Origin of the sequence: Pseudarthrobacter sp. NPDC092419, from assembly GCF_044755045.1 — a bacterium.
In the GTDB taxonomy this organism is placed as follows: domain Bacteria; phylum Actinomycetota; class Actinomycetes; order Actinomycetales; family Micrococcaceae; genus Arthrobacter.
Window position 1 is genome coordinate 169,781 of sequence record NZ_JBIVQF010000006.1, and the last position, 49,781, is coordinate 219,561.

Annotated in this window: 51 protein-coding genes (1 of these 51 cut by a window edge); 29 read left to right on the forward strand and 22 right to left on the reverse strand. The window is 67.2% G+C overall.

The features are described from left to right. The 3 genes from ACIQC0_RS11530 to rraA form a co-directional block, all read right to left on the reverse strand. A protein-coding gene (locus ACIQC0_RS11530; RefSeq protein ID WP_400535030.1) for a sugar porter family MFS transporter crosses the window boundary here: on the reverse strand, positions 1-1,263 show its 5' portion. 177 nt of this gene lie to the left of the window's left edge; the window shows 1,263 of its 1,440 coding nt (coding positions 1-1,263); the start codon lies at positions 1,261-1,263; the stop codon falls past the left edge of the window. Positions 1,264-1,497: 234 nt separating this feature from the next. After that, positions 1,498-3,162 carry an MDR family MFS transporter gene (locus tag ACIQC0_RS11535; RefSeq protein WP_400535032.1) on the reverse strand — a complete coding sequence of 555 codons (1,665 nt, stop codon included), beginning with the start codon at positions 3,160-3,162 and terminating at the stop codon, positions 1,498-1,500. Positions 3,163-3,266: 104 nt separating this feature from the next. Continuing rightward, positions 3,267-3,740 (reverse strand): ribonuclease E activity regulator RraA, encoded by a 474-nt coding sequence (rraA, locus tag ACIQC0_RS11540; RefSeq protein ID WP_400535034.1) that lies wholly within the window; start codon positions 3,738-3,740, stop codon positions 3,267-3,269. A 128-nt stretch (positions 3,741-3,868) separates the two neighbouring features. Between rraA and ACIQC0_RS11545 the strand changes: the two genes are divergently transcribed. From ACIQC0_RS11545 to ACIQC0_RS11570, 6 genes are all read left to right on the forward strand, one after another. After that, a complete protein-coding gene (locus ACIQC0_RS11545) occupies positions 3,869-5,137 on the forward strand; it encodes an MFS transporter (RefSeq protein WP_400535036.1) in 1,269 nt (422 codons plus the stop codon). A gap of 159 nt (positions 5,138-5,296) precedes the next feature. Further along, complete coding sequence (locus ACIQC0_RS11550) at positions 5,297-5,905, forward strand: TetR/AcrR family transcriptional regulator (protein WP_400535038.1); 609 nt, start codon at positions 5,297-5,299, stop codon at positions 5,903-5,905. A 293-nt stretch (positions 5,906-6,198) separates the two neighbouring features. Continuing rightward, positions 6,199-7,395: an NADP-dependent malic enzyme gene (locus ACIQC0_RS11555; RefSeq protein WP_400535040.1), complete on the forward strand. Its 1,197-nt coding sequence runs from the start codon at positions 6,199-6,201 to the stop codon at positions 7,393-7,395. 246 nt (positions 7,396-7,641) lie between these two features. Beyond that, positions 7,642-8,094, forward strand: coding sequence for a hypothetical protein (locus tag ACIQC0_RS11560; RefSeq protein ID WP_400535042.1), 453 nt, complete (start codon positions 7,642-7,644; stop codon positions 8,092-8,094). Between the two features lie 57 nt (positions 8,095-8,151). Beyond that, positions 8,152-8,655: a DUF456 domain-containing protein gene (locus tag ACIQC0_RS11565; protein ID WP_400535044.1), complete on the forward strand. Its 504-nt coding sequence runs from the start codon at positions 8,152-8,154 to the stop codon at positions 8,653-8,655. A gap of 51 nt (positions 8,656-8,706) precedes the next feature. Further along, a complete protein-coding gene (locus tag ACIQC0_RS11570) occupies positions 8,707-9,684 on the forward strand; it encodes a hypothetical protein (protein WP_377216235.1) in 978 nt (325 codons plus the stop codon). Here the strand turns inward: ACIQC0_RS11570 and ACIQC0_RS11575 are convergent. After that, positions 9,681-10,334 carry a LysE family translocator gene (locus ACIQC0_RS11575; protein ID WP_400535046.1) on the reverse strand — a complete coding sequence of 218 codons (654 nt, stop codon included), beginning with the start codon at positions 10,332-10,334 and terminating at the stop codon, positions 9,681-9,683. The two genes, ACIQC0_RS11570 and ACIQC0_RS11575, sit on opposite strands and share 4 nt — an antisense overlap. A 107-nt stretch (positions 10,335-10,441) precedes the next feature. On the opposite strand from ACIQC0_RS11575, the gene ACIQC0_RS11580 reads away from it, so the two are divergent. Next, positions 10,442-10,897: an Lrp/AsnC family transcriptional regulator gene (locus tag ACIQC0_RS11580; protein ID WP_377216233.1), complete on the forward strand. Its 456-nt coding sequence runs from the start codon at positions 10,442-10,444 to the stop codon at positions 10,895-10,897. Positions 10,898-10,922: 25 nt separating this feature from the next. Here ACIQC0_RS11580 and ACIQC0_RS11585 read toward each other — a convergent pair whose 3' ends face one another. Further along, the gene (locus ACIQC0_RS11585; protein WP_400535048.1) at positions 10,923-11,381 is read right to left on the reverse strand and encodes an Lrp/AsnC family transcriptional regulator; all 459 of its coding nucleotides are present in this window, start codon (positions 11,379-11,381) and stop codon (positions 10,923-10,925) included. Positions 11,382-11,707: 326 nt separating this feature from the next. On the opposite strand from ACIQC0_RS11585, the gene gluQRS reads away from it, so the two are divergent. Both gluQRS and ACIQC0_RS11595 read left to right on the forward strand, forming a co-directional pair. Then, entirely contained in the window at positions 11,708-12,589 is an 882-nt protein-coding gene (gene gluQRS / locus ACIQC0_RS11590; RefSeq protein ID WP_400535050.1) for a tRNA glutamyl-Q(34) synthetase GluQRS, read from the forward strand. Between the two features lie 28 nt (positions 12,590-12,617). Continuing rightward, positions 12,618-13,169 carry an HD domain-containing protein gene (locus ACIQC0_RS11595; protein WP_400535052.1) on the forward strand — a complete coding sequence of 184 codons (552 nt, stop codon included), beginning with the start codon at positions 12,618-12,620 and terminating at the stop codon, positions 13,167-13,169. Here ACIQC0_RS11595 and ACIQC0_RS11600 read toward each other — a convergent pair. The 5 genes from ACIQC0_RS11600 to ACIQC0_RS11620 form a co-directional block, all read right to left on the reverse strand. Beyond that, positions 13,166-14,482 (reverse strand): ATP-binding protein, encoded by a 1,317-nt coding sequence (locus tag ACIQC0_RS11600; protein WP_377216229.1) that lies wholly within the window; start codon positions 14,480-14,482, stop codon positions 13,166-13,168. The genes ACIQC0_RS11595 and ACIQC0_RS11600 overlap by 4 nt on opposite strands. A 150-nt stretch (positions 14,483-14,632) precedes the next feature. Continuing rightward, entirely contained in the window at positions 14,633-15,580 is a 948-nt protein-coding gene (locus ACIQC0_RS11605; protein ID WP_400535055.1) for an L-lactate dehydrogenase, read from the reverse strand. An 87-nt stretch (positions 15,581-15,667) separates the two neighbouring features. Then, a complete protein-coding gene (locus ACIQC0_RS11610) occupies positions 15,668-17,083 on the reverse strand; it encodes an aspartate ammonia-lyase (protein WP_377216227.1) in 1,416 nt (471 codons plus the stop codon). Between the two features lie 29 nt (positions 17,084-17,112). Continuing rightward, a complete protein-coding gene (locus ACIQC0_RS11615; RefSeq protein ID WP_400535057.1) occupies positions 17,113-18,132 on the reverse strand; it encodes an asparaginase in 1,020 nt (339 codons plus the stop codon). A gap of 17 nt (positions 18,133-18,149) precedes the next feature. Continuing rightward, positions 18,150-18,857 (reverse strand): FadR/GntR family transcriptional regulator, encoded by a 708-nt coding sequence (locus ACIQC0_RS11620; RefSeq protein WP_400535059.1) that lies wholly within the window; start codon positions 18,855-18,857, stop codon positions 18,150-18,152. Between the two features lie 125 nt (positions 18,858-18,982). Here ACIQC0_RS11620 and ACIQC0_RS11625 point away from each other — a divergent pair, with 125 nt between their 5' ends. From ACIQC0_RS11625 to ACIQC0_RS11635, 3 genes are all read left to right on the forward strand, one after another. Next, positions 18,983-20,329: a DUF4241 domain-containing protein gene (locus ACIQC0_RS11625; protein ID WP_400535061.1), complete on the forward strand. Its 1,347-nt coding sequence runs from the start codon at positions 18,983-18,985 to the stop codon at positions 20,327-20,329. A 198-nt stretch (positions 20,330-20,527) separates the two neighbouring features. Then, positions 20,528-20,791 carry a helix-turn-helix transcriptional regulator gene (locus ACIQC0_RS11630; RefSeq protein WP_400535063.1) on the forward strand — a complete coding sequence of 88 codons (264 nt, stop codon included), beginning with the start codon at positions 20,528-20,530 and terminating at the stop codon, positions 20,789-20,791. After that, on the forward strand, positions 20,788-22,041 hold the full coding sequence (locus ACIQC0_RS11635; protein WP_400535065.1) for a type II toxin-antitoxin system HipA family toxin: 1,254 nt from the start codon (positions 20,788-20,790) through the stop codon (positions 22,039-22,041). Before ACIQC0_RS11630 ends, ACIQC0_RS11635 begins: the two co-directional genes overlap by 4 nt. A 17-nt stretch (positions 22,042-22,058) precedes the next feature. Here the strand turns inward: ACIQC0_RS11635 and ACIQC0_RS11640 are convergent, their stop codons facing one another. From ACIQC0_RS11640 to ACIQC0_RS11670, 7 genes are all read right to left on the reverse strand, one after another. Then, positions 22,059-22,676: a uracil-DNA glycosylase gene (locus tag ACIQC0_RS11640; protein ID WP_377216221.1), complete on the reverse strand. Its 618-nt coding sequence runs from the start codon at positions 22,674-22,676 to the stop codon at positions 22,059-22,061. Between the two features lie 123 nt (positions 22,677-22,799). Then, positions 22,800-24,137 (reverse strand): HNH endonuclease, encoded by a 1,338-nt coding sequence (locus tag ACIQC0_RS11645; protein WP_400535067.1) that lies wholly within the window; start codon positions 24,135-24,137, stop codon positions 22,800-22,802. 130 nt (positions 24,138-24,267) lie between these two features. After that, positions 24,268-25,749 (reverse strand): amidohydrolase family protein, encoded by a 1,482-nt coding sequence (locus ACIQC0_RS11650; RefSeq protein WP_400535069.1) that lies wholly within the window; start codon positions 25,747-25,749, stop codon positions 24,268-24,270. Further along, positions 25,746-26,129: an RNA-binding S4 domain-containing protein gene (locus ACIQC0_RS11655; RefSeq protein ID WP_377216219.1), complete on the reverse strand. Its 384-nt coding sequence runs from the start codon at positions 26,127-26,129 to the stop codon at positions 25,746-25,748. The genes ACIQC0_RS11650 and ACIQC0_RS11655 overlap by 4 nt, the downstream gene beginning before the upstream one ends. Positions 26,130-26,165: 36 nt before the next feature. Then, positions 26,166-27,251: a sulfite oxidase gene (locus ACIQC0_RS11660; protein WP_400535071.1), complete on the reverse strand. Its 1,086-nt coding sequence runs from the start codon at positions 27,249-27,251 to the stop codon at positions 26,166-26,168. 128 nt (positions 27,252-27,379) lie between these two features. Continuing rightward, on the reverse strand, positions 27,380-28,384 hold the full coding sequence (locus ACIQC0_RS11665; RefSeq protein ID WP_400535073.1) for an aldo/keto reductase family protein: 1,005 nt from the start codon (positions 28,382-28,384) through the stop codon (positions 27,380-27,382). A 27-nt stretch (positions 28,385-28,411) separates the two neighbouring features. Next, complete coding sequence (locus ACIQC0_RS11670; RefSeq protein ID WP_400535075.1) at positions 28,412-29,164, reverse strand: hypothetical protein; 753 nt, start codon at positions 29,162-29,164, stop codon at positions 28,412-28,414. Between the two features lie 164 nt (positions 29,165-29,328). Here ACIQC0_RS11670 and ACIQC0_RS11675 point away from each other — a divergent pair, with 164 nt between their 5' ends. Beyond that, the gene (locus ACIQC0_RS11675; protein WP_377216215.1) at positions 29,329-29,727 is read left to right on the forward strand and encodes a YchJ family protein; all 399 of its coding nucleotides are present in this window, start codon (positions 29,329-29,331) and stop codon (positions 29,725-29,727) included. Positions 29,728-29,759: 32 nt separating this feature from the next. Here ACIQC0_RS11675 and ACIQC0_RS11680 read toward each other — a convergent pair whose 3' ends face one another. From ACIQC0_RS11680 to ACIQC0_RS11690, 3 genes are all read right to left on the reverse strand, one after another. Beyond that, positions 29,760-30,557: a hypothetical protein gene (locus tag ACIQC0_RS11680; RefSeq protein ID WP_400535077.1), complete on the reverse strand. Its 798-nt coding sequence runs from the start codon at positions 30,555-30,557 to the stop codon at positions 29,760-29,762. 64 nt (positions 30,558-30,621) lie between these two features. Further along, a complete protein-coding gene (locus ACIQC0_RS11685; RefSeq protein WP_400535079.1) occupies positions 30,622-32,622 on the reverse strand; it encodes an acyl-CoA dehydrogenase family protein in 2,001 nt (666 codons plus the stop codon). Positions 32,623-32,695: 73 nt separating this feature from the next. Beyond that, positions 32,696-32,998, reverse strand: coding sequence for a hypothetical protein (locus ACIQC0_RS11690; protein ID WP_400535081.1), 303 nt, complete (start codon positions 32,996-32,998; stop codon positions 32,696-32,698). Positions 32,999-33,254: 256 nt separating this feature from the next. Here ACIQC0_RS11690 and ACIQC0_RS11695 point away from each other — a divergent pair, with 256 nt between their 5' ends. The 8 genes from ACIQC0_RS11695 (at position 33,255) to ACIQC0_RS11730 (ending at position 44,283) form a co-directional block, all read left to right on the forward strand. Continuing rightward, positions 33,255-34,712, forward strand: coding sequence for a DUF3375 family protein (locus ACIQC0_RS11695; RefSeq protein ID WP_400535083.1), 1,458 nt, complete (start codon positions 33,255-33,257; stop codon positions 34,710-34,712). After that, positions 34,705-35,451 (forward strand): DUF4194 domain-containing protein, encoded by a 747-nt coding sequence (locus ACIQC0_RS11700; RefSeq protein WP_400535085.1) that lies wholly within the window; start codon positions 34,705-34,707, stop codon positions 35,449-35,451. Before ACIQC0_RS11695 ends, ACIQC0_RS11700 begins: the two co-directional genes overlap by 8 nt. Beyond that, positions 35,448-38,882 (forward strand): ATP-binding protein, encoded by a 3,435-nt coding sequence (locus ACIQC0_RS11705; RefSeq protein WP_400535087.1) that lies wholly within the window; start codon positions 35,448-35,450, stop codon positions 38,880-38,882. Before ACIQC0_RS11700 ends, ACIQC0_RS11705 begins: the two co-directional genes overlap by 4 nt. Before the next feature lie 205 nt (positions 38,883-39,087). Further along, positions 39,088-40,170 (forward strand): iron-siderophore ABC transporter substrate-binding protein, encoded by a 1,083-nt coding sequence (locus ACIQC0_RS11710; RefSeq protein WP_400535089.1) that lies wholly within the window; start codon positions 39,088-39,090, stop codon positions 40,168-40,170. 7 nt (positions 40,171-40,177) lie between these two features. After that, positions 40,178-41,284 (forward strand): FecCD family ABC transporter permease, encoded by a 1,107-nt coding sequence (locus tag ACIQC0_RS11715; RefSeq protein WP_400535091.1) that lies wholly within the window; start codon positions 40,178-40,180, stop codon positions 41,282-41,284. A gap of 83 nt (positions 41,285-41,367) precedes the next feature. Next, on the forward strand, positions 41,368-42,414 hold the full coding sequence (locus tag ACIQC0_RS11720) for a FecCD family ABC transporter permease (RefSeq protein ID WP_400535093.1): 1,047 nt from the start codon (positions 41,368-41,370) through the stop codon (positions 42,412-42,414). Position 42,415: 1 nt separating this feature from the next. Beyond that, positions 42,416-43,231 (forward strand): ABC transporter ATP-binding protein, encoded by an 816-nt coding sequence (locus tag ACIQC0_RS11725; protein WP_400535095.1) that lies wholly within the window; start codon positions 42,416-42,418, stop codon positions 43,229-43,231. After that, entirely contained in the window at positions 43,228-44,283 is a 1,056-nt protein-coding gene (locus ACIQC0_RS11730) for a siderophore-interacting protein (protein WP_400535097.1), read from the forward strand. Before ACIQC0_RS11725 ends, ACIQC0_RS11730 begins: the two co-directional genes overlap by 4 nt. A 45-nt stretch (positions 44,284-44,328) precedes the next feature. Here the strand turns inward: ACIQC0_RS11730 and ACIQC0_RS11735 are convergent, their stop codons facing one another. Further along, a complete protein-coding gene (locus ACIQC0_RS11735; protein ID WP_400535099.1) occupies positions 44,329-44,868 on the reverse strand; it encodes a TetR/AcrR family transcriptional regulator in 540 nt (179 codons plus the stop codon). A 138-nt stretch (positions 44,869-45,006) separates the two neighbouring features. Between ACIQC0_RS11735 and ACIQC0_RS11740 the strand changes: the two genes are divergently transcribed. The 3 genes from ACIQC0_RS11740 to ACIQC0_RS11750 all read left to right on the forward strand — a co-directional run bounded on the left by ACIQC0_RS11740 (position 45,007) and on the right by ACIQC0_RS11750 (position 46,634). Beyond that, positions 45,007-45,213, forward strand: coding sequence for a hypothetical protein (locus ACIQC0_RS11740; protein ID WP_400535101.1), 207 nt, complete (start codon positions 45,007-45,009; stop codon positions 45,211-45,213). Next, positions 45,204-45,695: a DUF2269 domain-containing protein gene (locus tag ACIQC0_RS11745; protein ID WP_400535103.1), complete on the forward strand. Its 492-nt coding sequence runs from the start codon at positions 45,204-45,206 to the stop codon at positions 45,693-45,695. The genes ACIQC0_RS11740 and ACIQC0_RS11745 overlap by 10 nt, the downstream gene beginning before the upstream one ends. A gap of 90 nt (positions 45,696-45,785) precedes the next feature. Next, entirely contained in the window at positions 45,786-46,634 is an 849-nt protein-coding gene (locus ACIQC0_RS11750) for an SGNH/GDSL hydrolase family protein (protein WP_400535105.1), read from the forward strand. Here ACIQC0_RS11750 and ACIQC0_RS11755 read toward each other — a convergent pair. Beyond that, positions 46,631-46,918 (reverse strand): YciI family protein, encoded by a 288-nt coding sequence (locus tag ACIQC0_RS11755; RefSeq protein WP_400535107.1) that lies wholly within the window; start codon positions 46,916-46,918, stop codon positions 46,631-46,633. The two genes, ACIQC0_RS11750 and ACIQC0_RS11755, sit on opposite strands and share 4 nt — an antisense overlap. 57 nt (positions 46,919-46,975) lie before the next feature. Between ACIQC0_RS11755 and ACIQC0_RS11760 the strand changes: the two genes are divergently transcribed. From ACIQC0_RS11760 to rpsN, 5 genes are all read left to right on the forward strand, one after another. Beyond that, the gene (locus ACIQC0_RS11760) at positions 46,976-47,455 is read left to right on the forward strand and encodes a MarR family winged helix-turn-helix transcriptional regulator (protein WP_377216198.1); all 480 of its coding nucleotides are present in this window, start codon (positions 46,976-46,978) and stop codon (positions 47,453-47,455) included. Between the two features lie 51 nt (positions 47,456-47,506). Further along, a complete protein-coding gene (locus ACIQC0_RS11765; protein WP_400535109.1) occupies positions 47,507-48,268 on the forward strand; it encodes an SGNH/GDSL hydrolase family protein in 762 nt (253 codons plus the stop codon). Between the two features lie 275 nt (positions 48,269-48,543). Next, positions 48,544-48,780: a 50S ribosomal protein L28 gene (gene rpmB, locus ACIQC0_RS11770; RefSeq protein WP_015938871.1), complete on the forward strand. Its 237-nt coding sequence runs from the start codon at positions 48,544-48,546 to the stop codon at positions 48,778-48,780. Further along, the gene (rpmG, locus tag ACIQC0_RS11775) at positions 48,780-48,947 is read left to right on the forward strand and encodes a 50S ribosomal protein L33 (RefSeq protein ID WP_013602737.1); all 168 of its coding nucleotides are present in this window, start codon (positions 48,780-48,782) and stop codon (positions 48,945-48,947) included. The genes rpmB and rpmG overlap by 1 nt, the downstream gene beginning before the upstream one ends. Positions 48,948-48,950: 3 nt before the next feature. After that, the gene (gene rpsN / locus ACIQC0_RS11780; RefSeq protein ID WP_009358853.1) at positions 48,951-49,256 is read left to right on the forward strand and encodes a 30S ribosomal protein S14; all 306 of its coding nucleotides are present in this window, start codon (positions 48,951-48,953) and stop codon (positions 49,254-49,256) included. Positions 49,257-49,781: the final 525 nt, after the last annotated feature.

The following is a 49,781-nucleotide window of genomic DNA, read 5'->3' on the forward strand; positions in this document are numbered from 1 at the left end:
GGCGAAGTTCGCCACCCACTGCGCCGCTGCGGCCAGGCCCAGGGCGCGGGCGCGGATCCGGGACGGGAAGATCTCGCCCAGCAGCACCCACACCAGCGGGCCCCACGAGGCGCCGAAGCTGACCACGAAGACGTTCGCCGCCACCAGCGCAACCGGACCCCACGCGCCCGGCAGCGAAATCTCGGACCCCGAGCCTGTGGCGGAGGAGAACGCCAGCGCCATGGCCCCAAGGGACACGGCCATGCCCACGGACCCGGCCAGCAGGATGGGTCGGCGGCCAATCCGGTCCACCAGTGCGATGGCCACGAGGGTCACCAGGATGTTTGTCACGGACGTTGCCACGGAGATGGCCAGCGAGTCCTTCTCCTGGAAGCCCACCGCCTTCCACAGCGTGGTGGAGTAGTAGAAGATCACGTTGATGCCCACGAACTGCTGGAGCACGGAAAGGATGATGCCCACCCACACCACGGCCTGCAGGCCAAACGTCTTACCGCGGAGCGAGCCCTTCTGTCCGGCAAGTTTGTCATCCTCGATGGCGTCCCGGACTTCGCGGATGTGCCGGTCCACGTCGCCGGCCGCCACGATTGAACTGAACACCTTCCGGGCCTGCTCTTCCTTGCCCTGGAACACCAGGAACCGCGGGGATTCCGGCAGCGTATAGGCAACCCGGCCGTACACGACGGCTGGAAGCGCGGCGGCAAGGAACATCCAGCGCCACGCCTCGAGGCCCAGCCAGAGCGGCTGGTCGGCGCCGCCAGCACCGGTGGCCAGCAGGGCGTCGGACAGCAGTGCGGCGAAGATACCGGTGGTGATGGCCAGCTGCTGGAGGGATGCCAGGCGGCCGCGGACCTGCCGAGGGGAGATTTCCGAGATGTAGGCCGGTGCGATCACGGAGGCCAGGCCGATGCCGAGGCCGCCTACCAGGCGCCAGAAGATCAGGTCCCACACGCTGAACGCGAAGCCGGTGCCCAGTGCACTCACCAGGAACAGCAGTGCGCCGATCTTCATCGCCGGGATGCGGCCGTAGCGGTCCGCCACCTTGCCGGCCAGGTACGCGCCGGCCGCGCAGCCGAGCAGGGCGATGGCCACGGCAAAGCCCGTGACGGCCTCGGACAGCGCGAATTCGTCCTTCATCGCGTCCACGGCGCCGTTCACCACGGAAGAGTCGAACCCGAACAGGAAGCCACCAACCGCCCCCGCGAGTGCCAGCCAGATCACCCGCCTCGGAATGTGCGTGGTCGTCTGCTCCTGGGCAGTGGGCATGGTTCTCCCTGGGTCTGGGGGTTTGATGGATGCGGTGCGGACGTCGTCGGCTGCCCGGCCCAACCGGCCGGCGCACTCGCGCTGTACAGTGTGGCACGCCACGGCCCGCGGTTCCACTCGGGCGGCCGGGGACGCGGCGGCCGGAAATGTACGACGGCGGGAGGCGCCGCCGTCGTACGCCTCCTCTCCCGGGCTGCTCGTTATCCGTCACTCCCGTGACGCCCGGATGATCCCCTAGTGGGCCGGGACCTGCCGGGAGTCCTCTCCCTCCCGTGCGACGCTCTGGTCCGTCAGCTTCTTCCTGGGCAGCGCCAGGCTGATCAGGAAGGCCAGCGCGGTGAGGCCCGCGGCGGTGAGCATGACCACGTCGATCGAGTGCGCGAACCCCTCGGTGATGGGCCGCGTCAGCGTGCTGTTCGCGGTGTGCAACCAGCTGGTGTCGTTGAGCGAATCGTCAGATGCGCCCTGCTGGAAGAACTCGTACAGCTTGGCGTTCGCCGGATCCGCAGCCACCGACGGGTCCGCCAGGACGGACAGGTAGGCCGGGTCAGCCATGGCGGCCTTCATGCCGTCCGCGATGCGGGCGGCGGCAAGGCTGAACAGCATGGAAATGAACACGGCCGTGCCCACTGCCCCGCCCATGGAGCGGAAGAATGCGGCGGAGGAAGTGCCCACACCCATGTCCCGCGGAGGCACGGACGTCTGCATGGCCAGGGTGAGCGGCTGCATGCAGAAACCCAGGCCCATGCCGAAGAACACCGCGATGAGGCCCGGGACCCAGAGTTCGGTGTCCACTCCGAGGGAGAAGCCCATGGCCAGTGCGGCCACGGTAAGGATCGCGGTGCCCATGATGGGGAAGATCCGGAAGGTGCCCGAGGCGGAAATGGTGCGGCCTGCCGTGATGGAGCCGGCCAGGATGCCCACGGTAAAGGTGATCATCATGAGCCCCGCTTCCGTGGGCGTAAGGCCCTTCACCAGTTGCAGGTAGAGCGGCAGCATCGCGATGGCCCCGAACATTCCGATGCCTATGATGAAGTTCAGCAGCGAGGACAGGCCGAAGGTGTGGTTCCGGAAGAGGCGCAGCGGGATCAGTGCGTAGTCTCCCGCGCGCTTCTCGGCCAGCAGGAACCAGACGATGCCCGCCACCCCCAGCCCGTAGCAGAGGAAGGAGTTAAGCGAGGTCCAGCCCCAGCTGCGGCCCTGCTCTGCCACCAGGAGGAGCGGGACGATGGCCAGGGTGATGGCCGCGGCTCCCCAGTAGTCGATCTTCTGCTTCAGGTGCTTGGCGGGGAGGTGCAGGAAGAGGAACACCACGGCGAGTGCGGCCAGGCCGATGGGCAGGTTGATGAAGGACACCCAGCGCCAGCCATCGAAGCCCAGGATGGTCTCCGCGCCGGCGAACGCGCCGCCCACCACCGGGCCCAGCACGGAGGAGATGCCGAAGACGGACATGAAGTAGCCCTGGTACTTGGCCCGGTCCTTGAGCGAGACGATGTCCCCGATGATGGTCAGCGCCAGGGCCAGCAGGCCGCCGGCGCCGAGGCCCTGGACGCCGCGGGCGAAGGCGAGTTCGGTCATCGAGTTGACCGAGCCGGCGTACAGCGAGCCCACCAGGAAGATGGCGATCGCCGTGAGGTAGAGGGGCCGCCGGCCAAAGATGTCGCTCAGTTTGCCGTACAGCGGCGTGCTGACAGTGGACGTGATCAGGTAGGCCGTGGTGGCCCAGGCCTGGAGCGAGAGCCCGTCCAGGTCGTTGGCGATGGTGTAGATGGACGTGGACACGATGGTCTGGTCCAGCGATGCCAGGAACATGCCCAGCATCAGGCCCACCATCACGGTGACGATCTGGCGCTGGGTCAGCGTTTCGCCGGCGCCGGGCACGGCAGGGCGTTGGGACATGGAGGCTCCAGGGGGAAGAAAGGGAATCAAGCCGATAGTTGCTTTCAGTAACTATCCCATGCTCGGTTTTCTTCCCAGTGCCGGGGATTTTTTTCGCTGCGTCCCTAACGCTCCACGAGGATGCCGTCCGGATCGCACCAGATCATGGCCCCGGTCCGGACAGTCACGCCGTCGATTACCACGTCCACATCGACCTCCCCGGCGCCGTCCTTGGCGCTCTTTCGAGGGTTGCTGCCCAGGGCCTTAACGCCCAGATCCAGTCGGGCGATTGCCTCGCGGTCCCGGATGGCGCCATTAATAACGACGCCGGACCACCCGTTCGCCACGGCGCTCTCGGCGATCATGTCCCCCATCAGCGCCGTGCCCAGCGAGCCGCCGCCGTCCACCACCAGTACCGCCCCGTGGCCCGGGGTGGCCAGCGTGGCCTTGACCAGCCCGTTGTCCTGGAAGCAGCGGATGGTCCGGGCCTTGCCGCTGAAGTGGCTCCGCCCGCCCAGCGACTGGAATTGCAGCGGAACGGAGGCCAGCTGCTCTCCGCGCTCGTCGTAGAGATCTGCTGTGTTGATGGGCTGGTTCATGCGTCTCCTTGATACGGCGCGGGCGATGTAGGCCCAGCGGGTCCTTGCAGTAGCTTGGGTTACCGCCCACGATAGTCTGACTCCTGACATCACCGCCGCACGTCCGCCGCATCAGGGGAAAGACGCCCATGAGCCTGTCCAGCACTCCCGTTCCGGCGGAGCCTGCGGCCGCGGCGCTCGCCGAGCCCACCCGAAAGGTCACGGCCCGTTGGGTGACCGGTCTGGTGCTGGTCAACGTGGGCATCAATGCCGCGTTCTTCGGCCCCATCAACGTTTTCATCGGGCAGCAGGCCATCAGCATTGACGCCCCCAGCAAGGAAGCGATCCTGTCGCTGGTCACGGCGTGCGGGGCCGCGGTCTCACTGGTGGCCAACCCGTTGTTCGGTGCGCTCTCGGACCGCACCACGTCCCGGCTCGGCCGGCGGTCCCCCTGGGTCCTGGCCGGTGCGATCCTTGCTGCGGCCGCGCTCCTGGCGATGTCCGGTGCCACCGCGGTGGCCCTGATGGTGCTCTTCTGGTGCCTGGTCCAGCTCGGCGCCAACGCGGCGTACGCCGCCATCACCGCCGCCGTTCCGGACCGCGTCCCCATCCCCCAGCGCGGAGGGGTGGGCGGCCTCGCGGCCATGGGACAGACGCTGGGGATCCTGACCGGGGCGGTGTTCGGGGCCGTGGTGTCCGGAAACTTCATGGTGGGGTATTGGCTCTGCGCGGCGGCGCTGCTCCTGTCCGTGCTGCCGTACCTGTTCCACCGGAACGATCCAGTCCTCGCTCCGGGGGTGCTGCCGCCGTTCCGGCCGGGAACGTTCCTCCGCGGGTTCTACGTCAGCCCCAGGCGTTACCCGGACTTCGGCTGGGCCTGGCTTACCCGCTTTCTGGTCAATGTGGGGAACCAGATGACCATCGTCTACCTGCTCTTCTTTCTGCGGGACGTCATCAGGCACGATGATCCGGCCGCCGGGGTCCTCATTCTCACCGGCATTTACGCGCTGATGGTCATGGTGACGGCGGTGCTCGCCGGCCCCTGGAGCGACCGGGTGGGCCGGCGGAAGCCCTTCGTTATCTGCTCATCGGCCACCATCGCCATGGCCGGCACCATCATGGCGTTCTTTCCGGTGTGGCCGGGTGCGCTTGCCGGCGCCGCGGTGCTCGGTATCGGGTTTGGCGCCTATTTGGCCGTGGACTTTGCTCTCCTCACCCAGGTCCTGCCGCAGGCCGCAGACCGGGGCAAGGACATGGGCGTGATCAACGTGGCCAATTCGTTGCCCCAGGTGGTGGCGCCGGGCCTGGCGTTTCTCTCGGTCCAGTTCCTCGGCGGGTATGCCACGTTGTTCATGACGGCGGCCGTCATCGGTCTGTTGGGGGCCGTTTTCGTGGTGAAAATCAAGGGCGTGGCCTGACCTTTGCCCGCGGACTCGAAGGTTCCGGATCCTTCGGAAGCTAAGTCACCTGACTAATTACGCAACGGAGCCGTGACGTATAGTTAATCCGGATTGCAGGCGGTCCGTGATGGGGAAGGTCCCGACTGCTGCAACGTCGAAACCAACCCCCGGAATATGATGCCTGAGACTTTTCCAGATCATCCGCCCATGGCCGCCCGACCCTCCGCTCCGCGGCAGCAGCTGCGCTATTCCCGCATCCTGGGCGTGGCCGGGAGTTTCGCCCGCAAGGGGCTGTGCGACGTGGAGCTCACCGAAGTTGCCGCCCGGGCTGACGTCCCGCTGGGCACCATGTACCGCTACTTTCCCACCCGGACGCACCTGATGCTGGCCCTGTACCGCCACCAGCTTGAGGAGCTTGAGGCCGAAGGGCTGGTGATTACTCCGCGGTTCCGGGGCCGCGGGCTCACCGGACTTTTGATGGAGATCTTCCACATGCGGGTCATGCAGCCGGCCGTCGAGCAGTGCCTCAGCCGCGGGGTCTACCTGCCGAACCACGACGCCACCGCCCTGCTGCGCGAGATCGATGAGCTGAGCGAGCGCATTGTCGGGGAGGCCAGCGCCGACCGGACGGCAGCCCGCATGCTGCTGCTGGTGGTCACTGGTCTGGTCCAGTCCGTCAGGAACCGCCGCTTGTCGCTGTTTGAGGCTGAAGAAGACCTCAAGAAGGCGTGTTCGCACCTCTCCTGCGGTGACCGCGTGGGCTACACACTCCACCACAGCGCGTAACCGGTCTAGACCAATCCAGCAATAAATCCGCCATAATCACATGACGTGGATCACATTCCGGGGTGATAAAATGTTTTAGCTGAGGTCGAGCCATGTCAAGGACCAATTTTCCGGCCCTCCCTATTGCCTACGATTGCTTCAGAGCGAAGCCACAGGGCGCATCCCCGCAGCTTCCACGGACCCGCCACCCTTGGGTTTCCTGACGCAACCCATTCCATCCCGGAGCCCGCGCCCCGCGGCGGGCCGGACCACCACGTGCCGTCTGAGGACGGCCAGCACCAGGAGACAACGACGTGTCCATTGACGCCATCACCACCACCGATAATTCCGCAGCCACCGCGCTGACTGAGGCCGAGATATTCCACGCCCACCAGGGCGGCAAGCTCTCCGTAACCAGCACCGTTCCGCTGTCCAACAAGCGCGACCTTTCCATCGCCTACACGCCCGGCGTCGCCCAGGTCAGCCGCGCCATCCACAACCAGCCGGAGCTGGCCCGTACCCTGACCTGGGCCGAGCGCCTCGTCGTCGTCGTCAGCGACGGCACGGCCGTCCTGGGCCTGGGCAACATCGGCGCCAGTGCGTCCCTGCCCGTCATGGAGGGCAAGTCCGCCCTCTTCAAGACCTTCGGCGACCTCGACTCCATCCCCCTGGTGCTTAACACCACGGACGTGGACGAGATCGTGGAGACCCTGGTCCGCCTACGCCCCAGCTTCGGAGCCGTGAACCTGGAGGACATCTCCGCCCCGCGCTGCTTCGAGCTCGAAGAAAAGCTCATCGAAGCACTCGACTGCCCGGTCATGCACGATGACCAGCATGGCACCGCCGTCGTGGCCCTCGCCGCCCTGACCAACGCCGCCAAGGTGACCGGCCGTGGGCTGGAAGGTCTCAAGATCGTCGTCTCGGGCGCCGGCGCCGCGGGCATCGCCGTCGCGGAAATCCTCCTGGCCGCCGGCATCTCCGATGTCGTGCTGCTGGACTCCCGCGGCGTCATCAACAGCGCCCGTCCCGACCTTGCCGCCGATGCAGGCAGCAAGAAGGCAGACATCGCCGGCCGCAGCAATCCCCGCGGCATCAGCGGCGGACCCGCCGAGGCCCTGGCCGGAGCGGACGTCTTCATCGGCGTCTCGTCGTCGAAGCTGGCAGAGGAACACCTGCAGGTCATGAACCAGGACGCCATCGTCTTCGCGCTCTCCAACCCGGACCCCGAAGTCCTCCCAGAGGTCGCTGCCAAGTACGCCGCCGTCGTGGCGACGGGCCGCAGCGACTTCCCCAACCAGATCAACAACGTCCTGGCGTTCCCCGGTATCTTCCGCGGGGCGCTGGACGCCGGCGCCCGCCGCATCACCCCGGCCATGAAGCTCGCGGCGGCGAACGCCATCGCCGAGCTCGCGGCAGAGGACCTTGCGGCGGACTACATCGTCCCCAGCCCGCTGGACCCGCGCGTCGCACCCGCTGTCACCGCGGCAGTGGCGGCAGCGGCTGCGCAGTAGGGCTCTTCCCGCAGCAAACCACGACGGCGGCGCCTCCTCACGCAAGGAGGCGCCGCCGTGGTGTCTGCGGTGTGCGGAATTTATGTGGGTCCAAGGGAGAGCCGCACCCGACTGGGTAGGCGCCGCCCCATAAATGGAGTACCGGCTACCCGGGTGACTGCTCTTCCTCCTCCCTACGCTGGGATGGCGACGGATTTCTCATTCGCGGCAAGAGCGTCTGTGATTTGTTGCAGGGTGGACGGCAAAATGGAACTTCATCAACTACTGGTCCGGGACCTCCGCTTCCTGTTGTTGGCGCCGCCGGCCCGACTTTCGCCGAACCTTCATGGCTGCAGCTGGGGCGTTGTGGGGATCGTCATGAAACAACTGGAGAAGGAGCAAACGAAAATGAAGAAGCTATTAGCTGCCGGCGCTGTTGCCGCACTGGTATTGCTTGGCGGCGCAGCTGCGCCGGCCATGGCTGTGCCCGACGTCTGTGACGGAGGCGATTCCGGCAAGATTGACGTTTCGGGGGACCCGGAAAGTGTCACGGTGTACGCACCCGATGGAAAGGTCATCACGGCCTATTGCGTCAAGGCAGGACAGTTGACTGAAGTTGTCTACGTCAGTCCAGTTACGGTTCTGACGATTACACCAACGAACGGCAAGGACATTTCGCATTACTCCGTGTGGTACGACGACGGCGGCTACCAGAGCTGACGCAGCGGGATGGGCGGCCGCACGTAAAGCGGCCCGCCCATCCCTAGACTGGAGCGCATGAACTCCGAGACCGTGGTGACCATCCTGTGCGGCCTGGCGATCCTGGTGGGGGTGGCAGGGACAATCATTCCGGTCCTGCCGGGCAGCATCCTGATCGGTGCCGGGCTCCTCGCGTGGGCCATCTGGGGCGGCGCGGGAGCCGCCGGCTGGGTGGTGTTCGCCGTGGGCATGCTCTTCGTCGCCGCGGGGATGGGCGCCAGCGCCGTGCTGACCGGCCGGAAGCTGAAGCAGCACGCCATTCCGGGGCACAGCATCGTGGTGGGCCTGGCGGCAGGCGTGGTGGGCATGTTCATCATCCCCGTGGCCGGCCTGTTCGTCGGGTTTGCGGCGGGCCTGCTGCTCAGCGAACTCGCCCGGACACGGAACCTTGGCACCGCTGCCACGTCCAGCTGGGCTGCACTTAAGGCGACCGGGCTGGGCATGCTGGCCGAGTTCGGGCTGGCCTGCCTCGCCGCGAGCACCTGGGTGCTGGGTGTTTGGGTGGCCGCGCTGAATGGCTGATCCCGTGGGCGCGATCGTCGCCGGGGGCCAATGCGCCGTTAAGATAGGAAGATGACCGCCGGGGACTCTGCACCGATTTTTTGGGACAGCCGGGACCTCACTCCGTTCGGCCCGCTGCAGGTACGCACGCCGGTCCACGATCTCGCCGGGGGAGTGGGGGAGCTGATTACCGGCGCGCTCGGTGGCCGCCATCCGGCACTGCTCGCGGTGGACGGCCCGGTCCCGCGCCCCCGGCTCCTTCTCCCCCGGCCCGCCAAGGCCGTCCACCAGGCCATCTTCACCAGCCGTGAACCGGCCCCGTTGATCAGCCTGGCCCGCGCCAATCCCGGCTGGGCCGGCCTCTGCTACCTGATGGCGGGGCTGCTTGAGTACCAGCACGGCGGCTACCTGCGAGCCTCGGAGCTGCTGCAGCGCGGCCTGGCCACCAGGAACGACGACGACGCCAACCGTTACTCCTCCACCTACCTCATGCGCGTAGTCACCCGGGTCGAGGTCGCCGAACGCCTGGCCGTCCCCGTCCTCTTCAGTGAGGAGTCCGTCTTCCTGGCGCTCGCGCATTCGTTCCGCGAGACGGGCCGGACGGAAGCGGCGCTGGAGGCGCTGGCCGGGCTGCCTCCGTCGCTCCCCGCCGCCCTGGCCCGCTGCACCCTGGCCCTTTCGCTGGGCAGGAGCCGCACCGTGATCGACTGGACCGAGGGGCTGCTGAACGCGGACGACCTCTCCGCCGCGCTCCTCCTGGTCCGCGCCCGCGCACTCCGCCGTGAAGGCCGCCTGAACGCCGCGCAGGACACCATCGCCGAAGTCCTGCGCCGCAAAAAGACCCATGTGATGCTGCGGAATGACGCCCTGACGGACCGGGCGCTGCTGCTCCTGGAATCGTCCCGCCGGTCGCTCAATCCTCGGGACTGGCGCAGGAGGCATGAAGACCCCGTGCCGCAGAAGGAACTGGAGGCGCCGGTGCCCATCCGCAAGGACCAGGAACTGCGCCGGATCTGGGAGCAGGACTGGCGCCGGCTCAGCGACGACTAAGCCAGGACCTGTTCACCCAGCAGTGCAGCTCCCAACAACACCATGAGCACGCCGCTGGCGAGTGTGACCGCGCGGGCGGCAGTGGGGCGGCTCTGCAGCAGCGTCCGGGACAGCAGTGCCACCGCCGTGTAGATGAACGCGACCAGCAGCACGAACGTCAGGCCCAGCAGGCCGGACTGCACCGGAACCGGCAGGGCCGCATCCGCACTGACGAACTGCGGCACCAGGGCCACGAAAAACAGCAGCCCTTTCGGGTTGATGCCGCTGGTGCCCACGCCCTGCAGGAAGGCCTTGAGCTGGGTTCCACCTGGGCTTCCGGAACCTCCCGGACCGGAACGCCCGACGGCGGCTCCCGCACTGAAGGAGGCCCCCCGCCACGTGCGGAGGGTGCTGATGCCGAGCCACAGCAGGTACCCGGCGCCGGCCACGGTGAGCCATCCCAATACGCCGGGCATGCCGGCCAGCAGTGCGGCCATGCCCGCCACCAGCAGGACGGTGTGCAGGACATAGCCACTGCACAGGCCGGCAACGGCGGGGACGAAACTGCGCTGCCGGAGACCCGCGGCGATGGTGAACGCCCAGTCCACTCCCGGAGTGCAGGCCAGCGCAACCGCCACCACGATGAAGGCCAGGAACAGCTCGGGATTCATGGGATTCTCCTGTCGGAATGTCGTATTGCACAAACCTTAGGAAGTTCCGGGACGAAAGTGCTGTCCCTTTTTAGCTGAACCATCGCTGCAGTCAATAAGATTATTGCGTGATCGACCATATCGACAGGAATATTTTGCGCCACCTCCGTGAGGACGGCCGCATGACTGCCACGGCGCTGGCCGCAAAGGTGGGCCTGACCGTGGCGCCATGCCACCGCCGGCTGCGCGACCTGGAGCAGTCCGGCGTGATCCGGGGCTATAAAGCGGACATCGACCCGGCCGCCGTCGGCCTTGGTTTTGAAGCGATTGTGTTCGTCACTCTGCGCCAGGTGGACCGGCCCACGATGGAAATCTTCGAGGGCCGCGTGGCGGACCATCCCAACATCGTCGAGGCCCAGCGGCTGTTCGGCTCGCCCGACTACCTCCTTAAGGTCATTGCCGAGGACCTGCCCGCGTACCAGCGGTTCTACGACTCGGAACTGACGTCGCTGCCGGGCGTGGAGCGGCTCACCTCGACACTGGTCATGAAGACGGTCAAGCCCAACGCCGGGCCACCCGTCTAGCACCGCTTCGTGCCGCAGGAGCCGTTCACTCCTGCAGCAGGCCGGTGGTGCGGTAGGGGATGACCTCGCGGAGGAACATACTGGTGGAGGTCCGAACGATGCCCGGGCACAGCCGGATCTCCTCAGATACCCGGTAGAGATCGTCCGGGCTGGTGGCCACCACCCGGATGAGCAGGTCTGTGTCGCCGGCCGGAGCGTGGCACTCCAGCACTTCGGGAATGTTCCGCAGTGCCGCGATGGCCTCGTTGAGGTGGCTCTGGTCCAGCTCCGCGCTGACGGACGCGGCAACCCCCCGGCCCAAGGCAGCCGGCAGCACCCGGCTGCTGTGCGGGCGCAGGGCTCCGGATGCGGTCATCCGTTCCAGCCGGGACTGGACCGTACCCCGGGCAAGCCCCAGGCGCTGGGCCAGCACCATGATGGGGACGCGCGGGTCATCGTCCAGTGCATGGAGGATGCGGCGGTCGGTAGAGTCGTGTTGCTGCAATCTGATCACTTTCCTGCCGGTTGGCGGCTCTCCTATTGGTCAAATTGACCAATCGACTGGGTGCTCGTTGCACCAACTGTAGGGCTGGTGCTGAAATATTGGCAACAGGGCATCGGCTACCGCCGGGACCCGCAGGCTACAGGCTCTCCGGCACACCTCCCGGCAGCTGCATCCGCTTCCCGCAAGGAGGCTGCCGCTGATTGACTCTTGTTCACGCATTGTCATTCCGCACCACCACGGCAAGAGCCCCTGAGCCACCGATCGCCGGAGTTCCGGATTCATCGGTAGCTGAGGGGCTCTTGCCTTGCTGCGTTTAGGGTGGATTCATGACCCCAGCCGGCCGCTTCGCTCCCAGCCCGTCCGGTGAACTGCACGTGGGGAACCTGCGTACCGCCATCCTGGCCTGGCTTTTTGCCCGTTCTACCGGCCGCCGGTTCCTGCTCCGCGTGGAGGACCTGGACCGCGCCCGCTCCGGGGCCGAGGTGCTGCAGCTGCGCGATCTTGCGGCGATCGGCCTGACCTGGGACGGCGAACCGGTGCGGCAAACCGCACGGGGTCCCCTCTACGACGCCGCGATCGGGCGGCTCCTTGCCGCCGGGCTCACGTACGAATGTTTCTGTACCCGTCGGGAAATCCAGGAAGCACCCTCGGCGCCGCACGCGCCGCAGGGTGCCTACCCGGGAACGTGCCGGAACCTCGATCCGGCAGAACTCGAATTCAAACGGTCCATCCGGCCAGCCGCGATCCGGCTCAAGGCAGGCATCCGGGAGTACACCGTCACGGATGTGCTGCACGGGACATATAAGGGGTCCGTGGACGACTTCGTCCTGCGGCGCAATGACGGCGTTGTTGCCTACAACCTCGCTGTCGTGGTGGACGACGCCGCGCAGGGTATCGATCAGGTGGTCCGCGGCGACGATTTGCTTTCCTCCACACCCCGCCAGGCGTACCTGGCTTCGCTCTTAGATATTCCAGCTCCGGAATATGCGCACGTTCCACTGGTGGTTAATCACGACGGCGCCCGGCTGGCCAAGCGCGACGGTGCCGTCACCCTTGGCGCCCTGGCTGCTGCCGGGGTGACGGTGGCGGCCGTGCGTGACAGGCTTTTGGCCTCGCTCGGCCTGCCGGGCGGGAGTCTGGAACGGGCGCTTGCCGAGTTCCGACCCGGGGCCCTCCCGCGGGAACCGTGGGTCTGGCCCGGATCCTGACCTCCCGCCCGGCGCGTAGGGTGGAGCCATGTCCGCACCAGAATCCGAAGAAGCAACCGCCCCGCAGCGCCGGTTCACCGTAGAGACCGCCAGGGTCCTGGCCGAAGTGGCCCACAGCCGGCAGAAGGACAAACTGAAGCGACCTTACCGGGAGCACGTCCTGGCCGTCGGCGATGCCCTCGCGGACTTCGACGACGAGATCCGGATCGCCGGGTATCTTCATGACATCGCGGAGGACACACCGATGACCCGGCAGGCCCTGTTGGAGATGGGCGTTCCGGAGCGTTCCGTGGACATCATCGAGCGGGTAACGAACCGGCTGCACAGCAACCCGGACGACTACCAGGCGGGTATCAACGAGATCGCCCAGGACCATGACGCAGCCCTGGTCAAGATCGCGGACAATGCGCACAACTCGCTGCCGGAGCGGGTCCAGGCGCTGGCGGAGAAGTGGCCGGACAAGCCGCCTGTCACCAAGTACCGGGACGCCCGGCCCGTGCTGTATGCCGCGGTCGAGGTCGAAGAGGTCAGGAAGATCCTTGCCCGCGTCAACCCGTGGCTGCTGGACGAGCTGGCCTAAACCCGACCCAGCGCGTCGATGTCCTCGAGGAAGTCCTGGTGCACCTCGGCGCTGACGGTGGTCCGGGTCTCGCTGATGGCGTCCAGGTAATCCTGGGTGGAGGGCCCCTTCCGCACCGCGTCGCGGACGGAAGCCGTCCCGCCCGAGGCCAGTCCGCCGTCGTCGTACACTGCCTTCTCCAGCGCCCGCTGGGAGGCGCTGCGGGCCGCGTACTCGATGTCCGCGGGTGAGAAGCCCTCGGTCTTTTCCACCAGCAGCGCCACGTCCACGGAGTCCCCTACGGGGGCGGGAATGAAGCGCTGCCACATGGCTTCGCGGGCCTGGCGGTCGGGCAGCCCGATGGGAATGACGTAGTCGAACCGGCCGTGGCGCAGGAATGCCGAGTCCAGGGCGCGGATGAAGTTGGTGGCGCACACCAGCAGCCGGCCGGGCTGCTCACGGAACGCCGGGATGATCTTCAGCAGCTCGTTGGTGACGCCCTGGAGCGGTGAGGGCGGCTCGCCCGACCGCTGCGAGGCGATCTCCTCCACCTCGTCTATGAACACCACGGCATGTTCCAGCTCGGCGATTTCCAGGAACGTTTCACGGAGTGCCCCGGCCAGTCCTTGGGGATCCGCTGCAAGCCTGGAGGGGAATACTTCCACGAACGGCCACTCGAGGCGGGACGCGATGGCCTTGGCGAAGGTGGTCTTGCCGGTGCCGGGCGGGCCGAAGAGCACCACCGCGCGCGGGGGGACCACCCCGAACTCGTCGGCAAGATCGGCCTCGGCGAGCGGCAGCACCAGGCGCCGCTCCAGCAGTTCCTTCTCCCGGCGCATGCCGGCCACGTTTTCCCACAGATCGCGCGCCAGGATGCGGCCACCCAGCTGGCCCAGCGCGCCGAGTTCCTGCCGCTGGACGGGGATGGTCCGCTCGAAGTACCGCAGGTTCTTCTTCAACGCGAAACCGCGGCCCAGGAACGCCTCCACGCGGGTTTCGGATTCCGGCATCAGCGCGGACAGCTTGTTCAGCCCGTGCGGCGCCATGCGGTTCTCGACGGCGGCCAGCAGGGAGGTGCCAATCCCGCGGCCGCGGTACTCGGGCAAAGTGGCCAGGAAGACGATCCAGCCCTGGTCATGCGCGGCGCGCCCGACGGCGGCACCCACCACCTGCTCGCCGAGCACGGCCACCACGGCGTGATCCTTTTCGCAGGAAGCCAGCACCTCGGACAGCGCGTACACGGGCTCGACGTTGTTTTCCTTGAGGGTTTCCCAAAGGTGCAGGATCCCGTCCAGATCCGCCGAATGGAAGTCCCTGATCCGCCAGGTGGTCATATGCGTCTCTCCTGTGGTTCGTCCTTGAGCCAGCGCGCGCCAACACTGCCGAGCATAGGCGAGCACCCAGTGCGGGGTCACTTCAGGCCCCGTGAACGCCCGTTATTTGGCCGGATGTGACCCCGCGTTGCATGGAAGACGCGGGAAAGCCTAGAGTCCCAGGGATTTGAGAGATGCTTGCAGGGTGTTTGCCGAATGCTCAAGGGCTGCGCGTTCCCAGTCATCCATGGGCATGTCCAGCACCCGTTCCACCCCACCACGGTTCACGATGCTCGGCAGGGAGAGAGCGACGCCAGATATGCCGTAGTTGCCGTCCAGCACCGTTGAGACGGGCAGTACGGCGTTCTCATCGCGGAGCAGGGCCTCCACGATCCGTGCGCCCGAGAGGCCGATCGCGTAGTTCGTTGCCCCCTTGCCCGCGATCACCTTGTATGCCGCCTGCGTGACTTCGCGGGCGGCTTCTTCCAGATATCCGGATGTAAATACGCGTTCGCCGTTTGTTGTCCAGTCGCGGATGGGTACGGGGCCGATCGTTGCGCCGGACCAGACCGGGAACTCGCTGTCGCCGTGCTCGCCCACCATGCTGGCGTGCACGCTGGCTACCGCAACGCCTGCGCGCCGCGCGAGGAGCCAGCGGAGCCGGGACGTGTCCAGCACAGTCCCTGAGGAGAAGATCCTCCCTGTAGGGAGTCCGGAGATCCGCTGGGCAGCAACGGTCAGGACGTCGCACGGGTTGGTGACCAGCACGTATACGGCGTTCGGTGCCCGTTCCAGCAGTTGCGGCATCAGCTGCTCGAGAATGCGGACGTTGGTGCCGGCCAGGTCCAGGCGCGTCTGGCCAGGAGCCTGCTTCGCTCCGGCCGTAATGACCACGACGTCGGCACCCTCAGTTACTGCGATATCCCCGCCGCCGGTGACGGATGCGGCCTTCGCAGCGAACTGGGTGCCGTGCGCCAGATCCAGGACCTCGGCTTCGGCTTTGGCAGCGTTGACGTCGAACAGGGCGACGTTGCCCGCTGATCCTCGGATCAGGGCCGCATAAGCAAGTGAGGTGCCGACGCTTCCGGCGCCGACGACCGCGAGCTTGGATCCTGACATGAGTTCCCCCTTCTTCCCTCCGCGTTGGCTTTCATGCTACCGATGAGGGCAGGTCACTGGTGCCGCGGATGGGCATTGTGGCAGGCGCTACTTGCTCAAATTGGCCAGGCGTTCGGGGCTGAGGAGTTCCTGGAGCCGGGCATCCGTGAGGAGCCCGCGTTCAAGGACGAGCTCAGCGACGCCCTTGCCCGTGGCGAGTGCTTCCTGGGCAATGGCAGTGGCCGTGGCGTAGCCAAGGTGGGGGTTGAGCGCCGTCACCAGGCCGATGGACTGCTCGACGGTGAGCCGAAGATGTGCGGCGTTGGCGGTGATGCCCCGGATGCAGCGTGCCGTAAGGGTGCGGCACGCTGCCTCCAGGTGCGAAATGCTCTTGTGGAGGCTGTGGACAATGACCGGTTCGAAGGCATTGAGCTGGAGCTGCCCGGCCTCGGCCGCCATGGTGATGGTGACGTCGTTGCCGATGACTTCGTAAGCCACCTGGCTGACCACTTCCGGGATCACCGGGTTGATCTTGCCGGGCATGATTGAGGAGCCGGACTGGACAGCCGGCAGGTTGATCTCGCCGAACCCGGCCCGCGGGCCGGAGGAGAGGAGGCGGAGGTCGTTGCAGATCTTGGACAGCTTGACCGCCACGCGCTTCAGGACGCCGGACAGGTGCACGAACGCACCGACGTCCTGGGTGGCTTCGATCAGATCGGGCGCCGTGACCAGCGGCAGGCCGGTGACCTCGGCGAGGTGACGGCAGGCAGCCTCGGCGTACCCGGCGTGGGCGTTCAGGCCTGTTCCGATGGCCGTGGCACCCAGGTTGATTTCATGGATGAGCAGTTCCGCCTCGGCCAGGCGGAGCCGGTCCTCACCGATGGTGACGGCGTAGGAGCCGAACTCCTGGCCCAGGGTCATGGGAACGGCGTCCTGCAGCTGGGTGCGGCCCATCTTCACCACCGTGCGGAACTCGACGGCCTTGGCGGCGCAGGCCTCTTCGAGTTCCTCGAGGGCGGCCAGCAGCTCACGCGCGGCGAAGATGGTGCCAAGCTTCACCGCGGTGGGGTAGACGTCATTGGTGGACTGGCTGAGGTTAACGTGGTCGTTGGGGTGCAGCCGGGCGTAGTCGCCCTTGGACCGCCCCAGGATTTCCAGGGCCCGGTTGGCGATGACTTCGTTGGCGTTCATGTTCGACGACGTCCCCGCACCTCCCTGAATGACGTCCACCACGAACTGGTCGGCCAGGCGTCCGGCCAGGATGTCCTGGCAGGCCTGCTCGATGGCCGCTGCGCGTTCGGCGTCCAGCAGGCCCAGGTCCCGGTTGGCGCGGGCTGCCGCGAGCTTTACTGCGGCGAGTCCGCGGACCAGGTGAAGGTTGGAGGCCAAGGGCTGGCCTGTGATGGGGAAGTTCTCGACGGCGCGGAGCGTGTGGACGCCCCAGTAGGCGGTGGCGGGGACATCGCGGTCGCCGAGCAGGTCGTGCTCGGACCGGGTGTCCGCGGCGGTTTCTGTGATGGTCATGGGGGGTCCTCAGGGTGGAGTTTCGCGGGTCAGGACAGGAAGTCTGCGGCCTGGAGCAGGCCCACACTGCGGTCGCCGCCCAGCACGGGGGCCGTGGCGATGGGCTCGAGCGCGGCGGTATCAACGCCCAGGGCACCGAGCAGGGCGGCGGTGGCGGGCATCCGGGCCCGGTCGCCGCCGTCGGAAATCTTGACGGCGGTGGCCCGGCCGTCCGGGAGCCCCACCAGCTGCACGCCCTCGAAACCGTCCTTCGCCACCGCACCCGGAAGCGCGCGCATCAGCTCGGTGACATCCCGGCGCTCGCCGGCCACCATCACGGGGTGGTGCTGCATGGCGAGTCCGACGGCGGCCTCCGCACCCCGGGAGCCCGGCCCGCCGTCGTCGGCCGCGGCGGCGTTGGCGATCCGCCCGAAGGCGCGGGCCATTCCGCGCAGGGTCAGGGCAAACAGCGGGGTGCCGCAGCCGTCGGTGCTCCGGGTGAGCGGTTCCTCGCCGGTCAGTTCCGTGACGGTGCCGGCGATGAGCTGCTGCAAGGGATGCGACGGGTCCAGGTAGCCGCCGACGGGCCAGCCGTTGATGATGCAGGTGGCGGCCATGGCGGCGTGCTTGCCGGAGCAGTTCTGGGTCAGCTGCGTGGCGTGGAGGCCCGCCTGTATCCATGACTCGCGCTCGATGGTCCCGTAGGGCAGGTCGGTGCTGTTTTCGAGGTCGTGGATGGTTAACCCGTGCATGGAGAGGATCCGCTGGGTGCCGCTGCGGTGCCGGGCGCCGCCGGAGTGGCTCGCCGAGGCGAGGGCCAGCAGGTCCGCCGGAAGCTGGAGGCCGGCGCGGACCATGGCCACGGCCTGGAGCGGCTTGAGCGACGAGCGCGGGTAGAACGGGGCGAGAGGGTCACCCGCGGAGAGCAGGGTGGTGCCGTCCGGTGCGGTGGCGACGGCCGATCCGTAGTGGACGCTTTCCACGACGCCGTCCCGGGTGGCGGTGACGAGGGGAGCGTGCTGTGGAAGCGCGGCAGCAGTGAGGGCAGGGGAAGGCGCAGGGGAGAGCATGGGTTCCTTGGGTGGTTCTACTTGTTGAGGATGGTTCCGAGGGTGCGGTCCACTGCGTCGAGGTGCCGCGCCATGGCGGCCCGTGCTACGTCGGCGGACCCGGCCTCGATGGCGGCGAGGATTTCCTGGTGCTCAACGTCCGAGTCGTGTTGCCGGTCTGCCACGATGTTCAGGGTCTCGGACTGGTGGGTCAGGGCTCCACGGATGTCTGCGACAACGCTGGCGAAGACCTTGTTTCCGCTGGCGGTGGCGATGGCCTCGTGGAAGCTGGAGTCGAGCGCGACCCATGCTTCGGGATCGGATTCACCGGCCATGGCAGTGACGATGCTGCGGAGGGTGTCCAGTTCCTCGTCGGACCGGCGCTCGGCGGCGAGCCCGGCGGCGGGGACTTCGATGTGGGGACGGGCTTCGGTGAGGTCGCGGGCGGAGTATTGGCCCAATGTGAGGTCATTGGCCACCGTGTTGGCCACGACGAAAGTGCCCTTGCCCGTCTTGGTGACCGTCAGGCCGAGCGCAGTGCAGGACCGCAGCGCTTCCCGGATCACCGAACGGCTGACCCCGTACTGCTGGGCCAGCGTTGCCTCGGCGCCGAGCTTGCCGCCGACGGGGACGATACCCGCTTCGATGTCTTTGCGAATCGCGTTGAACACCGCCTCGGCAGCGCTGAGGCGGGCGAGCGGAGAGGCCACAGGCTGTCCTGCTGTCCGGCTGTCTGACAGGTTCATGGTTTTAAATATGGCAGGGGTCACAGGAGGTGTCAATTCCCCGGGGCCCAAGGTCCTGGGTGAACTTTGAGTATTCATCCCGGAAAACCGTGCCGTCTCAAGGTCCCGCCCGGTAGCCTCCTGCCATGGAGGAACTGTCAAGCGTCACCCGCAATGAGGCCCGCGCCAGGGTCGAGGCATTCGTGGCCGATTTCCATGCAAGGTGGCAACGGTCGGGCAAGTCGCCGGACCCGTCCGGATTCGACCCCCGGGTGTTCGAAACCTGGGCCGCCGAGCTGTCTGGCCTGCTCGCCACCCATTGCACGCCGGGAATGCGCACCGGCCGGGAAGGCGCACTGTCTTCCAGTCCCGCGCACCACCCGGACGCCGAGCAGATCACCGACGTCGAGGTGGACGAGGACACCGCGACGGTGCGCTCAGTTATTCACAGTGCAGGGAACAACCCCTACTACTACAAGTACCAATTGCGGCGCGGCGATGACGGCTGGCGGATCTCCCGGCTCTCGACTTTCCTCAACCCGCCCGGAGCCCCGTTCGTCGATCCGGCCCGGGCCAAGGCACTCATGCTCGGTGCAACATCCGAAGCCGCCCTGCCCGACCTGCCAGCCCATCTGGAGCTCGACGTGCCGGGGCTGTTTACAGCTGGCCGTATGGCCGGACCATTCGAAAACCCGGCGCCGATCGAAGTACTCCACCTGGGTAATCTCACCTGCGCCTCGGGCGTGCTCGCAGTCTTGGACTTGGGTTTTGGAGACGCCCACTTCGTCCCGTTGGCGCGGCGCATAGTGCCGGGGACGTACCCCGTGGAAGTTGCAACGGTTTCGGAAGTGACTGTCGCCGTGCGGCTGCGGCTCTCCGAGGCGCCAGCGGTCAGCTGGCATCCGGCCGAGTTCACCGACGGCACGCGCAGTGTGGGGGTCGACGTCGGAAGCGTTGCGCTCCTGGATGCCGGGTCGCTTGTGCAATACCAGGCCCAGCGCATAGAGGAGCTGCTTCAAGAGCATGCGGCACTGCTCGTGGGAGCGCCGGGGACAATGTTCGGCCTCGCCGGCGAGGCAATGGATGCGGTCATGGTCTCGAGCGGGTACGGGGACGGGACCTACCCCTGCTACTGGGGTGTGGCCGCCGACGGAGGTCTCACCTCCCTCCTTGTGGATTTCCGGGTGCTCGCAGAGGACATCGTGCGCGCCACACGCGTGCCGTTCCAACCCGGCCCGGTCAGCAGCCCTGAACTCGCCGGCCTCGAACTGCAGATCGCGGCCTATGACAGGGCGTTCGTCATCAGCAGCAGGGGTGGGGATGTCACCGGTCTGCGCGTTGTGGCACCGGACGGCACGCTCCTCATGGACGGTAGCCGTCTCGGCACCTTCATCACCGAAGGTAGGTCCAGCAAGACCTGGCGTCCTGACGCGGCTCCCCCGCCCGGCTCGGTACTCGAGGTCACCCGGTATCTCGGCTACCGGCACATCTAACGCGCTCGATTTGTCTACCTGGAACGTGATTTTACCTGTGATCACCCGAGTGCGTTTAGTGCCCCATATGGGTGCGCATGAACCCCTATGGACCCGTTCCGGCACGTTCGTACCGCATCCGCCCTTTGCGGGGAAGTACGGTCCGGCCTAGAGTTGAGCCAGACCAATATCGGTACGTTCGTGCCTAAGGAATTCAACATGACCGGCTCATTTGCAGAAAAAGTCGCTGCCGAGGTCCGCGGCCGCCGCGCTGTCCTCCGCCTCACGCAGCACGATCTGGCCGACATGGCAGGCGTGTCCGAACGTTTCGTGCGTTTCGTGGAGCAGGGCAAGGCGAGCGTCCAGCTGGATTCGCTGCTTGCGGTGCTGGACACGCTGGGGTTGGAATTGACAGTGGGCACACGGGTCAGCAAGGCCGCCCGCACGTTAGCCGAGGTGCCCCCGCAGGACAGGGCTGAATGATGAGGCACCGCGTCGCGGACATCTACAAGGCGGGCGTCCTTGCCGCACGCCTCGAACGGCACGACGGCGGAACCCGTTTCAGCTACCTGCCCGCGTACCTCAAGACCGGGGGACCCGCCGTCGCCACGTCCCTGCCGCTCAGCAGTGAACCTGTGTTCTCGGCGGCAGGTGCTGCACCGCCCTATTTCACCGGCCTGCTGCCGGAGGGACGCCGGCTCAATGCGCTGCGGCGTTCGATCAAGACCAGCGCGGACGATGACCTTTCCCTGCTCATCGCTGCCGGCGGCAATCCGGTGGGTGACGTGCAGATCGTGGGGCACGGCGAGCCGCTGGACCCGGATGACCACGCGGTCCCCCTGGACCAGAGGGAACCCGTGGACTTTGACCGGCTGCTCGGAGACCCGGACCTGATCGACCCTGTTGCCCTGGCCGGCGTACAGGACAAGCTGTCTGCCGGCATGATCTCGGTGCCGGTGTCCGCAACCGGGCGCCAGTTCATCCTGAAACTGAACGCCCCGGAGTTCCCGCATGTGGTGGAGAACGAGCTGTTGATGTTCCGCTACGCGGCGCGGCTGAGGATCCCGCTGAGCCGTGTCCGGCTGATCCGGGACGTCGCCGGCCGGCCGGGACTGCTGGTGGAACGCTTCGACCGCGTTCCCACGCCAGGCGGACCGGCGGGCAAGGTGCAAAGGCTGGCCGTCGAAGACGGGGCGCAAGTGCTGCAGCTTTACCCGGCGGACAAGTACAACGCCGGGTACAGTCAGGTCTGCCACGCGCTCGCCGAGCATTGCGCCGCGCCGCTTCCCGCCCTGCGAAACCTTGCCATCCAGGCCGCTTTCGCCTGGCTCACCGGCAACGGGGACCTGCATGCCAAGAACGTCTCCATGGTCCAGCAGCCCCACGGCGAGTGGACCATCGCGCCGGTGTACGACATTCCCTCCACCGTGGTCTACGGCGACAAAACACTTGCCCTAACCCTCAACGGCAAGCGCACCGGCATCTCGCGCCGGCACTTCCTGGGCTGGGCCACCGAGCTGGGCCTGACCGCACGCACGGCCGCCCAAGTGGCGGATATTGCCCTGAAAGCATCCGGACCGCTCATCGGCGACCTCGAGTCCAGGGCTGCTATTGGTACGGCGGGCGGAGGCCGGGCAGGAACGCCCGACGCCGGCGGCTCGCCGTTCCCCGCGCTCGTCACCAGGGCATGGGTCAAGGAGTTAAAGCACCGACGCAGACTGATGGAGGGCTAGGAAGGCCAGGGATGCCGCTACAGGTGCTGGATGCCTGCCCGCTGCATGGCGTCCTTGTAGATGTCCACGTTCTTGGTCAGAAGCTCTTCCTGCTTGGCTTCCGAGACGGCAAAGGCCCGGCCGCCCAGGGCACTGGCCTTGTAGATCTTGATACCGCTGTTCCTCAGGGACGAGTGATAGGTCTTCTCGAAGAGGGTGAGGAAAGCGGAAGCGTCCGTGCCATGCGCAATGATGGCCGAGACGCGGGAGTTGATCTTGAGGAACTGCCGGAATGGGCGCAGGCCGTCCGTCTTTTCCTGCACGCTCAGGGCCGACGGCATGCCCGGGTCCCGAACCCAGGGGTAGGCGTTCCACGGCATAACGTACCGCGGGTCCAGTTCAGCCAATTCGTAGATCTGGGTGGCGCGGCGGGCGGCCTCGTCGTCGTTGTTATGGGAGACAAAACCTGATTCGGTGCCCTTCCCCGGACTGATATGGAGGCTGACGATCCGGCACTCGTCTTCGTCGTGGACAGGGTCGATGTACGGGACGGTGGAGCCCGGCTTTTTTTCCATCAACTCGTCGCAAAGCTGGGTTACCTTCGCGATGTTCGGTTCCTGTAGCAGGGCCTTCTTTTCGTCCCAGTCAATCGTCACGATGTCTCCCTCGGCAGCAAGGCGTCCAGAATCAGGCGTCTTATGCCACTCTACGCTTTCACCGCTGGAGGTGGGCAGGGGAGACCGGAAGCACCACCTCTCAACCGACGCCTGCCGGCAAAGTCAGGCGGGAACCGGCAGTTGGTGATCCGTCGGCGGCGCTGTTCCCGGCAGCGGTGGCGCTGTGGACTGGTAACCGTGGCCGGAGGGGGCGCGGAGCTCCACCGTGTGCCGGGACCCGGGCACAGGCGTGGCCGACCAGCCGGGGGACTCTTTGGCGTGATTGCAGGCTTCACACAGCCCCTGGCCGTTCCTGGCAGTAGTGGCTCCACCTCGATGCCACGCGACGACATGGTCGTGGTGGCGAATGGGCGCGTCGCAGTACGGCGTGCGGCAGACGTCATCGCGCACCTGGAGCATGCGCCGGAGACCCGGCGGAAAGAGCCGGGCACGGGAATCCAGCGCCACCAGTTCCCCGCTGCCCGGTGCTGTGTAGAGCCGCCTGAGGAAGACTGCCGGGGCGGAGATGGGTGGGGTGCCGGGAATCGCGCCGGCGACGACTGCTGCACGTGCGCTTTCCGCCGGGATGATGCCGTAACCGGCCAGCCGGGCAGGTTCGGAATCGCCCTGGAAGAGGGTGCGGTCGGTCATCACCAGCTGGACCTCGATACTCGTCACGCCTCCGGGAGTGCCGGTAACGCGCTCGACCAGGGAATCAGCCATGATCTGGCCCCTGGAACGACCGTCGCCGGCCGAGCGCAGCGAATCAGCCTCCCGGGTGAGCGCCGCATACATGGCCACGCCCTGGGCGACCGGAAGCAGGGCAGTCAAGTAGGTCATGGTGTCCGGTGCCGGCCGGAGGCTCACGGTCCGTTCCGAAGCGGCGTGGCTGGCCCGCTGCGCGACCGACCGCGGGTCCCGCCGGTAAGCGGCCGTGCGGACGGCGGCAAGGATAGCCCGGTCACCGGCTCCGGCGAGCCCGCCGCTGTCCGCCCCCAGTTCCCCGTCCACAGCACACCTGTCTGCAGCGGACAGGCAAGCGGTTTCCCGCACCAGGAGAGTGGCTCGCCATTCGTTGAGCTGTCCGCCCTGCAGGGCAGCGAGCGTGTGGGGCATCTCGGTGACCAAGGCCCGGGCCAGGCCCAGCAGCCTTCCTCCCCGGGCCGGGGATTCCCGGCGGGCCAAGGCAATCTGCGCCGCAACACCTCTTCCCAACTCCCCGGAGGGGACGCCGGCAGCGGTCTGGGCGCGCCGCTCAGCCGCATCGAAAGTGACGGCGATCCGGGCCTGGAGTGCGGCGGCGGCGGATTTCAAATCTTCCAGAAGGCGCAGTTGGTCCATCATGCCGGGCCCCTCTGCGGCAACTGGCACGCGGTCCAGCAGCTCCAGGACGTCGGGAAGCGCGGGGAGGCCGTGGCTCTCCGTCTCCTGCATCCCTGCTGGTTCCCTGCGCATCGCCATGAGCCAAGTCTTCCAGCCCGCCCGGCTACCATCCCGTAAGCATCTGGCCTATGTGGAAAACCCGCGCTCTGTGCAAAAACCGAACAGGTTCCTGGCTCAGAAACCCAACCCCCGCGCCAGATGACCCGGCTTACAAACCCGCCCAGCCGCCGTCGTACGTAAAACGTCCTGCCACCAGCGTGGCCGCCACGGGCATCGCGGCGAACTGGGAGTCCGGAGCAGTCAGCGGGTCGGTGTCCAGCAGCACCAAGTCAGCAGGGTCACCCGCCCGGACTCCAAGCCCAAACCGTCCCCGCGTCGAGGCATCCAGCGCCTGCTCCCGCGTGATGGCCTCCTGCGGCTGCCATGGCGGCCGTCCGTCCAGAGCCGACCGCGTCGTGGCAGCAGACATTCCCGCCCACGGATCGAGGCGCGCCACCGGGGCGTCGGAACCGAGCGCGAGTGTGGCGCCGGCGTCCAGCAGCGACCGCAGCGGAAACGCCCGATCCGTACCCTCCGGCCAATTGGATTCCGCGGCGTCGCGGTCGTCCAGCGCGTGCAGGGGCTGGACGCTCGCCGTCACGCCCAGGGCGCCGAACCGCGGGAAATCCTCCCGCCGCACAAACTGCGCGTGCTCGATCCGCCCGCCAATCCCGGCCCGCTCGAAAGCATCCAGCGCCACCTGGTTCGCCGCGTCGCCAATCGCATGGACGGCCGGGAGGAACCCGGTCTCCCGGACACGTCCCAGCAGCGCCAGGAGCTCCCCGGCGCTGACTGTCAGGAGCCCGTGCCCGCCGAACGGGTACGGGTCCACGCAGTAGGCGGTCCGCGTGTTGAGCGAGCCGTCGATAAGCACCTTGAGCGGCCCGACGCGCAAGAGCCCGCTACCGCCGGGCACCTCCTGCCCCGTCCGCATGCCCCCCGAAACGGCGCGATCCAGGTCCTCCGGATAGACGCCGGCTTCCACCCGCAGGGCGTCGAATCCGCCGGCGATCCGCCGCAGCCACGGGTCCCGGTTCCACGTCATCTCCAGGTCGACCACGCCCACCACGCCCCGCGCCGCAGCAGCCCGGGCCGCGGAGTCCACCCACTTGTCCACCACAGCGTCAGGCAGCCGGCCGAGCTCCCTGGTCAGGCCGAACGCCGGTTCCTCGCGCAGCAGACCGGACCCGTCCAGCTCCACGCCATAGCGGCGCCCGGCGGCGCTGTTGAGCCACACGCAGTGCAGGTCGTGGCTCACCAGGGCAACGGGGCGGTCCCCGGCCGCGGCGTCCAGCAGGTCACGCGTGGGACTGTCCCTCCACAGGGCGTCCCGGAAGCCAACGCCCACAAAGGTCGTCTCTTCCGGGGCTTCTTCGGCAAGGGAACGGCCGACGGCGGCGGCCGCCTCCTGAGCCGACGCCGCGCTTGAGAGGTCCAAACGGTTCGAGTGCATGGCCCACTGGGTCATGTGGACGTGTTCGTCCCACAGCCCCGGAGCCACGTAACGGCCACCGCAGTCCAGGGAAAGAGAGTCAATCCGGGGAGCGTTACCGTGTGGAAACACCCTGGCCACGGCACCGTCAACGATGTGGACGTCGTAGACAGAACCGCTGCCGGGAAGGCGTACTGCTTCCAGCACCAGGCCGGTCACGCCGGTCCCCGGAGGCGGTCCATTTCGCGGCGGTCTTTCTTGGTGGGTCGGCCGGTCCCGCGGTCCCGCTGCGGAATCCCAAGGGCCGGGGCCAGCGGGCGGGGCGGGGTGTGGTCCGTGAAGCAGTGGGAGGCTGCCTCGGCGCCGACGCGTTTGGCGATGAGCCGGCGGACTTCAAGAATGCGTTCATATCCCGGCATGCGGACCGTGACCGTGTCACCGGTGACCAGCGTGGCCGACGCCTTGGCCGGGGTGCCGTTGAGGCGGACGTGGCCCGCGCGGCAGGACGCCGTGGCGGCTGACCGGGTCTTATAGGCGCGGATGGCCCACAGCCAGGCATCAATGCGGACGGTGGCGGGGGAAGAAGGAAGGCTCGTCATGGCTGGGACCGAGTATAGCCCCGGGATCCGGAGCCCTCACTCAACCCGCACGCGCACCCGCTGGACCACGTTGTTGCCCATCCCCTGGTAGTTCCAGTTCTGCTCCAGGGGCTGGGCAGCTCCGGTTACATCAGAGGCGCGGCAGCTCAGGACATGCTCACCCGGATCGGCCACCCACGGGAGGGTCCACTTCCGCCAGGCGAACCCGCCCACCGGAGGCTCCAGCTGGGCGGAAACCCACTTGCCATCGATGCCCACCTCCACCGCGGTGACTGCGCCTTCCCCGGACCACGCACGGCCCTGCAGCAGAACAGGCCCGTGCGGCAGGAACCGGTGACGCGTGAAGAAGTCCGGGACGCCCGGCGGAACCATCAGCGAACGCACCCTGATCCGCGAAACGGGAGTGCCGCCGTCGTCCGCGGAATCCTGGTAGCGGTAGGCGACGTCCTGCTGGAACCCGGTGAAGCGGGTGGTGGCCACCTCGATCGACTCCAGCCATTTCACGCTGGCCATCCCGTACCAGCCCGGCACCACCAGGCGCAGTGGGTAGCCGTGCTGCGGCGGCAGGGCGCCGCCGTTCATGGCGTAGGCAAGCACGACGTCGGGACGCAGCGCCTCGCGGATCGGCAGGCTCCGCGCATATCGCTGGGGGACGCCGCCCTGCACACCGGAATCTGCGCCGGTGAAGACCACCTCGACGGCGTTCGGCAGCACCCCGGCCTTGCCCAGCAGGTAGGCCAGCGGCACCCCGGTCCACTCCGCGGTGCCGACACCCTCAAGCACCCACGGCTGGCTGAGCGGCCGCGGCTCCAGGAGGGAGCGGCCGTTGCCGGCGCACTCGAGGGTAACGGGCACGGTGATGGCCGGGTCGCGGCGCAGCGCTGCCATCGACAACTCAAGGGAGCGTTCCACGGCGCCATGAACGCGCAGGTGCCAATGCTCGGCGTCAATGTCCGGAATGTCGAAGTGTGTCAGGACGTAGTGCAGCCCGGGCGGGGTGACCTCGTAGCGGAGCGCCTCGAGCGGCATGGAGTGGTTCCGCGCGGCGAGCTGGAGTTCCTCCCGGGTCAGCGGCCCGGTAGAGGGAGGGGCTGTGTGGCGGTTCCGCTGTGACTGCTTCATTGCACTGCGTCCTGGTGTCCGTGTGGCGGGTTCCCCCTCCTCACAGGTTTACGCCCGGGCGTAGAAGCCGTCAACGGCCCCGTCGCCCTCCCGGTTAACCGCGGGTGGGCGGCGGGGCCGACGGGAGCCTAGGCTTCCCGCTGGGCCGGTGACTTGGTCTGTGCCGGATCCCGCTCCGCCAGGGAGCCGATGGCGTCGTCGATCCGCTTCAGCACCTGCGGTTCCAGCTTCACGCCGGCGGCAGCAACACTGTCCGCGATCTGCTCCGGCCGGGACGCGCCAACGATCGCGGAGGCCACGTTCGGGTTCTGCAGGACCCAGGCGACGGCCAGCTGCGGCATGGACAACCCGGCCTCGGCGGCGATCGGCTTCAAGTCCTGCACGCCGGCCAGGACGTCATCGCGCATCCAGCGTTCGATCATCTTGGCCCCGCCCTTCTGGTCCGTGGCGCGGCTGCCTTCCGGAGCGGGCTGGCCGGGCAGGTACTTGCCGCTCAGGACGCCCTGCGCCATCGGCGACCAGACGATCTGCGAGACGCCCAGTTCCTCCGACGCCGGAACCACCTCTGCCTCGATGACCCGCCAGAGCATGGAGTACTGCGGCTGGTTGGAGATCAGCTGGAAGCCCAGCTCCTTGGAGAGAGCGTGGCCCTCCCGCAGCTGTTCGGCGGTCCATTCGGAGACGCCAATATACAGCGCCTTGCCCTGCCGCACGATGTCCGCGAAGGCCTGCATGGTCTCTTCCAGCGGCGTTTCGAAGTCGTAGCGGTGTGCCTGGTACAGGTCCACGTAGTCCGTCTGCAGCCGGCGCAGCGACCCGTTGATGGACTCCATGATGTGCTTCCGGGACAGGCCCAGGTCGTTCTTGCCCTTGGGGCCGGTGGGACCGTACACCTTGGTGAAGATTTCCAGCGACTCGCGGCGCTCGCCCTTCAGCGCCTCACCCAGCACCGTTTCGGCGGCAGTGTTCGCGTAGACGTCGGCGGTGTCGAAGGTGCTGATGCCGGCGTCGAGGGCGGCGCGGACGCACTGCGTGGCGACGTCGTTCTCCACCTGCGAGCCGTGTGTCAGCCAGTTGCCGAACGTAATTTCCGAGACTTTGAAACCGCTGTTTCCGAGATACCTGAATTCCATGGGTTTCACGCTAACCCAGTTGGTTGCTCAGGGTAAGGGCTGTTTGCCCTTCGGACGGGAGCGCGGACCCGGTAGCGAACCCTCCGGCAGGTCGGGTCCGGCGAGCGATACCAGCGATCCGGTGTCCAGCGGCGCCAGCGGCCTGGGCGCGGGCGGCTTCCGGAACGACCGCGGCACCTCGCCTGCGGGCCGGCTGCTCTCCACCGCGGATTCCACCAGCGGCGCCACCTCCACGACGCTGGCCGCGGGCACCTTGGGATCGGGCAGGTCGCGGACCGTGAGCTTGATGTCCGGGGTGGCCGCGCGTGCCCGGGCCATGGCGCGCGCATCAGCCTCTGCAACGGCAGCAGCCCAGTCGCTGGCCAGGGCCGGCGGCTCACGGTGCCCGGCTGCCACAGCGGGGTGGTGTACGACGGCGGAGCGCAGCGCCGCCTTCACGCGCGCCGGCTTCAACCGTCGCGGATCCAGCCGTTGCGGGCTGAGTGCGGAACGCCAGTTCCGCCGCGCCCGGGGGGCGGCAGCACCGTCGTCGGACGTTGAAACTTCATCCAGGTCCCCGGCAGTGGCGGCCCCGGCTCCCGTGAGCCGCACCAGGGGAATGGATTCGCGGTTGGGTCGGTAGCCCAGGAGGGTCATCAGCACCAGGGCGGCAAGACGGCCCACACCGGCCAGCACCAGGGTAACGACGCCCAAAAGGAAGAGCACCAGGAACATCACGACGGCGATGCCAACGGTGCCCAAAAAGGTCAGGTTGAGGATGAGGGGGTCCGCATTTTCCACGTCATCTCTCCTCTCTGCCGGCAGCGAGGCCCGCGCCGGCGCCCGCTCGTCCAGGGCATCAGCTCTTTCTCCACCATACGGATTTTTGGAGTCGATTGCCGGTGTGAAGGACGGCCGGGCCGGGTTGTTTCAAAGCTGTTACCGGATATGACAGCATCGGGCTTATGAACGGAAATCGGGATGCCGCCCACTGCCCCTGCCTGTCCGGCGAGCAGTACGGGGAGTGCTGCGGGCGGTTCCACTCGGGCTGCTCCGAGGCCGCCACTGCGGAGCAGCTGATGCGTTCCCGGTACAGTGCGTTCGCGTTCCTTGACGCCGGGTACCTGCGCCGGACGCACCACCCGGACACGGCCCCGGCGGAGCTGGAGCTGGACCCGGAGATGGAGTGGCGGCGCCTTGATATCGTGTCCACCAGCCGGGGCGGGCCGCTGGATATCGAGGGCACGGTGGAGTTCAAGGCCTACTACCGGCACGGCCCGGAACGCGGTGTCCTCCATGAGGCCAGCAGGTTTGTCCGCGAGGGCGGCCGCTGGTACTACGTGGACGGAACGTTTCTCGACTGACTCCTGCGGCGTCCTCAAGGGCCTGCGGCAGGCTACTCGTCCCGGTAGTCGCTCTCCGGCGTGAACCCGGCGCGGTCCACGTTCCGGTGGTAGCGCATGCCGGCCAGTCCTCCCAGCACGGCACCCAGCAGTGCCACTGCGGCGACGACGACGGCCGCGATGATGCTGGTGGTGGTCAGTTCGCCCTCGTTGATGGGAATCCGGGGGAAGCTGTTCAGGCTTGCCAGCACGTTGAAGCGCTGGCCGGCCACCAGGCCGAGGACCGCCATGACGATCGCGGCGATGAGTGCCCAGATCCAGACCATCAGGCCCTGTTTGGCGCCGTTGAAGCGGGCCATCCGGCCTGCCACGTAACCTCCGCAGTAGTAGGACACCAGGAGGATCACCAGCAGGATGATGATGCCCACCAGTCCGATGGTGCCGTTGTTGGCCACCTCGCTGACGGCGTCTCCGACGTCGGCGTTGTTCGCCAGGCCCACGGCGGTCCCGGCGGCCGCGACCAGCGCGGTCAACAGGACGGCCATGCCCGTCGCGGTCAGCCAGCCGAAGAAGGCAGATCCGGCCTTGATGCCGCCAAACTGCTCCTTCTCGCGGATGAAAGCCGTTTCGCGGTCCGCGAGGCCGGGGTCGGTGACCGGTGCCGTCGGGACATAGTCCCGCGTGGCGGAGGCCCCGGAGGTAGCCGGGGTTCCGGCCGCTTCGGGGTAGGCGCGGGTGGCGTCGTCGTCCGTCCGGGGCCGGTCAAAGGCCCGGGTATCGTCCTCGCGGGCGCTGTCGTACTCGCGGGCGCGCCGGGAAGGCAGGTTCTCTGGGTCCGTTGAGCTGCTCATGGTTCAACTCAACCACCCGACCCAAAGGATAGCAAGCGTGCTTACTGTGCGGTGACCAGCGGTTTTACCGGTACTTCCGGTGCAGGTTTTCCCGCGTGGAGGCGCCGGGGGAGGCGTCCGCGATCCATGGGCCGGTCCCTTCGGACTGGTCCAGCACCCCTGCCTCAAGCCAGGTGTAATCGCCGGCGAGGACCTTGCGCGTGAGGCGCCGGTCGGCGTCGTCCGTGTTGCGCCATAGCTGGTCGAAGTATTCGTCCACCCGCACGCGCGCCTGTTCGCAGTACGCCTCCGCCAATTCGTAGGCGCCGGCGCCCTTCTCCGGTGATGTGCGCATCAGCATCTCGGCCCGGGAGCAGCAGGCGGTCATCGCGAACAGTTCGGCGCCGATGTCCACCACGCGCCCCAGGAATGCCTGCTTCCGCTCGAGCTTTGCCTGCCAGCGGCCCATGGCGTAGAACGTTTGCCGGGCCAGCCGCCGGGACGAACGCTCCACGAACCGCAGGTGCTTGGCCAGCCGGCCGAACTCGCTGTAGGAGCGCGGGTCCATGCCGGCGCCGGCCACGAGCCTGGGCAGCCACTTGGCGTAGAAGCCGGAGGCTCCGACGGCGGCACGCGCCTTGTCCTGCAGGCTCGCATCCATGGAGGCGAGGCTGCCCGCGGCTGCCAGGTGCGCGTCCACGGCTTCCCGGGCAATTAGCAGGCGCATGATTTCCGAGGAGCCCTCGAAGATCCGGTTAATCCGCAGGTCCCGCAACTGCTGCTCGGCCGGGACCGCGCGCTCGCCGCGTGCAGCGAGCGATTCGGCGGTCTCGAAGCCGCGGCCGCCGCGGATCTGCACCAGCTCGTCAGCGATCCGGCAGCTGATTTCGGTGGCCCAGAGTTTGGCCAAGGCGGCCTCGATGCGGACATCCTTCTGCCCGGCGTCGGCGAGTTCGGCGGAGAGTTCAAAGACGGCATCCAGGGCAAACGCGGAGGCGGCGATGAAGGCGATCTTCTTGCCCACGGACTCATGTTCACCGACGGGCCGGCCCCACTGGGTGCGGGCGTTGGACCATTCGCGGGCGATCTTCAGGCTCCAGCGCCCCGATGCCACGCACAGGGCAGGGATGGAAAGCCGCCCTGTATTAAGGGTGGTCAGCGCGATCTTCAGGCCCTGCCCTTCGCGGCCCAGCCGGTTGGCGGCGGGCACCCGGACCTGGTGGAACCGGGTGACGCCGTTCTCGATGCCGCGCAGGCCCATGAAGGCGTTCCGGTTCTCCACCGTGATCCCTGGGGAATCCATCTCCACCACGAAGGCGCTGATCCCGCCCTTGTGAACGGTTCCGTCCGGGCCGGTGTATGCCGGGACCACCGCCATCACCACCACGAGTTCCGCAATCACCCCGTTGGTGGTCCAAAGTTTCACGCCGTCCAAAAGGTAGGCGCCGCCGTCGTCCGTTGGCGTTGCCGTCGCGCCCATCCGGGCGGGGTCACTGCCCACATCCGGTTCTGTCAGGAGGAAAGCGGTGATGGCGCCGGCGGCGCAGCGCGGCAGGTACTCGCGCTTCTGCTCCGGGGTGCCGAAAACCTTGACCGGTTCCGGGACGCCGATGGACTGGTGGGCCGAGAGCAGGGCGCCGAGGCTGGGGTGCACGCTCCCGAGCAGTGCCAGTGCCCGGCCGTAGTACACCAGGGAGAGGCCCAACCCGCCGTAGTCCTGCGGGATCTTCATGCCAAAGACACCCAACTCGGCCAGGCCGCGGATGTAATTGTTCGGGATTTTGGCTTCCCGCTCGATCACGCTCCCGTCCAGGGTCTTCGCGTAGTCGGTGAGCCGGGCCATGAAGGCTTCACCGCGCTCCACATCCTCGGAGCGCGCGGCGGGCCACGGGTGCACCAGCCCCAGGTCGAAGCTGCCCAGGTACAGGCCCTTGGCGAAGCTCGGCCGCTCCCAAGTGGATTCGCGGGCGGCTTCGGCGACGGCGCGGGCGTCGTCCGCGGTGGCTCCGGCGCCGAGGTTGCCGGCCGGGACGGGGGTCTCCGCGTCCGGGGCATCAGTGGTTGGGGTGTCAGTTGCGGAGCTCATGGGTCATCTCCTTGGCCGGACCGGCCGGTGTAGCCATGGATCCGCCGGGTTGGAGAACCCTTCAGCTGTCTCTCTATATTACCCGCGGGTAGGTACCCGTGCTAGGGGCCGGGACCGGCTCGCGGGCACCGCTGGCTGTAGTCCGGGAGGAAAACCCGACGGCGGCGCGCGCCACGATCTCCCAGCCCGCGTTGATCCCGTGCACCACCGCCAGGAGCATGCCGGCGGCCACCGCCCAGGCGAGCCTCCCCAGCCCCAACAGCAGCATGGCCGCGAGCGCTGCGGTGAGCACGAAGACGGCCAGGACGGCTGCGAAGACCAGGGTCCCGATGAACACCAGGGTCGCGGTTTCCAGTGCGCTGAGATCGAACTGCATTATTCCCCCTGCTGCGAAACGTGTGATGGCTGCTTTTTGGCCGGAATCAGTAGCAGAAGCGTAGGTGCGGGCCGCGCCGCCAGCCAGAGCCAAAAGACCCGGCGGGGCTGTTGATACGGGATCGAGACTCTACGCCCGGGTAGGTCACGGCCGGGTCGCGGCCCCCACCGCTTTAGGTGGACTGCGTTAACCTTGAGGGTGGCAGTTTTCCGCCGCCGCCGGACCACCGAACCCCCAACCAGCCCGAGGAGAGTGCGTGCCCCGCTCCGCCAGGTCATCCGCTGACGCCATCAGCGCCAGGCTCAGGGACCTCGAACTCCTCACGAAGGGGCCGGCGTGGGCGCTGACGCGTTCAGCGCCGTGGGTCATCGCGGTGCTGCAGGCCTCCTTTACCCGCACCCGGCCGCAGCTTCCGCTCGAGGAGTTCCATGCCGACGTCGACTCCTTCCTCGAGGAGCTCCGGCGTCAGGAGCCCGCGGTGGGCGGAGGGGCAAACGGGAAGGCGTTCGGCGACGAATGGACGCGCCGGCAGTTCCTCACCCGCCGCAATCAGTCCGGCCAGATCGTCTACGAGGTTACCGAGCCCGCCGCCCGCGTGCTCGCTTTCCTGGACAGCCTATCCAGCGACCGGTCCACCCTCAACGGTTCCCGCCTGGGCACCCTGCTGGGGGACGTGGAGAAGCTGGCCAACGAAACCAACCCGGATCAAAGCGCCCGCCTCGAATCGCTGGAAGAGGAGATCGAGGAGCGGCAGCAGCTGATCCAGGACATCAGCAGCGGCGAATTTGACGGCCTGCTCGATGATGATGAAGCCGTGGAAGCCGCCGGGAACATCCTGGACCTGGCCGCGAGTCTTCCGGCGGACTACAAGAAGATGCGTGACCGGATCGAGGAGCTGGTGGGCGGGCTGCGCAACCAGATCATCGAGGAATCGCTCACCAAGGGTGCCACGATGGCGCAGGTGCTGGAGGCGGACAAGCGGCTGCGGCAAAGCCCGGAGGGCAGGACCTTCCGGTCCTTCGCGGCCTTCCTTGAGGATCCGCAGCAGCAGCTTCGCTTCCGGTCTGCGATCAGCGAGGTCCTGGGCCGGCAGTTCGCGGACGACCTTTCAGCGGAGGACCGCGAGACCCTCAAGAACCTGGTGGCGGAACTCCGGCAGCAGCACAGCCAGATCCAGCGCATCTACGGCAAGCTCAGCGAAAGTCTGAACACCTACGTCCAGAGCGACGATTTCCGCCAGTCCGTCCGTCTCCGCCAGGTCCTGCGCGAGGCCGAGCAGGTCATTCGATCCCTTCCCTACGAGCGCGAGCGGCCTGCCTTGGTGGCCGGCCCGGTCCTCTACAACGCAGCGTTCGAGTCCCTCTCCATGGTCAAGCTCTTCGACCCGGACGAGTTCGCCGCCCCGCCCAGGCTTGCTGATCCGATTGCCTTCAGCGATTCGGACCGGGTGCGCTCGCCGAGGACCGCCAAGGCCAAGCCGGAGGTGATCCGAGCGGCCATGGCGGGAGCCGGCACGCTCGTGGAGGCCTGGGCCCAGCTACCGCCGGAGGAGCAGCACATCAACACCATCCGCGGCCTCCTCTCGCACGCCCTGCACGCCGGGGCGGACTTCAGCCGGGATGCCTGGGATGGCGTGGACTTTGAACAGATTGACGGCACCACCCGCAGGGCCTACCTTCCGGTGGTCACGCTCGCAAAGGATTCTGATGACTGAAGAAATTACGACGGCGGCGCCCTTGGAGCGGCACGCCGCACCTGCGCCGCGGGACACCTTCGTTGACGGCGCCGCGCTGTTCCCGGGCGACACCGGGGTGCTCCCCATGAAGGTGCGGCAGGCGCTGGTCAGGCTCCTCAAGGGCCCTTACATCGACGGCGGCCGGGACGAGAAGCTGTGGACCGTGCTCCTGGACAACCAGGTGATCCTCCGCAGCCGCCTGTCCGAGCTGTTCCTTGCCCTCCAGCTGGACCATGAGCGGAAAATTGCCGTGCTGCGGCCGGTGGACCCGGACGCGATCGGCGCGAGCGCCCGCTCCAGCATCCTGCGCCAGCAGCGTGCCCTGAGCCGGGTGGAGACCATCGTCCTGCTCCGACTGCGCCTGCTCCTGGACCGCCACGTCACCGCGCAGACGGACCCCACCGTGACCCGCGAGGAAATCACCGATCTCGTGGCGCACTACCAGCCCGCCGGCCAGCAGGACGCCTTGCGCGATTCGGACGTGGTCACCCGCGCCATCAGCAAGCTGCTGGCCCGCCAGCTCCTCCTCCCCACCGGGCTCGAAGACGTCTACACCATCTCCAACGCCCTGCCCCTGGCCCTCCCGTTCGAGAACATCGGCGACATCCCGGCACAGATCGAAGCCCTCGTTGCCGCCACAACAGACCTCACAGGAACAGAGCCCCTTATTGATCTCGACGGCCAGGGTGAAGACGACGAAGCGGAGGCCACGAAGTGACGATCGCGAACATGCTGCCGCTGGGCGAGGCCATCAACCCGGGCCAGATGCGCCTGGCGCTGGTGCAGGTGGTCAACTGGGGCACGTTCCACGGTGCCCACACCATGCACGTGGACCGGAACGGCACATTGCTGACCGGCAACTCCGGGGTGGGCAAGTCGACGCTCTTTGATGCGATGCTGCGGGTCTTTGACGCCCGTCCCCGGTCCAACGAAGCTGCTGCCCAGCGCGCCGGCGGGGCTGTGGAGGACAAGAGGACCACCTTCACGTATATGCGCGGGAAGGTGGGCGACAAGGCAGTGGGAGAAGGCTCGGCGAGTGCCTTCCAGCGCCCCGGGGCCACCTGGTCCGCCGTCGCCCTCACGTTCGACAACGCCGCCGGCACCCGGGTGACGGTGTCTGCGCTGTTCGACCTGCCCAAGAACGGCACCGAATCCAGCGTGGGCCGGTTCTACCTCATCGACAACGCGCCGCTGGACCTCGAAGCGCTGGAGGGGATTGCGGACAAGCGGTTTACCAGGGCTGCCCTGGAGGCGGTGTTCCCGAACGCCCAGGTGTTTGACGTGCACAAGGCTTTCGCGGAACGCTTCCGCCGGCTGCTGGGCATCAACTCGGACCAGGCGCTGCCGCTGCTGCGCGTCATCCAGGCGGGCAAGGGCCTGGGCGGCAGCGTTAACACCTTCTTCCGCGACCAGGTTCTGGACGCGCCCGCCACCCTCGCCGCCGCCGATGACGTGGTGGAGGAGTTCAGCAACCTTATGTCCATCCGGCAGCGGCTGGAGGATGTCCGGCAGCAGCGCGACCAGCTGGCCCCGGTTCCCGGTCTGAACCGCGAATACGCGCAGGCCCTGCTGGACGCCAACCGGCTCCGCGACCTCACCGGCGAAGCGTTCGAGTCGTACCGGCAGCAGCTTGCGGTGTCCGTGCACCAGAAGACACTGGCCCGCTTCAAGGAGCTGGCACAGGCCAAAGCCAAGGCACTCGGCGCCGAGCGAGCCGTCCGGGACGGGTTGGCTAAGGAGCTGCGCCAGCTCGAAGCGGACTACAACAACCAGGGCGGCAACGCCATTTCCGCGATCGACCAGGCCCTCGAGAATGCCCGGGTGGGCCTCCGGCTCCGCCAACAGGTGGAGGAATCCGCGCAGCAGGCGCTCGCCGACGCCGGCCTGCAGCTGGAATGGACAGCGGAAGGCTGGGACCAGGCCCACGAACAGGCCGCCGCGCGGTCCGCCGAACTCAAGGACGATTCGCACGCCCTTCAGGAGCTCCGTTTCGAGGCCTTCGACGCGCACGCAACCCGCAAGCGCGAACTTGCCGCGGCTGAGCAGGAACTCGTCTCGCTGAAGACGCGCAAATCCCTGCTGCCGCCGTCGAGCATTGAAAACCGTGCCGCGATCGCCGCCGCCACGGGCGTACCGGAGGACCGGATGCCCTTCGCCGGCGAACTGATGGACCTTGCCGAGGGGGAGGAACAGTGGCGCCCCGCCGCCGAGCGCGCCCTCCGCAGCCTGGCCACCACCCTGCTGGTCCCCGGCGAGTACTTCGCCGCCGTCACGCGGTACCTGAACGGCCACAACATCCGCGGCGCGCTGCGGGCGGTGGACATCTCCAAGCCCCTCACCGGCGGTGCGCTCGCCGTGGAGGAAGCGCTCGACGGCGACCTGCTCACCAAGCTGGACATCCTCGCCACCGGTTCGGCTGCTGAAGCCGGTACCTGGGTCCGCGAGCGGGTCGCCCTGGACTTCGCGTATCCGTGCGTGGAGGATCCGGACGAGCTGGCGCGCCTGGACAAGGGCCTCAGCCTTGGCGGCGTGGTCAAGCGGAACCGCCATACGGTGGAAAAGGACGACCGCTTCACCAGCCGGCAGGACTACGTGCTGGGCTTCGACAACGCCGCCAAGCTGGAGCTGGTGGCCGGTCAGGTGGAGGACCTCCGGCAGGAAGTGGCCAAGGCTGCCGAACTGGCGCAGAGTCGCGAGGACTCGCACCAGGGCATGAGCCGGCAGCTCGAGGCCCTGCGGCGGATCGCCGAGGACGAACGGACCTGGGACCAGGTCTCGGCCGTCGTGGCGGCCAAGGAACTGGTGCGGATAGAGCAGCGGCTGAAGGATGCCCTGGCGGCGCAGGCAGACCTTGAACCCCTGCGCGCCGCCATCGAAGAAGTGCGGCAGAAACACCAGGCCAGCACCGAGGCCGCGGCCGTCCTGCAGAGCGAATACAAGGCCCTGGACCGGGAGCTCACCACCGCTGATGCGCTGCTGGAAGCCGCGCGTGGCCGCCTGGCTGATGCACCGCCGTCGGACGCTGCCGTTGCCGCGCTGGAACCTTACTTTGCGGACTTCGGCGACGTGGCGGAGATGCACGAACTGGACAACCTGGCCAACCGCGTGCGGACCGTACTCCTCGGTGAACTGCATGCGGCGGAGTCGCGCGGGCAGGCCACCGCCGAGCGGCTGACGCGCATTTTCGAAGCGTTCGTCCGGGACTGGGGGAGCGCGATTTCCGCGGACCATGGCACCACCATCGGCGCCGCGGGGGAGTTCGAGGCCCGGTACCACGCGATCGTCAACGACGGCCTGCCCGCGCAGGAAGCCGAGTTCCGGCAGTTCTTCAACCAGCGCACGCACGAATCCTTCAGTACGCTCCTGCACCTGCTGGACGAGGAACGCCGCTCCATCACCAGCCGCATCCTTCCCCTGAACGGAATCCTGTCCGAGGTGAACTTCCACGAGGGCAGCTACCTGGAACTGGACATCAAGCAGACGCTGCCGGCCACGGCCAAGCAGTTCAAGGACGCCATCCAGAACGCGCTGAAGGCCCGGCACGCCCGCGCTCCAAAGACTGACGCGGCCGCCCCCGACCGCGACGACGACGCCGAGCTCACCGCCCGCTACAAGTCCTTGGAAACCCTGGTCAAACGGCTGGGTTCGCAGGCGCCGGAGGACCGCAGGTGGCGGGCCGAGGTGCTGGACGTGCGCGGACACCTGTTCATCCAGTGCAAGGAACACCGCGCGGTGGGCGGCAAGACCGACGTGTTCATGCACGCGGACACTGGCTCCATGTCCGGCGGCGAACGGCAGCGGTTCACCGCGTTCATCATGGCCGCGGCGCTCAGCTACCAGCTGGGCATTGCCGAGCAGGGCTTCACCACGTACGGCACGGTGATGATGGACGAGGCGTTCGTGCTGGCCTCGGAAGAGTTCGCTGGCGCCGGCATCAAGGCGCTGCACGAGTTCGGGTTCCAGCTGTTGCTGGCCGCTCCGGAGAACGTCATCGACCTGTCCCGGCACCTGGGCTCTGTCACCGAAATCCTGCGGGACAAGCGCACCAACCGCTCCGGCGTGCTCACGGCCCCGGTCATCCGTCCCCGCCCGGGCGACGAGGGGGCGTGGCGGTCCGAGGCGAACCCGGTGGACATCGTGCTCCGCTGACCCCGGACGCTCTCTCACTTGATGTCGCTTTTCCCCGAACCCTCTCTCACCTGGTGAGAGAGGGTTCGGGATTTTTCAGCGTTAACTGAGAGAGCGTCGGGGGTGGGCTTCGTCACATCGGGTATTAAGTTACGCTAACGTTGCGTAATAGAGCAGAGGCTAGGCTAGCCTTACTTAGGTTCGCATCATTCACCTAAGGAGTTCCGTGACTTCCCCCCTCTTCCCCGGCCTCAGCGCCACCCGCCGCACGCTGCTCAAGTCGGCCGGCAAGGCATCGGCCGTCCTGGCCGCAGCGGCACTCACCCTCTCCGCCTGCTCCACGGGCCCGGCGTCCTCCGCTCCTGCCGAAACCGGCAGCGAGGGGCAGTTCCCCGTGACCATCGAGCACGTCTACGGCGAGACCACCATTGAGAAGCAGCCCACCCGCGTTGCCACCGTTTCCTGGGTTAATGACGATGTCGCCATCGCCCTGGGCGTTGTCCCGGTAGGCGTCCCCAAGAACGAGTGGGGCGGCAACGACAAGGGCTCCACCCCCTGGAAGGACGCAGCCCTCGAGAAGCTCGGCGCCGGCTTCGGTACCGAAAAGGCCCCGGCCCAGTACTCCGAGGCTGACGGCATCAACTTCACCGAGGTCGCCAAGCTCAACCCGGACGTCATCCTGGCCGCCTACTCCGGCCTGACCGAAGAGGACTACAAGAAGCTCAGCGAGATCGCCCCGGTGGTGGCACACCCCGAGCTGGCCTACGGCACCTCCTGGCAGGACTCCACCTCCATCATTGGCAAAGCCCTGGGCAAGGAAGCAGAAGCCGCCAAGCTGATCTCCGACACCGAGGCCACCATCAAGGAAAAGGTCGCCGAGTACCCCCAGATCCAGGGCAAGAGCTTCATCTACGGCAACCTGGAGCCTGCCAAGGGCGACGGCGTCAACGTCTACACCGCCAACGACAACCGCCCCCGCTTCCTTAGCGAAATCGGCATGAAGCTTGCCCCCGTCGTTGAAGAGAAGTCCAAGGGTTCCAAGGAATTCTTCCTTCCCTGGTCCGCTGAAAAGGCCAACGAACTTGAATCCGACGTCTTCGTGACCTGGGTTCCGGACTCCTCCACCGCCAAGGCCATCAAGGCCGACCCGCTGCTCAGCCAGATCCCCGCCATCAAGGACGGCGCCCTCGTAGCCGACTCGGACAACACCCTCACGCTGTCCATCTCGGCCTCCTCCCCGCTGAGCCTGCCGTGGTCCCTGGACACGTTCCTGCCGCAGCTGGCCACCGCCGCGGATGCCGTGAAGTAACAGTTCCATGACGCAAAGTACGACGACGGCGCGCAGCGAGGCGCGAGATCCCGGCGCTTTGGCGCCGGGAAAGCGGCGGGACGTCACGTCTCGACGCCCCGACGGCGCCGGCTCCCCCGCACGGGGCAACCGCGCCGCCTGGCTGCTGGCCGCCGTCGTCGTACTTGCGCTCCTGGCCGGGGCATCCCTGGCCATCGGCGCCCGGGACCTGTCCCTGGCCACCGTGTGGCAGGCGCTGGTCCAGTTTGATCCGGACAACGGGGACCATGCCGTAGTCCATGCCCGCATTCCCCGCACCGTCCTTGGCCTGCTGGCCGGCGGTGCGTTGGGACTTGCGGGCGCTGCCATGCAGGGCGTGGCCCGCAACCCGCTGGCGGACCCCGGCATCATGGGCGTCAACGCCGGTGCCGCGCTGGCTGTGGTCACCGGGATCTACGTCTTTGGCGTCGGCTCACTGTCCGGCTACATCTGGTTCGCGTTCGCGGGCGCGGCGAGTGCCGCCGTCGTGGTTTACCTGGTGGCCTCCCTGGGCAGGGAAGGCGCCACCCCCGTGAAGCTGGCGCTGGCCGGTGCCGCGCTGAGTGCGGGACTGTACTCGCTGATGAACGTCATCCTGGTGTCCAGCCAGGACACCCTGGACCGGTTCCGCTTCTGGCAGGTTGGCGGCGTGGCCGGCCGCGACTGGTCTGTGGTCCTTCCCGGCCTGCCGTTCCTTGCCGTCGGCGCGCTGATCGTGCTGCTGACCGGCCGCATCCTGAACAGCCTTGCCCTGGGTGACGACATCGCCCGGGGCCTTGGCCAGCGCGTCGGCCTGGCCCGGGCGGTTACTGCCCTGGGCATCGTGCTGCTGGCCGGCTCCGCCACTGCGCTGGCCGGTCCGATCGGGTTCGTTGGCCTGGTCATTCCGCATGCCGTCCGGTTCCTCACCGGCCCGGACTACCGCTGGATCCTTCCGTTCTCGCTGATGGCCGCGCCGGCGCTGCTGCTGGCTGCGGACATCATCGGCCGCGTGATTCTGCTCCCCGGCGAGGTCCCCGCCGGCATCATGACCGCCCTGGTGGGTGCGCCCGTCTTCGTGTGGCTGGTCCGCCGCGGGAAGGGAGCCGGACTGTGAGCCCCTCAACCCCCGCACCCACTGCACCCCCCGCCGTTGCTCTGTCAGATACGGCTGCTAAAACGGGCCCGAAAGCACCAAAGGTGATAGAGCAACGCGGGGGACGGCGCGGAGGCGGGAGGACCGCGCTGCTGGCCGCCGGCGTCGTGGTCCTGTTCGCCGCGTCCGTGCTGCTGGGCAGCTACACGGTGACCATCCCGGACTTCTTCACCATCGTCGTCAACCACCTGACCGGCGGCCCCAGGACCCCCGGCGCCAGCTTCATCGTGATGGAAAACAAGCTGCCGCGCGCGGTCATCGCCACCATGATCGGCGTTGCCTTCGGCCTGGCCGGTGCCCTGTTCCAGACCATGCTGCGCAACCCGCTGGCCAGTCCGGACGTGATCGGAATCAGCTACGGGGCCAGTGCGGCCGCCGTCCTGGCCATCGTAGTGTTCGGGGCGTCCGGGGCCGTGGTTTCCGGCGCAGCGCTCGGCGGTGCCCTGGCCGTGGCGGCGCTCATTTACGCGATCTCCAGCGGCGGCGCCATGCGCGGCGGCAGCGGTGGCAACGCGGCGGGCAACCGGCTGGTGCTGGCCGGCGTCGGGATCGCAGCGGCGCTGCATGCGCTGGTCAGCTTCCTGATGACCCGCGCGGATATCCGGACCGCCGCGGAGGCTCTCGTATGGCTGAACGGCTCGCTGAACTCGGCGAGCTGGGACCGCGCCGGCGTCCTGTTCGTGGCACTCCTGCTGCTGGTTCCCGCCGTGGCGGTGATCGCCGGCCCGCTGCGCATCCTCGAGCTCGGGGACGACACCGCGGCAGGCCTGGGCATCCGGGTCAACGCCGCGCGGCTTGCCCTGGTGGTCATCGCGGTGGCCCTTGCAGCGGTGGCGACGGCGGCAGCCGGCCCGGTCGCGTTCGTCGCCTTCCTGGCGGGCCCCATCGCCAGACGCGCCACCGGGAAAGCCAGCCTTCCGGCGTCGGCCCTGGTGGGCGCCCTCATTGTCCTCGCCGCCGACTACTTCGCCGCCAACCTGGCGCCCCTGCTGCTGGACGGCACCGTCCTGCCGGTGGGCGTCATCACCGGCGCTCTCGGTGCCCCCTTCCTGCTGTGGCTGCTGGTCACCGCCAACCGAAAGGACGCCTGACGTGGCAGTTCTCAACGCCAAGGACCTGACGCTGAAGTACGACCAGCGCTGCGTGGTGGACGGGCTCTCCGTGGAGATCCCGGAAGGCAAAGTCACCATGATCGTTGGCGCGAATGCCTGCGGAAAGTCCACCCTGCTCCGCGGCCTCTCCCGGCTCCTGAAGCCGGCCGGCGGCGTGGTGGCCCTGGACGGCAAGGACATCCACGCCCGCCCTGCCCGCGAGCTGGCCCGCGCCCTGGGCCTCCTGCCGCAGCACCCCACCGCGCCGGACGGCATCACGGTCAGGGACCTCGTGGGCCGAGGCCGGTACCCGCACCAGGGCTTCTTCCGCAGCTGGAGCGGGAAGGACGACGCCGCCGTGCAGCGTGCCCTGGAAGCCACCGAAACGCTGGACCTCGCAGGGCGCGACGTGGACGAACTCTCCGGCGGCCAGCGCCAGCGGGTGTGGATCGCCATGGCCCTGGCACAGGAGACCGACGTCCTGCTGTTGGATGAACCCACCACCTATCTGGACCTGGCGCACCAGGTGGAGGTCCTGGACCTCATCACGGACCTGAACCGCCGGCGCGGCACCACCGTGGCCATCGTGCTGCATGACCTCAACCTCGCGGCGCGCTACGCGGACCACGTCATCGCCATGAAGGGCGGCGCCGTGGTGGCTGGCGGCAGCGCCCGCGAAGTGGTCACCGAGGAACTGGTCCGCACCGTTTTCGGCCTGGAATCCCGGGTGATCCCGGACCCCGTGACCGGAACCCCGCTTGTTGTCCCCATCGGCCGCCATCACGTCCCTGCCACTGAACTGGAGCTCGTTTCATGAAGACCCGCGAAGTCGCCTCCGCACAGGCCATCAACACCGAGCCCATGACCCTGGCCTTCGAGGTCACAGTGTCCTCGGTCCGGCAGCTCAGCCCCAACTTCCGGCGGATCACGTTCGGCGGCTACTCGCTGCGGGACTTCGGCGTCCACGGCGGAACGCTTGACCTGCGGATCAAGCTGATGATCCCGTCCCTGGCGGAGGACGGCAGCGCCCTGCCCCTGCCGGTGTTCGAGATGGCCCAGGCCGGCTGGTACCGGGAATGGCTGGCCATGGACCCCGCAGTGCGCGGGTCCATGCGCACCTACACGGTCCGCGAGGCGCGCCTGGACGGGGTGTACCCGGAGATCGACGTGGACTTCGTGATGCACTTCGATGACGAGGGCCACGGCGGGCCTGCGGCCAACTGGGCGCTTGACGCGAAGCCCGGGGACGCCATCACCATCATCGGCCCCAATAACCGCGCCGCGCACTGTGTCACGGCGGAGATCTACTCCGGCATCGAATGGCGGCCGGGCCTGGCTCAGCGTGTCCTGCTGGCCGGCGACGAGACCGCCGTCCCTGCCATCTCTGCAATCCTCGAGAGCCTGCCGCCCTACATGACCGGCCACGCGTTCCTGGAAGTTCCCGAGGCCGGCGACTTCCAGGAGCTGAAGACCGCCGCGGACATTGAGATCATCTGGCTGGCCCGCGGCGCCCGGATCGGCCGTTCGCGCCCGCACGGCGAACTGCTGTCCGAGGCCGTGCGCAAGGCCGTCCCCGTGCCCGGCTGGGTTGGGATCAAAGCGTCCGACGGCGGTGCGGGGCCAGAGCCCGAGGACGTCAACGTTGACGTGGACATCCTTTGGGAGACGCCCGCGCGGATGGACACGGCAGCGATTGGCGCCTCCAAGAACCCTGGCATGCCCGCCGGCGCCATGCCGTTCTATGCCTGGATTGCGGGGGAAGCCGGCGTGATCAAGGACATGCGGCGGTACCTGGTCCGCGACGTGGGGATCGACCGGAAGCAGGTGGCCTTCATGGGCTACTGGCGGCGGGGCAAAGCCGAACTCTGACGCTCTATCACTCCTGGTGCATTTACCCCCGGCGCTCTCTCAGCTTTAGCGGGGCGCGGACGCTTCCAGGGCGTCCAGGGTGAGCCGGACCAGCCGGTCCACTTCCGCTTCGGAACCGGCCTGCGCTGCTGCGGCCAGGGCGTGCAGGCAGAACCGCGTTAGCTCGGCCGGGGCAATGTCGGTGCGGATTGTGCCGTCGTCGGCCGCCTTGCGGAGGATCACTTCCAGGAATTGTTCCTTGTGCTGCAGCGCGCCGGACTGCTGCAGCACTGCGGCGATGGCACTGTCGTGGTGCCGGTGAACCATCATCGCGTGGATGCACAGCACCTGTTCGAGCTGCCGGCGGGGGTCTCCGCCCGCAGCCTTGACGGAATGCAGCTGCTCCAGTTCCCCGGCCATCTGACGGTGGTGTTCAGCCTGCAGGATGGACTGGACGTCCGGGAAGTATTTGTAGAGCGTGGCCCGGCTGACGCCGGCCGATGCTGCCACGTCCGACATATTGACGGACAGGACGCCGTGTTCCGCCGCCAGCGACACAGTAGCGTCCAGGATGGCCTCGCGCACTGCAGTCCTATGCGCGCTCATAGTTTCACTCCACAGCTTGGGCACGCTTAAGTGTACGGGCTGACCGGTAGGCGACACCATGTCTATGGAGTTACACTCTGTATAGATAAACTGTTTACCGCCTGCCCAGCCGGGACGGCCCCAGCAAAGGAAACCAGCATGGAGGAGCAGAACCCCCGCCAAAGACGACAGTCCCCGCCGTTGCCGCGCTGGGTCAAGATTTCGCTGATCGTGATGGCAGGGTTGGCGGTCCTGGCGGGGGTGGCATTGCTCAGCGGCCATGGGCCGGTGCAACACGGCCCTGCCATGCATGGGTCGGCCGCGCACGGGCTGGCCGTCAACGGATCCGCCGCCCCATGGTTGTAGGGCCGAAGCTCCGGAAGGGCCTGTTGGTCCTGCACATCTCCGTCTCCGTGGGCTGGATCGGTGCAGTCCTGGCGTTCCTGGCGGTCGCAGCAGGCGCGCGACGGTCGGCCAATCCGGAGGCGGAGCAAGCGGCTTTTTCAATCATGGAAACAATCGGGTGGACGGTCCTGGTGCCACTCAGCTTGGCCTCCCTGATGACAGGCATACTGCAGTCGCTTGTCACGCCGTGGGGCTTGGTCCGGCATTACTGGGTCCTGGCCAAACTGTTGATCACGGTGGTGGCAACGGCGGTGCTGCTGGTGTTCATGGAGGGGTTTGGGCACCGCGGCCCTGAGGCAGGCGGTCCGCACGGCAACACGCCGGGCTCTTCCTCCATCCTCCACGCCTCCGGAGGCCTCGTCCTGCTGGTGTTGGCCCTGCTGCTCTCGGTCTACAAACCCCGCGGGCTGACCGGCTGGGGCCTGCGCAAAGCGCAGTCCTGACGCGTGTGCCGCCCCGCCCAGGCCTGACCCCGCACTAACTGTTCACCCCGCCGTCGTCCGTCCTTTGGCTTGATTGGCTAGCGTGGGCGGGTGCCTCCCGAACCATTGCTTCCCCAAACTGGCCGCCGGGTCTTCGTCGCCTTGGGGGATTCGTTCACGGAGGGCGTGGGGGACCGGAACGAGGCCATGCCCAACGGTGTCAGGGGATGGGCTGACCGTGTAGCGGACAAGTTGGCGCGGCACCAGCCCGGGTGGAAGTACGCCAACCTGGCTATCCGCAGCAAACGGCTTCGGAACATCATCGAGGAGCAGTTGGAACCGGCGCTGGCCATGCGGCCGTCATTGGTCACACTGTACGCCGGCGGCAACGACATCCTGGACCTGAAAACCGATATGGCCGCGCTCATGGCCGACTACGAGCAACTGGTGGCCACGCTGGCGGAAACGGGCGCGGTGCTGGTCCTGTTCACTGGCTTCGACGTGAAGGTATCCGCCCTGCTGGAGCCCCTGAAGAAGCGCAACGCCTTCTACAACCGGCGCGTGCGAGAAATTGCGCAGAAATATGATGCCGTGTTGGTGGATTACTGGTGCTTGGACGCCTTTCACGACCGAAGGATGTGGGATTCGGATCGCCTGCACATGTCCAAGGCAGGGCACAAATACCTTGCGGGGCAGGTGCTGGACCAGTTGGGCGTACCGCACAAGATCCAACCCAAGGACTGGGAGCCTCCCACCCGGCTGAGCCTGCGCGAGTGGGAACAACACCAGCGCCGGTGGGTGCACGACTGGGTACTGCCGCTGTTCGGGCGCAAGCTGCGCGGGGTGACGCTGGGCGATGAACTGACGCCGCGCTGGCCGCAGCCGGTGAAGGTGCCGCGCAAGGGCGGGATGAAGAAGGTGGCGCGGGAATTGGGGCTGGCCCGTACGGAAGGACGTTAGCTGTCGAGCAGGTTTTCGAACCCGGGAGCTACGCGGCCGGCGTGGAACTCCATGACCTCGAAGTCGGCCACGCCATTGACGTAGAACGGATCCTTGGCCAATGCCGCGTCCAGCGTTCCGCGGTCAGCCTGGGACAGAAGCAGCCCGCCCGTGCGCGGAATCTTGCGCCCGGCAGCGATGAACACTCCGTCGTCGAAAGCCTGCTGCAGCCACGCGATATGGGCGTCATTGTGGAAATCGACGATGTCCTGGGGAACCCGGTAGCTCAGGGAGACAACATACATGCGCCCAGCCTACCGGCCTGTCGCCAGCGCTTGAAGGATCAATCGTAGAATGGACGGATGACTGAACCGCGCTGGCTCAACCCCGACGAACGCCGTGCCTGGCTGGCCCTGGTCAGCATCAACACGCTGCTTCCCGCCGCCCTGGACACCAAGCTGCACGCCGCAGGGAAGCTCTCGCTTTTCGACTACACCGTGCTGGCCATGCTGTCCGAGGCCGAGGAGCGGTTCCTGCCCATGAGCGAACTCGCCGCCCGCACCAGTGCATCACTGTCACGGCTTTCGCACGTGGTCACCAAGCTGCAGAAGCGTGGCTGGGTGGAGCGCCGGCCGCACCCGCACGATGCCCGCGTCACCATTGCGCACCTCACTCCGGAAGGGATGGACACCATCGTGGCGCTCGCGCCGGACCACGTGGAGACCGTGCGGAACCTCTTCCTCGACGCCCTTTCTGAACAGGACGTGCTGGACCTGGCCCGGATCGGGGAAAAGATCGTCGGCCGTCTCGACGACGACCACTGGATCCTGCGGGAAACCTAGCCTCCGCGCCGCTTCTTGGTTGCTCCCGGCAACGGGTGGCAAACTATCCGGATGGACTTTACTACCCGGTTCGTGGCCCTTGGCGATTCCTTCACGGAAGGCGTGGGAGATGACGACTCTGCCCGCCCGAACGGGGTCCGCGGCTGGGCGGATCGCGTGGCCGAACGGCTGGGAGCCGAGGATCCCGGCTTTGGGTACGCCAACCTCGCCATCCGCGGGAGGAAACTCCGCCAGATCTTGGCAGAGCAGGTGGACGCCGCCGTCGAACTTCAGCCCACCCTGGTGAGCATCTACGCGGGCGCCAACGACATCCTCCGCCCCCGGATCGATATCGACGACCTTCTCGGAGAGTACGACGACGGCATCCGCAGGTTGAGTGCCACGGGCGCCACGGTAGTGATGTTCACCGGCTTCGACGCGCGCGGGTCCAAGGTTTTCGGCACCATGCGCGGGCGCACCGCCATCTACAACGAGCTGGTCCGCGGCATCGCCGGCGACCACGGCGCGCTGCTGGTGGATTACTGGCGCTTCAGCGAGTACTACGACTGGGGTATGTGGGCCAGGGACCGGATGCACATGTCCGCCACCGGCCACGCGAACATGGCAAAGCGCGTCCTGGAGGTGCTCAAGTACGACCACTCCATCGACATCCCGCCGATGACGCCGGTCCCCGAACTGAGCGGCAGCGAAGCCTTGCGCGCCAATGCCCAGTGGCTCCGGGAATACGCCGGACCCTGGGTCATGCGGCGGGTGACGGGCAAGTCCTCGGGGGACAACCTTTCGCCCAAGTACCCCGCGCTGACCCGGCTATAGCGCCGCGGGCAGGTGCCGCCGTCGTGCGCCCCTTATACACCCTGCGGGAGCCGGATTGGTCTTTAATTGCGCGAACTCGTAGACTTGGTAGGCGCTAAGTGCGCGGAGCGTGCGCAATTGCTCCGGTGGCCCGGTAATTTTCTCCAGGGCGGCCGGTAGTTAGGGGCTCAAGTTGCGTGACTAACCGTTGCCCTTCTTCACTTTTGGGTCGCACTTAGCAGCATGGTCCAGCAGCAGATATGCGGATCATTACTTTCAATTCTTGAGGAGAAGTCATGGCAGCACACTGCCAAGTGACCGGGGCCGAGCCGGGCTTTGGGCACAGCATTTCGCACTCGCACCGCCGCAACAAGCGCCGGTTCGATCCGAACATCCAGAAGAAGCGCTACTGGGTTCCGTCCCTGCGCCGTAATGTCACGCTGCAGGTTTCTGCACGCGGCATCAAGACCATCGACGTGCGCGGCATCGACGCAGTCGTCGCCAGCATTCTTGCTCGTGGGGTGAAGCTCTAGTGGCTAAGGACAAGGACGTACGTCCGATCATCAAGCTCAAGTCGACCGCGGGCACGGGTTACACCTACGTAACCCGCAAGAACCGTCGTAACGACCCGGACCGCATGGTTCTGAAGAAGTACGACCCCAAGATCCGCCAGCACGTCGAATTCCGAGAGGAGCGCTAAACAATGGCTAAGAAGTCCAAGATTGCTCGCAACGAGCAGCGCAAGGTCATCGTTGAGCGTTACGCCGCAAAGCGCCTCGAGCTGAAGAAGACCCTCGTTGACGAAAACGCAACCGACGAAGCACGTGAAGCAGCCCGCCTGGGCCTGCAGAAGCTGCCCCGTAACGCGTCCCCGATCCGTCTGCGTAACCGCGACATCATCGACGGCCGCCCCCGCGGTACCTTCCAGAAGTTCGGTATCTCCCGTGTCCGCTTCCGCGACATGGCCCACAAGGGCGAACTCCCGGGCATCACCAAGTCTTCCTGGTAATTCAGTCCCGCTGAATCCAGCTGCTTGAAAAAGGCCGGCAACCATGTGGTTGCCGGCCTTTTTGTGCGTTAACGCGGCCTCGCTTTTGCGCCGCCTAATGTGGGGCAGCACACAGATTGGGTTTACGACGGCGGAGGTCGGTTTTGGTGTCTGCGTGGTCTGTTTTTCGTTGTGTTGTGGGGGTTTTTGGGGGTGTGGGGTGGTGGTGTTGGGTGGATTTGCGGGTGGGGTGGTGGGGGTGTATTGTTTTCTAAGTCGCCGCGAGGGAGACAGCGAAGAGCTGGGTACCGCGGGTGGCGAATCCCCCGAATTTCAAGGCCAGTTTCTGGTTGCTCTTTAGGGCGCTGGATTGTTGGTGGGGTGGTTTCTTGTTCCGAGTGGGTCCTGGAAGATGGATTTGCGTTGGGGTGGGGGATCGGGTAAGTTTGAGAAGTTGCTCCGGAGCGATCCTGAACGTTGGTTTGGGTGGTGCCGGGTGTGTCTGTTGTTTGAGAACTCAATAGTGTGCCAAGTTTGTTGATACCA

Excerpts from the sequence above, each read along its gene's own strand:
- ACIQC0_RS11535 (WP_400535032.1), bottom strand. The coding sequence starts at position 3,162 with ATGTCCCAACGCCCTGCCGTGCCCGGCGCCGGCGAAACGCTGACCCAG.
- rraA (WP_400535034.1), bottom strand. The coding sequence starts at position 3,740 with ATGAACCAGCCCATCAACACAGCAGATCTCTACGACGAGCGCGGAGAG.
- ACIQC0_RS11545 (WP_400535036.1), top strand. The coding sequence starts at position 3,869 with ATGAGCCTGTCCAGCACTCCCGTTCCGGCGGAGCCTGCGGCCGCGGCG.
- ACIQC0_RS11550 (WP_400535038.1), top strand. The coding sequence starts at position 5,297 with ATGCCTGAGACTTTTCCAGATCATCCGCCCATGGCCGCCCGACCCTCC.
- ACIQC0_RS11560 (WP_400535042.1), top strand. The coding sequence starts at position 7,642 with ATGGAACTTCATCAACTACTGGTCCGGGACCTCCGCTTCCTGTTGTTG.
- ACIQC0_RS11565 (WP_400535044.1), top strand. The coding sequence starts at position 8,152 with ATGAACTCCGAGACCGTGGTGACCATCCTGTGCGGCCTGGCGATCCTG.
- ACIQC0_RS11570 (WP_377216235.1), top strand. The coding sequence starts at position 8,707 with ATGACCGCCGGGGACTCTGCACCGATTTTTTGGGACAGCCGGGACCTC.
- ACIQC0_RS11575 (WP_400535046.1), bottom strand. The coding sequence starts at position 10,334 with ATGAATCCCGAGCTGTTCCTGGCCTTCATCGTGGTGGCGGTTGCGCTG.
- gluQRS (WP_400535050.1), top strand. The coding sequence starts at position 11,708 with ATGACCCCAGCCGGCCGCTTCGCTCCCAGCCCGTCCGGTGAACTGCAC.
- ACIQC0_RS11595 (WP_400535052.1), top strand. The coding sequence starts at position 12,618 with ATGTCCGCACCAGAATCCGAAGAAGCAACCGCCCCGCAGCGCCGGTTC.
- ACIQC0_RS11600 (WP_377216229.1), bottom strand. The coding sequence starts at position 14,482 with ATGACCACCTGGCGGATCAGGGACTTCCATTCGGCGGATCTGGACGGG.
- ACIQC0_RS11605 (WP_400535055.1), bottom strand. The coding sequence starts at position 15,580 with ATGTCAGGATCCAAGCTCGCGGTCGTCGGCGCCGGAAGCGTCGGCACC.
- ACIQC0_RS11610 (WP_377216227.1), bottom strand. The coding sequence starts at position 17,083 with ATGACCATCACAGAAACCGCCGCGGACACCCGGTCCGAGCACGACCTG.
- ACIQC0_RS11615 (WP_400535057.1), bottom strand. The coding sequence starts at position 18,132 with ATGCTCTCCCCTGCGCCTTCCCCTGCCCTCACTGCTGCCGCGCTTCCA.
- ACIQC0_RS11620 (WP_400535059.1), bottom strand. The coding sequence starts at position 18,857 with ATGAACCTGTCAGACAGCCGGACAGCAGGACAGCCTGTGGCCTCTCCG.
- ACIQC0_RS11625 (WP_400535061.1), top strand. The coding sequence starts at position 18,983 with ATGGAGGAACTGTCAAGCGTCACCCGCAATGAGGCCCGCGCCAGGGTC.
- ACIQC0_RS11630 (WP_400535063.1), top strand. The coding sequence starts at position 20,528 with ATGACCGGCTCATTTGCAGAAAAAGTCGCTGCCGAGGTCCGCGGCCGC.
- ACIQC0_RS11635 (WP_400535065.1), top strand. The coding sequence starts at position 20,788 with ATGATGAGGCACCGCGTCGCGGACATCTACAAGGCGGGCGTCCTTGCC.
- ACIQC0_RS11645 (WP_400535067.1), bottom strand. The coding sequence starts at position 24,137 with ATGGCGATGCGCAGGGAACCAGCAGGGATGCAGGAGACGGAGAGCCAC.
- ACIQC0_RS11655 (WP_377216219.1), bottom strand. The coding sequence starts at position 26,129 with ATGACGAGCCTTCCTTCTTCCCCCGCCACCGTCCGCATTGATGCCTGG.
- ACIQC0_RS11660 (WP_400535071.1), bottom strand. The coding sequence starts at position 27,251 with ATGAAGCAGTCACAGCGGAACCGCCACACAGCCCCTCCCTCTACCGGG.
- ACIQC0_RS11665 (WP_400535073.1), bottom strand. The coding sequence starts at position 28,384 with ATGGAATTCAGGTATCTCGGAAACAGCGGTTTCAAAGTCTCGGAAATT.
- ACIQC0_RS11675 (WP_377216215.1), top strand. The coding sequence starts at position 29,329 with ATGAACGGAAATCGGGATGCCGCCCACTGCCCCTGCCTGTCCGGCGAG.
- ACIQC0_RS11680 (WP_400535077.1), bottom strand. The coding sequence starts at position 30,557 with ATGAGCAGCTCAACGGACCCAGAGAACCTGCCTTCCCGGCGCGCCCGC.
- ACIQC0_RS11685 (WP_400535079.1), bottom strand. The coding sequence starts at position 32,622 with ATGAGCTCCGCAACTGACACCCCAACCACTGATGCCCCGGACGCGGAG.
- ACIQC0_RS11690 (WP_400535081.1), bottom strand. The coding sequence starts at position 32,998 with ATGCAGTTCGATCTCAGCGCACTGGAAACCGCGACCCTGGTGTTCATC.
- ACIQC0_RS11700 (WP_400535085.1), top strand. The coding sequence starts at position 34,705 with ATGACTGAAGAAATTACGACGGCGGCGCCCTTGGAGCGGCACGCCGCA.
- ACIQC0_RS11715 (WP_400535091.1), top strand. The coding sequence starts at position 40,178 with ATGACGCAAAGTACGACGACGGCGCGCAGCGAGGCGCGAGATCCCGGC.
- ACIQC0_RS11730 (WP_400535097.1), top strand. The coding sequence starts at position 43,228 with ATGAAGACCCGCGAAGTCGCCTCCGCACAGGCCATCAACACCGAGCCC.
- ACIQC0_RS11735 (WP_400535099.1), bottom strand. The coding sequence starts at position 44,868 with ATGAGCGCGCATAGGACTGCAGTGCGCGAGGCCATCCTGGACGCTACT.
- ACIQC0_RS11740 (WP_400535101.1), top strand. The coding sequence starts at position 45,007 with ATGGAGGAGCAGAACCCCCGCCAAAGACGACAGTCCCCGCCGTTGCCG.
- ACIQC0_RS11745 (WP_400535103.1), top strand. The coding sequence starts at position 45,204 with ATGGTTGTAGGGCCGAAGCTCCGGAAGGGCCTGTTGGTCCTGCACATC.
- ACIQC0_RS11755 (WP_400535107.1), bottom strand. The coding sequence starts at position 46,918 with ATGTATGTTGTCTCCCTGAGCTACCGGGTTCCCCAGGACATCGTCGAT.
- ACIQC0_RS11760 (WP_377216198.1), top strand. The coding sequence starts at position 46,976 with ATGACTGAACCGCGCTGGCTCAACCCCGACGAACGCCGTGCCTGGCTG.
- ACIQC0_RS11765 (WP_400535109.1), top strand. The coding sequence starts at position 47,507 with ATGGACTTTACTACCCGGTTCGTGGCCCTTGGCGATTCCTTCACGGAA.
- rpmB (WP_015938871.1), top strand. The coding sequence starts at position 48,544 with ATGGCAGCACACTGCCAAGTGACCGGGGCCGAGCCGGGCTTTGGGCAC.
- rpsN (WP_009358853.1), top strand. The coding sequence starts at position 48,951 with ATGGCTAAGAAGTCCAAGATTGCTCGCAACGAGCAGCGCAAGGTCATC.